The organism is uncultured Nitrospira sp., from assembly GCA_902500695.1.
Taxonomy (GTDB): domain Bacteria; phylum Nitrospirota; class Nitrospiria; order Nitrospirales; family UBA8639; genus Nitrospira_E.
Genome location: CABVRQ010000022.1, coordinates 9,793 through 50,931 on the forward strand (window position 1 = coordinate 9,793; position 41,139 = coordinate 50,931).

49 protein-coding genes are annotated in these 41,139 nt (G+C 47.3%); 20 read left to right on the top strand and 29 right to left on the bottom strand.

Annotated features, from left to right (window positions below; all coding sequences use genetic code 11):
- Positions 1-235: 235 nt before the first annotated feature.
- The 6 genes from AAH187_RS07745 to AAH187_RS07770 all read right to left on the bottom strand — a co-directional run bounded on the left by AAH187_RS07745 (position 236) and on the right by AAH187_RS07770 (position 3,066).
- Positions 236-589: a rhodanese-like domain-containing protein gene (locus tag AAH187_RS07745; protein ID WP_342347871.1), complete on the bottom strand. Its 354-nt coding sequence runs from the start codon at positions 587-589 to the stop codon at positions 236-238.
- 82 nt (positions 590-671) lie between these two features.
- Positions 672-845, bottom strand: coding sequence for a hypothetical protein (locus tag AAH187_RS07750; RefSeq protein ID WP_342347872.1), 174 nt, complete (start codon positions 843-845; stop codon positions 672-674).
- A gap of 48 nt (positions 846-893) precedes the next feature.
- Complete coding sequence (locus tag AAH187_RS07755) at positions 894-1,244, bottom strand: hypothetical protein (protein ID WP_342347873.1); 351 nt, start codon at positions 1,242-1,244, stop codon at positions 894-896.
- Between the two features lie 91 nt (positions 1,245-1,335).
- Positions 1,336-1,623, bottom strand: a complete 288-nt coding sequence (locus AAH187_RS07760; RefSeq protein WP_342347874.1) for a hypothetical protein — start codon at positions 1,621-1,623, stop codon at positions 1,336-1,338.
- Positions 1,624-1,663: 40 nt separating this feature from the next.
- The gene (locus AAH187_RS07765) at positions 1,664-2,158 is read right to left on the bottom strand and encodes a hypothetical protein (RefSeq protein ID WP_342347875.1); all 495 of its coding nucleotides are present in this window, start codon (positions 2,156-2,158) and stop codon (positions 1,664-1,666) included.
- A gap of 518 nt (positions 2,159-2,676) precedes the next feature.
- Positions 2,677-3,066, bottom strand: a complete 390-nt coding sequence (locus AAH187_RS07770) for a hypothetical protein (RefSeq protein ID WP_342347876.1) — start codon at positions 3,064-3,066, stop codon at positions 2,677-2,679.
- Positions 3,067-3,355: 289 nt separating this feature from the next.
- Here AAH187_RS07770 and AAH187_RS07775 point away from each other — a divergent pair, with 289 nt between their 5' ends.
- The 7 genes from AAH187_RS07775 (at position 3,356) to AAH187_RS07805 (ending at position 8,701) form a co-directional block, all read left to right on the top strand.
- Positions 3,356-3,634 carry a hypothetical protein gene (locus AAH187_RS07775; protein ID WP_342347877.1) on the top strand — a complete coding sequence of 93 codons (279 nt, stop codon included), beginning with the start codon at positions 3,356-3,358 and terminating at the stop codon, positions 3,632-3,634.
- Between the two features lie 49 nt (positions 3,635-3,683).
- Positions 3,684-4,490: a PRC-barrel domain-containing protein gene (locus tag AAH187_RS07780; protein ID WP_342347878.1), complete on the top strand. Its 807-nt coding sequence runs from the start codon at positions 3,684-3,686 to the stop codon at positions 4,488-4,490.
- Positions 4,491-4,752: 262 nt separating this feature from the next.
- Positions 4,753-5,904 (top strand): Gfo/Idh/MocA family oxidoreductase, encoded by a 1,152-nt coding sequence (locus AAH187_RS07785; RefSeq protein ID WP_342347879.1) that lies wholly within the window; start codon positions 4,753-4,755, stop codon positions 5,902-5,904.
- Between the two features lie 67 nt (positions 5,905-5,971).
- A complete protein-coding gene (locus tag AAH187_RS07790; protein ID WP_342347880.1) occupies positions 5,972-6,151 on the top strand; it encodes a hypothetical protein in 180 nt (59 codons plus the stop codon).
- Positions 6,148-6,528, top strand: coding sequence for a sensory rhodopsin transducer (locus tag AAH187_RS07795; protein WP_342347881.1), 381 nt, complete (start codon positions 6,148-6,150; stop codon positions 6,526-6,528). Before AAH187_RS07790 ends, AAH187_RS07795 begins: the two co-directional genes overlap by 4 nt.
- Positions 6,529-6,595: 67 nt before the next feature.
- Complete coding sequence (locus AAH187_RS07800; RefSeq protein WP_342347882.1) at positions 6,596-8,347, top strand: thiamine pyrophosphate-dependent enzyme; 1,752 nt, start codon at positions 6,596-6,598, stop codon at positions 8,345-8,347.
- Between the two features lie 150 nt (positions 8,348-8,497).
- Entirely contained in the window at positions 8,498-8,701 is a 204-nt protein-coding gene (locus AAH187_RS07805) for a hypothetical protein (RefSeq protein WP_342347883.1), read from the top strand.
- Positions 8,702-9,178: 477 nt separating this feature from the next.
- Here the strand turns inward: AAH187_RS07805 and AAH187_RS07810 are convergent, their stop codons facing one another.
- The 3 genes from AAH187_RS07810 to AAH187_RS07820 all read right to left on the bottom strand — a co-directional run bounded on the left by AAH187_RS07810 (position 9,179) and on the right by AAH187_RS07820 (position 10,937).
- Positions 9,179-9,841 (bottom strand): DUF2238 domain-containing protein, encoded by a 663-nt coding sequence (locus AAH187_RS07810; protein ID WP_342347884.1) that lies wholly within the window; start codon positions 9,839-9,841, stop codon positions 9,179-9,181.
- Positions 9,810-10,469, bottom strand: a complete 660-nt coding sequence (locus AAH187_RS07815; RefSeq protein WP_342347885.1) for a DUF2238 domain-containing protein — start codon at positions 10,467-10,469, stop codon at positions 9,810-9,812. Before AAH187_RS07815 ends, AAH187_RS07810 begins: the two co-directional genes overlap by 32 nt.
- Positions 10,470-10,715: 246 nt before the next feature.
- Positions 10,716-10,937 (bottom strand): hypothetical protein, encoded by a 222-nt coding sequence (locus AAH187_RS07820; RefSeq protein WP_342347886.1) that lies wholly within the window; start codon positions 10,935-10,937, stop codon positions 10,716-10,718.
- A gap of 653 nt (positions 10,938-11,590) precedes the next feature.
- On the opposite strand from AAH187_RS07820, the gene AAH187_RS07825 reads away from it, so the two are divergent.
- Positions 11,591-11,788 (top strand): hypothetical protein, encoded by a 198-nt coding sequence (locus AAH187_RS07825; protein ID WP_342347887.1) that lies wholly within the window; start codon positions 11,591-11,593, stop codon positions 11,786-11,788.
- Positions 11,789-11,813: 25 nt separating this feature from the next.
- Here AAH187_RS07825 and AAH187_RS07830 read toward each other — a convergent pair whose 3' ends face one another.
- Both AAH187_RS07830 and AAH187_RS07835 read right to left on the bottom strand, forming a co-directional pair.
- Complete coding sequence (locus AAH187_RS07830; RefSeq protein WP_342347888.1) at positions 11,814-12,002, bottom strand: hypothetical protein; 189 nt, start codon at positions 12,000-12,002, stop codon at positions 11,814-11,816.
- Entirely contained in the window at positions 11,986-12,552 is a 567-nt protein-coding gene (locus tag AAH187_RS07835) for a redoxin domain-containing protein (protein ID WP_342347889.1), read from the bottom strand. The genes AAH187_RS07830 and AAH187_RS07835 overlap by 17 nt, the downstream gene beginning before the upstream one ends.
- Before the next feature lie 423 nt (positions 12,553-12,975).
- Here AAH187_RS07835 and AAH187_RS07840 point away from each other — a divergent pair, with 423 nt between their 5' ends.
- The 6 genes from AAH187_RS07840 (at position 12,976) to AAH187_RS07865 (ending at position 19,233) form a co-directional block, all read left to right on the top strand.
- On the top strand, positions 12,976-15,108 hold the full coding sequence (locus tag AAH187_RS07840) for a catalase (RefSeq protein ID WP_342347890.1): 2,133 nt from the start codon (positions 12,976-12,978) through the stop codon (positions 15,106-15,108).
- 790 nt (positions 15,109-15,898) lie between these two features.
- Entirely contained in the window at positions 15,899-16,300 is a 402-nt protein-coding gene (locus tag AAH187_RS07845; RefSeq protein WP_342347891.1) for a hypothetical protein, read from the top strand.
- 68 nt (positions 16,301-16,368) lie between these two features.
- Positions 16,369-16,761 (top strand): phage holin family protein, encoded by a 393-nt coding sequence (locus tag AAH187_RS07850; RefSeq protein ID WP_342347892.1) that lies wholly within the window; start codon positions 16,369-16,371, stop codon positions 16,759-16,761.
- Positions 16,737-17,594, top strand: a complete 858-nt coding sequence (locus AAH187_RS07855) for a hypothetical protein (RefSeq protein WP_342347893.1) — start codon at positions 16,737-16,739, stop codon at positions 17,592-17,594. Before AAH187_RS07850 ends, AAH187_RS07855 begins: the two co-directional genes overlap by 25 nt.
- Positions 17,595-17,759: 165 nt before the next feature.
- The gene (locus tag AAH187_RS07860; protein WP_342347894.1) at positions 17,760-18,734 is read left to right on the top strand and encodes a YihY/virulence factor BrkB family protein; all 975 of its coding nucleotides are present in this window, start codon (positions 17,760-17,762) and stop codon (positions 18,732-18,734) included.
- A gap of 190 nt (positions 18,735-18,924) precedes the next feature.
- A complete protein-coding gene (locus AAH187_RS07865; protein ID WP_342347895.1) occupies positions 18,925-19,233 on the top strand; it encodes a hypothetical protein in 309 nt (102 codons plus the stop codon).
- A gap of 85 nt (positions 19,234-19,318) precedes the next feature.
- Here the strand turns inward: AAH187_RS07865 and ligD are convergent, their stop codons facing one another.
- The 10 genes from ligD to AAH187_RS07915 form a co-directional block, all read right to left on the bottom strand.
- Complete coding sequence (gene ligD / locus AAH187_RS07870) at positions 19,319-21,886, bottom strand: DNA ligase D (RefSeq protein WP_342347896.1); 2,568 nt, start codon at positions 21,884-21,886, stop codon at positions 19,319-19,321.
- Entirely contained in the window at positions 21,887-22,762 is an 876-nt protein-coding gene (locus tag AAH187_RS07875) for a Ku protein (RefSeq protein ID WP_342347897.1), read from the bottom strand.
- 1,024 nt (positions 22,763-23,786) lie between these two features.
- Entirely contained in the window at positions 23,787-24,335 is a 549-nt protein-coding gene (locus tag AAH187_RS07880) for a ferritin-like domain-containing protein (RefSeq protein WP_342347898.1), read from the bottom strand.
- Between the two features lie 99 nt (positions 24,336-24,434).
- A complete protein-coding gene (locus AAH187_RS07885) occupies positions 24,435-24,599 on the bottom strand; it encodes a DUF1328 domain-containing protein (protein WP_342347899.1) in 165 nt (54 codons plus the stop codon).
- A gap of 71 nt (positions 24,600-24,670) precedes the next feature.
- Positions 24,671-25,063, bottom strand: a complete 393-nt coding sequence (locus AAH187_RS07890; protein ID WP_342347900.1) for a hypothetical protein — start codon at positions 25,061-25,063, stop codon at positions 24,671-24,673.
- A 486-nt stretch (positions 25,064-25,549) separates the two neighbouring features.
- Positions 25,550-25,732 (bottom strand): hypothetical protein, encoded by a 183-nt coding sequence (locus AAH187_RS07895; protein WP_342347901.1) that lies wholly within the window; start codon positions 25,730-25,732, stop codon positions 25,550-25,552.
- Positions 25,733-25,838: 106 nt separating this feature from the next.
- Complete coding sequence (locus AAH187_RS07900; protein ID WP_342347902.1) at positions 25,839-26,606, bottom strand: PRC-barrel domain-containing protein; 768 nt, start codon at positions 26,604-26,606, stop codon at positions 25,839-25,841.
- A 343-nt stretch (positions 26,607-26,949) separates the two neighbouring features.
- Positions 26,950-28,332 carry a DUF2254 domain-containing protein gene (locus tag AAH187_RS07905; protein WP_342347903.1) on the bottom strand — a complete coding sequence of 461 codons (1,383 nt, stop codon included), beginning with the start codon at positions 28,330-28,332 and terminating at the stop codon, positions 26,950-26,952.
- 87 nt (positions 28,333-28,419) lie between these two features.
- Complete coding sequence (locus AAH187_RS07910; protein ID WP_342347904.1) at positions 28,420-29,568, bottom strand: AI-2E family transporter; 1,149 nt, start codon at positions 29,566-29,568, stop codon at positions 28,420-28,422.
- A gap of 148 nt (positions 29,569-29,716) precedes the next feature.
- Complete coding sequence (locus tag AAH187_RS07915) at positions 29,717-30,355, bottom strand: cyclase family protein (RefSeq protein ID WP_342347905.1); 639 nt, start codon at positions 30,353-30,355, stop codon at positions 29,717-29,719.
- A gap of 305 nt (positions 30,356-30,660) precedes the next feature.
- On the opposite strand from AAH187_RS07915, the gene AAH187_RS07920 reads away from it, so the two are divergent.
- The 3 genes from AAH187_RS07920 to AAH187_RS07930 all read left to right on the top strand — a co-directional run bounded on the left by AAH187_RS07920 (position 30,661) and on the right by AAH187_RS07930 (position 33,703).
- On the top strand, positions 30,661-31,266 hold the full coding sequence (locus tag AAH187_RS07920; RefSeq protein WP_342347906.1) for an NAD(P)H-dependent oxidoreductase: 606 nt from the start codon (positions 30,661-30,663) through the stop codon (positions 31,264-31,266).
- Positions 31,267-31,365: 99 nt separating this feature from the next.
- The gene (locus AAH187_RS07925) at positions 31,366-32,715 is read left to right on the top strand and encodes a cytochrome ubiquinol oxidase subunit I (RefSeq protein WP_342347907.1); all 1,350 of its coding nucleotides are present in this window, start codon (positions 31,366-31,368) and stop codon (positions 32,713-32,715) included.
- A complete protein-coding gene (locus tag AAH187_RS07930) occupies positions 32,678-33,703 on the top strand; it encodes a cytochrome d ubiquinol oxidase subunit II (RefSeq protein ID WP_342347908.1) in 1,026 nt (341 codons plus the stop codon). The genes AAH187_RS07925 and AAH187_RS07930 overlap by 38 nt, the downstream gene beginning before the upstream one ends.
- Positions 33,704-33,805: 102 nt before the next feature.
- Here AAH187_RS07930 and AAH187_RS07935 read toward each other — a convergent pair whose 3' ends face one another.
- Complete coding sequence (locus AAH187_RS07935) at positions 33,806-34,195, bottom strand: hypothetical protein (protein WP_342347909.1); 390 nt, start codon at positions 34,193-34,195, stop codon at positions 33,806-33,808.
- 58 nt (positions 34,196-34,253) lie between these two features.
- Positions 34,254-34,691: a hypothetical protein gene (locus tag AAH187_RS07940; RefSeq protein WP_342347910.1), complete on the bottom strand. Its 438-nt coding sequence runs from the start codon at positions 34,689-34,691 to the stop codon at positions 34,254-34,256.
- A 299-nt stretch (positions 34,692-34,990) separates the two neighbouring features.
- Here AAH187_RS07940 and AAH187_RS07945 point away from each other — a divergent pair, with 299 nt between their 5' ends.
- The 3 genes from AAH187_RS07945 (at position 34,991) to AAH187_RS07955 (ending at position 37,095) form a co-directional block, all read left to right on the top strand.
- Positions 34,991-35,434 carry a PRC-barrel domain-containing protein gene (locus AAH187_RS07945; RefSeq protein WP_342347911.1) on the top strand — a complete coding sequence of 148 codons (444 nt, stop codon included), beginning with the start codon at positions 34,991-34,993 and terminating at the stop codon, positions 35,432-35,434.
- Positions 35,435-35,703: 269 nt separating this feature from the next.
- Positions 35,704-36,171 carry a CreA family protein gene (locus AAH187_RS07950; protein WP_342347912.1) on the top strand — a complete coding sequence of 156 codons (468 nt, stop codon included), beginning with the start codon at positions 35,704-35,706 and terminating at the stop codon, positions 36,169-36,171.
- 504 nt (positions 36,172-36,675) lie between these two features.
- Entirely contained in the window at positions 36,676-37,095 is a 420-nt protein-coding gene (locus AAH187_RS07955) for a hypothetical protein (RefSeq protein WP_342347913.1), read from the top strand.
- 188 nt (positions 37,096-37,283) lie between these two features.
- On the opposite strand, the gene AAH187_RS07960 is transcribed toward AAH187_RS07955, so the two are convergent.
- The 6 genes from AAH187_RS07960 to AAH187_RS07985 all read right to left on the bottom strand — a co-directional run bounded on the left by AAH187_RS07960 (position 37,284) and on the right by AAH187_RS07985 (position 41,040).
- Positions 37,284-37,658, bottom strand: coding sequence for a CsbD family protein (locus AAH187_RS07960; RefSeq protein WP_342347914.1), 375 nt, complete (start codon positions 37,656-37,658; stop codon positions 37,284-37,286).
- A 165-nt stretch (positions 37,659-37,823) separates the two neighbouring features.
- Complete coding sequence (locus AAH187_RS07965; RefSeq protein WP_342347915.1) at positions 37,824-38,033, bottom strand: CsbD family protein; 210 nt, start codon at positions 38,031-38,033, stop codon at positions 37,824-37,826.
- Positions 38,034-38,072: 39 nt separating this feature from the next.
- Positions 38,073-38,255 (bottom strand): hypothetical protein, encoded by a 183-nt coding sequence (locus AAH187_RS07970; RefSeq protein WP_342347916.1) that lies wholly within the window; start codon positions 38,253-38,255, stop codon positions 38,073-38,075.
- 399 nt (positions 38,256-38,654) lie between these two features.
- On the bottom strand, positions 38,655-38,786 hold the full coding sequence (locus AAH187_RS07975) for an entericidin A/B family lipoprotein (RefSeq protein WP_342347917.1): 132 nt from the start codon (positions 38,784-38,786) through the stop codon (positions 38,655-38,657).
- A 169-nt stretch (positions 38,787-38,955) separates the two neighbouring features.
- Positions 38,956-40,602 (bottom strand): DUF748 domain-containing protein, encoded by a 1,647-nt coding sequence (locus tag AAH187_RS07980; protein ID WP_342347918.1) that lies wholly within the window; start codon positions 40,600-40,602, stop codon positions 38,956-38,958.
- 126 nt (positions 40,603-40,728) lie between these two features.
- Complete coding sequence (locus AAH187_RS07985; protein ID WP_342347919.1) at positions 40,729-41,040, bottom strand: BON domain-containing protein; 312 nt, start codon at positions 41,038-41,040, stop codon at positions 40,729-40,731.
- Positions 41,041-41,139: the final 99 nt, after the last annotated feature.

The window sequence follows — 41,139 nt, forward strand, 5'->3', positions numbered from 1 at the left end:
TGACACGGACGTTCAACCACAGAATTCCTCTTTTATTCAATCCCTTTCGTCCTGACCAACTGATGATGTATTAATTGCCACTACCTGAACATTCTTTACCAATTTTCAAAAGAAGGATTTCAGATCTTCATTCCGGTTAGGTCTAATCGGTTTGGCAGGATTTTTCGTTTTGAAATAGTGAGATGCGTCTCCTCAAACACCAACAACAATGTCCGTCAGGTTGTCGAATGAAGAGTTAAGCTTGTGCAATAGGGAAGGTGGTCTCCTTCCATGGACTCATTTCTCCTAGCACATTTACGATCTTCCGGTATCCCTGGTATTGGAGAAAACTTGCTATAACTGATGAACGGTATCCACTTCCACAGATGACGGCAATCTGCGGGTTTCCCTCAATCTCCCTGAAACGTTGAGGAAATTCACTTCCCGTGATGAAGCAGGCATTCTGGATATGACCGCCAGCCCATTCGCCAGGCTGCCGTACGTCCAATACTTCCATGTCAGAGTCCTGGTCTGGATGCTGCTGAAGATCCCACACAGACCATAGAAGTAACATGTGAAGTGGTTTAACTGCGGTGCGCCAGGCGAACATGCCTCCAGCTAACCAACCTGCCGGTGGGGGATATCCAATTCGGAGGAGCTGTCAGGTAACTTCCCAGAGGCCTTGCGGTTTATCAAGGACCAACAGAAGAATCCGCAGGAACGACCGTTCCCGCCCAGGTGGCAAACGAAGAAACCAGTCCGATAGTAAGGGCACCAGGAATGTGGGCCGTAAACGCTTCGGCCTGACGGCATTCAACGATAATCTCACCATCCTGATGTTGCCGGTCAAGTTGATCGGGTTGCAAGGCTAGGGCGTTCAGGTAGTGATCTCACAATGGGAGGGCCGTCGATATTCATTTTCCGCATTCTTGGCCAATACCGAGGCACCGCGGGAAGATGTGGTAAGTCGAGACCATATTCACAAAGCAATCGTTGTGATCCAAATCGACAAGCACTGGATTCATCTGGCGTTCATATCCAATCGTCGTGGAAAGCCTGCTCCCGATATTTCCCCCACACAGGGAACCGCTCACATGCGTCGGATACACTTCTACATAACCAGGGAGCGTGAGAAATTTCTCCTGAAGCATTTGGCACATGGTTTCGGCATATATAGCAGCCTCGTCAGGCCCTCCCAATAAATCCGGCCTGGCCACATCTCCCACGAGTAACGCCCCCTCCGGCCAGCAACATAACGGGCTCATCCCCTCGCGAACGGTCGGTAACCTACCACACTGATATGTTCTGGAATATATCCAGGAGTATGAAGAATTTGAAAGACGACCTCTCCCATGGTCACCCGTCATCGGACATAGGCCGCGCGTCATGGCCGACTTCGGCCTGTTTACCGGCTAGGCATTGGACGGAAATACGGTTGGCAAATTCACAAATGCCAATAACATAATCATGGTGTTGATGTGTTTCGATGGCATAGGCAATGTTCATTTCCTGTCTTCGAGCTTCATCGAGATAGGGACTGACATCCCGGCGAATGCCCAGAACAATGGCTTCGCCCGTTTCTTCGGCTCCAATGAAATACGAGGCATGTCCCAAACTTTCCAAATGAAATTGCTTAACGATCATTGACTGAATTCTTTAGAGGCTCAGGAGTCTTTCTGCGGCATTATTCAGGACGATGAGCATTCCGCCCTGCTGCCTGAAAGGCTTGACTGATGTGGGGCATATTGGTGTCCTTCTTGGTTTTTGGCACCTCCGGTATATCGCGATAATCTCCCCGCAACGCTTTTAATGCATGCCGCTCCTGTTGGATTTCATCTGGAGTGCGAATCCCCAGCCGTCGAAATACCGGAACCGGGGGACACCATCCTTGTATGGCATGTTGAAGCAGAAATCCTGCTACCGCCGCCGGGAGCAAGAACCATCGTCGATGGTACAATGCCCCCAATCCTATGCCTAGAAGTGAAATGGATGCCGCATTCGCTTCGAGAACCCGTTCGATATCCCATTCCTGATCCAACTCTTTTAAGCGACATTCTATTGCCGCGGGCCCGGCAGCGGCATACACCGCCACATGATGTTGACTTCGTTGGTAAATCTCTTCATTGATGCGATCGTCGGTCTGCTCTTCAACCCGAGTAGTCGTCGATGGAATTTCCATTTCCCCTTCTCCTCTGTTTTTCCAATTACCTACGGATGAAAAAAATGCGGTTCCAGTCTTTGCGAAGATTAATTGACCAATACCAACGAGGTAACTGGAGGAAACCCTGGATACTGCTCTGGACACCTAGGGTTTCCGTTATTAGGCCATTCAGGAAAATTCCGGCACATTTTTCACCGTATGAATTGAGTATGCCCGGGCCGATTCACCAGTTATTGACATCTCGATTGACATCCCGGACCGAAGGATGAAAAGAGGCTCGCCAAGAATATCCAGGGATCGAGAGTGATGTGTGTGAAAGATACCCGGCACTTCAACATGTCGGATCAACCGAAACACCTCACGAAACATGTACTAAAGTTTTCAGTTAGCCATTCCGGCATATCCGCCCACCTGTCATTGGGCTAGGTCCTCTCATGCGGCCACCGGATATGGATCACCATCGTCCAACCCTAGCCGGAGGAAAATTAAACCGCTTCTCCCCGACATCCCTGTAAAATTCTATTAAAAAATTTTCCTTATTTTTGATCCGGAACATTCTTTTCCATCCCCTGCGGGGTTAACTGTTCCAACTGGTCCTTCGTCATAGGTTGCCGGGTGGCCGGATCAACAGCCATTTCCGAATCGACCACCGGGGGTGTCACAATTGCATCAGGATCGGCAGGCATTTCGGGATGAATGACCATGTCCGGATCATGAACCGGCGGAGCAATCCCGGGTGATGCATGTCCTGAATCCATTTCTCCCCCCTCTTGGCCTTTCTCAGGGGTTTGTCCCCTGTCTCCTTTCTCGCGGGATTGAGATTCCAGATTGTTCGGAATCGGTTCAGACGAAAACCCTTTTTCAGAATACAAGAAAAGGAAAAGACTTAACCCCAGTATGCTCAAGCCCATCATTCTGTTTCGCATGGTTACTCTCCTCATGTGGTTGAACTTTTAAATAGGTGAGATTCCACTGACCACAACATCCCCCCTTTCCACTTTTCAACCTATGATCGCTCAACAACACATTAAAAACATCTGGAAATAACCCTTGAAAAAAGACCCTCTTCTCAAAAACATATAGACCCCTAGGGGAGAAAGAGGGAAATTCCAGGGTTTTCTCCAGGACCGTTATTTCTAGTTTTCTTTACTATCCAGAAAAAGACAACATCCACAAGGTAGTCATTTAATCATTTCACTCATGGGAACACTTATCATGAACACCAAATCAACTTTCACACCCATGCTCGGAGTGGTTTTAGCCCTTGGCCTGGCGGGTCTAGGTACAAACTCGCTCAAGGGGGAGGCCGTCGTGGACAATTCCGGGAAAAACCTGGAGATGGTCAGAGCAATATTGCGGGCCCAAAACCCCGGTGGAATTTCCTATGTGTCTTTCCCGATGGTGAAACAGTTGGAACCGGGCCAAAAATTTGTCAGATTTCCTGGCGAAAGGGCTCTTCCACCAAACCCGAACATGAAAAACCGCTCGTTCTAATTCTAGAAACATCCCATCCGCAGCCTTAACAACAAGGAGAATTGCAACAATGAACACACAACGCAGAAAGAGTGGAATGGTCGGATTAGCATTAGCCTTTGCCTTGACAGGAGGAGGGATATCCCTAGCCCTCAGCGAATCGGAAGGCTCTGCTCATCCATCCAATGATCTCCTTCTCAATGCCAATACACTCATTGGCAACACCGTGGTTGACAATGCGGGGAAAGAACTTGGAACGGTGAAAGATTTACTGATTGATCAAAAAACCGGCCAGATATCTTATATTGTGCTCTCCTATGGAGGCACATTCGGCGGAACGCTGGGAATCGGGGCGGAAAATTATTCCATCCCTTGGGCGGAGGTCAAGCTCACCAAACAGGATAATAAGATGTTGGTTCAGGTCGCCGAAGCGCCTATTGGCGAAAAGACAACGGCCAAAAAACACCCCTCAGTCCACAATCAACAAGCAGCCGGCATCATGACCGGGGACTTCAATCCGGCTACTGTCGAAACAGTAGATGGAACGGTGGAACATGTGAATAATGACCTGTTTGAATCAGAAGTCGCCACGACCGATAGTCTGATTGTGTTGGACGTGAAAACCTCATCCGGCACCGAACGTGTGCGGGTTGCACCTGATAATTACCTCAAAGAACAAGGAGTCGAGGTTAAGGAAGGCGATACAGTCGAAGTGACCGGTTCACGCATCATGAAAAAAGGGGAAAGTGTGATCATTGCATCAAAAGTTGTGCTGAAAAGAAACGGAAAAGTTCTGGCAGTGCGAAAGGATGACGGGTCTCCCAAATGGAATATGGATGCGAGTGTCCATACTAAGAGTAAAACAGGGCACGAATAATTATCTCCTTATTGTCTGTAAGCGGGGGAAAAGCATTAGTGCTTTTCCCCCGCTTTAGCTCTCCTTCACTTCAATATTTCCCACGGTATTTCTCTTTTTCTTGAACCTTCCCTTTGAAAACATTTTCCTTATCAAAGGTATCCCCTCTGAGTATTTTTCAACGAAACCATCCTCAGCCAGGGTTTTTCCCAGTTTTGTCCGGAAGCGGACCCTGATATAAAACTCTTAACTTTTTATTCTTCCAAATGAACGGGGTCCTCACATGCCTCCCAAAAAACCCTCAACAAGATTCTCACGCACACGCACACAACCCTCTCAAAAAATCCGTTATGCGATTGTGGGATTAGGATATATCGCGCAGGTTGCCGTACTCCCTGCATTCGCTCATGCGAAAAAAAACTCGGAATTAGCCGCCTTCATCTCCGATGACCCCAAAAAATTGAAAAAATTGGGGAAAACATATGGCATTACAGGGCTCTATTCGTATGACCAGTATGAAGAATGCCTGGAACAGGAAAAGATTGATGCCGTGTATATCGCGCTTCCCAACCATTTACATTGCGAATATACGGTCAGGGCTGCGAAAAAGGGGGTTCATGTGCTGTGTGAAAAGCCCATGGCCTTATCCGTCCAAGAATGTGAAACCATGATCCGCACAGCGGACCATTATGGCATCAAATTAATGGTGGCCTATCGGCTGCACTTTGAAGAGGCCAATCTTCGTGCCATCCAATTGGTTCAATCTGGAAAAATCGGCGAGCCTCGGTACTTCCAATCGGCGTTTAGTTTGCCGGTCAAGGACAAAAATAATATCAGGTTACGGGAGGAAACCGGCGGGGGAACGCTTTGGGATATCGGGATTTATTGTCTGAATGCATCCCGGTATCTTTTTCATGCGGAACCGATTGAGGTGTTTGCCACGACGGTCGGACAGGGAAGGGGTCGATTCGAGGAAGTGGAAGAAATGAGCGCGGTCACACTCCGGTTCCCGGATGATCAATTGGCCTCCTTTATTTGTAGTTTCGGCGCCGCAGATGTATCCGAGTTTCGGGTTGTGGGTACGAAAGGACAACTGCGAGTGACCTCTGCCTACGAATATGTTGAACCCATTACTCATTACCTAACCGTGAACGGGAAAGAGAAAAAGCAAGTTTTCTCCAAACGCGACCAATTTGCTCCCCAACTCGTAAAATTTTCTGATGCCATTGAGCACAACACGGTTCCCGAACCGGCAGGGGACGAAGGACTCCATGATGTCCGAATAATCGAAGCTCTGTACCGTTCAGCCAAAAAAGGTCACCCGATCTCCCTAACAAAAATACTCCGGAAACGACGTCCAACCATTCAGCAAAAGCTCCGTCGTCCACCGGTTAAGAAACCCCAACTCATTCACGTTCGCAGTCCGTCCGGTTAGGAAACTTGATGCTTATACATTCCTATTTACATCAGATGCTGACACAGCATGGAAAGGAGATGGATCCATGAATGAGAAATTGAACATGGTTGATTCCAATGGGTCACATCCAATCAGAAATATCGACCCGTCCTTGGCACCTTATCTTCTTGAGGCTGCATTGGATAGGGAATGGGAACATCGCCATGGCCAAGGACAATTTGGAAAAGCTCCAGGGATGCCAGCAGAAGAAGAAATGATGTCATGAGTCATGCGATGGGTGCCAAGCGCTGGGCGATCCCGGAAGGGTATATTCCGGCGAAAAGTACTGGTCCGGAACCCCAAATGACGAGTCATGAAACCGCCTGTCTCCTGAACATATCCAGCAATCCTGCGCATGTGAACATCACCATTTTCTATTCAGATCGGGAACCGATGGGTCCCTATAACATTATTGTCCCGCCACAACGAACGCGACATATCCGGTTTAACGATTTAGAAGACCCTGAACCAATCCCCAAGGATACGGATTTCGCAAGCCTGATTGAGTCCGATGTGCCGATTGTGGTGCAACATACCAGGTTGGATTCCCGGCAGGCCGAAAATGCCCTCCTGTCCACCATCGCCTATACAGACAATTCGTAACGCATTCACACCCCGTCCCCTATCCCGTCTGGTTCAACCTTGAACAAAGAAGAGAGGAACTCAGGACATGACCAAAACCGCCGCAGATGTGTTGGTCGAGAAACTTCATAATTGGGGTGTCGAAATTATATTCGGTATGCCCGGAGATGGTATTAATGGAATTATGGAAGCCCTGCGTCAACGAAAAGAGGCGATAACATTCATCCAGGTTCGTCATGAAGAAGCCGCAGCATGGATGGCATGTGGGTATGCCAAATACACAGGAAAGCTTGGCGTGTGCTTGGCCACATCCGGTCCAGGGGGGCTTCATCTGCTGAACGGATTGTATGATGCCAAAATGGAAAAACAACCGGTCCTGGCCATCACAGGCCATCACTTTCACGACCTGATCGATAGCCATGCCCAGCAGGATGTCAATCTCACCACAGTCTTTGAAGATGTCACGGTCTATAACACCCGTGTGATGAGCGCGACACATCTTGAAAATGTGGTGGATCTCGCATGTCGGACCGCCTTGGGATATCGTGGGGTGGCTCATATTAATTTCCCGGTGGATCTTCAAGAATCAAAAGCCGACAAAGGCTATTCCCAACGGAACATTCCCCACCATTCGATGGAAGTATTTTCCCGTAGCGCGCGCCTCCCCAATGAATCGGACCTGTATGAAGCCGCAGAAGTGCTGAATGTCGGAAAACGAATTGCCATAATGGCCGGAGCGGGAGCACTTGAGGCCACAGATGAATTGGAACAATTAGCGGAAATTCTTGGAGCCCCGATCATTAAACCCTTATTAGGCAAAGCCTCGGTGCCTGATGACAGTCCCTATACGACAGGCGGGATTGGTTTGCTGGGCACAGCACCATCCCAGGATGCCCTGGAGGATTGTGATACGCTATTCCTCATTGGCACGTCCTTCCCCTATTTGGAATTTTATCCAAAACCCGGACAGGCGCGAGCCGTCCAAATCGACCTGGATCCGGCGCGAATCGGATTGCGATACCCCGTGGAAGTCGGCCTGGTCGGCGACTGTCGAAAAACACTCCAACAATTACTCCCGATGTTACATCAGAATAAACACCGGAAATTTTTGGAACGGGCACAGACCAACATGAAAAAATGGCGGGAATTAATGGAAGCCCGAGGAACCAGGAAGGACAAACCCATGAAGCCACAAGTGGTCGCGTGGGAACTGGGCAAACAACTGTCGGACCACGCGATCGTTTCCTGTGATTCAGGAACTATCACGACGTGGTGGGCCAGACAAATACCAGCCAAACGTGGACAGAAACATACGGTCTCGGGAACACTCGCTTCAATGGGCTGCGGGCTGCCTTATGCTATAGCCGCCCAAATCGCCTATCCGGATCGTCAATGTATTGCATTCGTGGGAGATGGAGGATTTTCCATGCTCATGGCTGAGTTCGTCACCTGTGTCAAATACCAATTGCCTGTGAAAGTGGTCGTCATCAAAAATAATACCCTCGGTCAGATTAAATGGGAACAGATGGTGTTTCTTGGCAATCCTGAATATGGATGCGAATTGCAGCCCATCGATTTTGCGGCATTTGCCAGAGCGTGCGGGGGGACAGGGTTGACCATAGAGGACCCGGCTGAGTGCGGGTCTATCATTGAAGAGGCCCTTCGGGCTCCAGGGCCGGTTTTGGTTCAAGCTGTTGTGGATCCTTTTGAACCCCCCATGCCGGCGAATATTACGATAAGCCAGGCAGCAAAATTTGCCGAATCATTGGCTAAAGGTGAGCCGAATCGAGTCAAAATTGCTCTGACAGCTCTTTCGGGCCGGGTTCGTGAGCTCATTTAAGCCAGGAGCAACTTCAGAAAGAGGCACGGCACACTTCCGGGGAAATTACCACCCTTCTGCTCTTTTCCCTGCTTGCGCTATTGGAAGAATGCATGGATAGAGAATATTGGTCACGGGTTATTTCACACACCCTGAAACAGGAGGTGATTGATGCTCACAGTCGGATTCATCATGTTAACTGTAGCGGCAATCCTTGCCGTGCTGGGATTCGGCCTTTTGAATTCTCCTGTCGTCGGTCCCGTCCGTGTGGCGTTTTATTTTTTGTTGATTCTCTCAATCACCGTGCTGATATATGGGGTGGTTCAAGAAGAGGCTCATGTGAATCCCAGAGTGCCGACCCAGCAACAAAATTAAGAGGAGTGTTAAATCCTGGACTGTTGGTGAGTTGCCTCCTGCTTGCTCTCACAAAAGTTTTGACAAGAACAGTTCCATCCATTTTGTGGCCGTACCGATTGGGTCCGTCAGGTATCCAATTGATCTCGACATTGTTCACCGTCACATGCCGCCGATCCCGTGAGGGAATTTGAATGTCTTTTCATAAAATTTTTGTCTAAGGAAGTTGGCCGGCAAGAGGAGTCGGAACCTTCTCCCCCCACTGAGGGTAGGGAGCCGAGGGTCAGCATTAGCGTCAGCCATGTCCCGCACATCGGAGAGGTGGGTGAGGCTGTATGACACATGGTGTCGTTCTTTCCCAATCGGGTGATGAGCAAGCCCCACGCAATATTCATCGCCGGCATTCCTAGCGCGATTTGGGCTATACGTATAAGGTTGACATGAAGGGGATGGAAGGAAAATGAGGAGAAAATAGGACTCATAAGGGATCGGGAAATTTTAACCTGGAGACTGAAGAGGCTTACGAGAGGTAAGCTTGGAAAGAGTATAGGTCAGAACAATAGTCAGAAACGCTCCAATGAGAGCCACCAACATATCTTTTTGAGCATCCCATTCGTCACCCTGAGTTCCAAGATATGCCTCTCCCAATTCCGGGCGAACAAGGAGAACAATACTGGTTTCCATAATTTCAAAGAACCCACTCATGGCCAATATTCCACTGATAGGAAGGTAATAAGCCCAGAACCCATGCACATTCACCCGGCGAAGAAACAATTCCCGCAGGGGATACGCCAGAAGTAACCCGAATGAGAAATGGGCAATGCGATCAAAGTGATTCCGCTCCAATCCCCACCATTCCTGCATCCAAAAGCCCAGAGGAACTTTCGAATATGTGTAATGGGCTCCAACCGCGTGAAGCGTCATAAAGAGAGTGAGGAAAATATAGGAAAGATCTGATAACGGAAATGTTCGATAGGTCGTGACGAGAACAATCATCAGCCCTATTCCCAGAATATTCTCCAGAAACCAGTCGTGGCGGTCGATCGGCTCAATGGCGAGAAATATCCACCACACCACATACCAGGCAATGAGACCGTGGAGAAGAAACCGTTCTTTAAACGATTTCTGATTAATGGCGTTCGCCGCAGTGGTCAGACACATGAGGAAGTTCCCCCGACTTTTCCAATGTGAAACGAGATCCTGACAATTTCCATGTACCGATCATGATGACGAACCAGATCAGTGCGCCATATAAAGTCGCTTCCATATCCTTCTGCGCATCCCAGATATCTCCCTGAGCGCCGAGATAGGCCAGACCCAATTCGGGATGGACGATTCTGGTCACCCACGATTCCAGAATTTCCCACAGCCCCCCAAGCCCCACAAGGGTGAGGAGGACCATACCGGCGCGAATCCATCTGGGTATCCCAGCAATTCTTCGGAAGAGTTCGAACAAGGGTTGGGCAAAAAGTAAACCGAAACAAAAGTGGACGATGCGATCGAAATGGTTACGGGGCAACTCAAACAGTTCCTCCAGCCACAGCCCGAAAGGCACCTGGGCATAGGTGTAGTGGGAACCAATCGTATGCAAGGTGAGAAATACCGCAAGAAGCACATACGAAACGCCCGAAAAAGGCAGTTGCCGATATGTGATGGTTAATCCACCGACGAAAAGAAGAGGAAGGATATTGGCAAATGCCCAACTTTCGGGATCATAAGGAGCCATCGCCATAAAGAGAAAAAACCCCACATACCACAGCAATAACCCGCACATAAACACGTGCTTCACGCTCATCCTCCCTGAGAGTGATGTGAGAAAAACATCGGAATGGTGAATATATTGTCTCTCAGGGATTCCGGAATGACAAGACAGGGGGTGGGAAAGGTTTCCAGAACAAATACTCAAGAGCATAGAGGGCCACCCGATCCCAAAGAGATTTGCACGTTCAAAACCCCTAAACTCTGCCCTAAACTGTGCCTAAGCCACTCGTGGCATACAGCCTAGCGCCAATTACCCACGAGCGAGACCCATTCCTTATCGCGTGGGCGAGGCTGTCGGGGGCCGTGAAGACGATCCCTCTTCCCGCGCCGGACTGCCTTTCATGAACCGGTTGCATCCGCTGTTCCCGGACACCAGCAATCGATAGGGTTGCAGGTTTTCATCAATACATATCCCCATCGTGGCATCTTCACTCTTTGCAGTGGGTTCGATTTGCCACCATTTGCAGCTTTTACATAATCCCCATTGATCTGCCATTTTCGTTCTCCCCCTTCTAGATTTTACATGAATTCCTAATCATGGCAGATCGAGAGGGGGACCTTTCATTCCACTGTTTGGCCTTCTGAAACTCTGTCTTTATAATTGCCAAGGATCCCATCAGTCCGCCACCTATCAATGAAATAGCCACACGAAACGTCTAGCTGTCGTGTCACTAGATCACAGACCGCCCTTCTAGCGGTACGGACGAGTCCCAGCCGTTAACGCCGTAAATGTCCAGTTATTTTTGGGGTATGAGGCAGCGGAATAACATGCAGAAATTGACCGATTCACGCGGTGGTGGATGAATGGCTGCTATTGGAATAAAAATGATGCCCTTTCAGAACACCATTCCCTTGAATACCATTGGGCTTGAAGTCACATGGGCCTTGCTTCATGGCCATTAACCCGACCGTCTCTTACGACCTTGAACAGAAAGTTCCCACCGGTAACCGACAGGGTCGAGAAACCATTTGCCCCTATGTGATGATTCTGGTGACTCAGAACCGATTTTGCTCCAAGATTCCTCACCTTGACCTTGTGCTTCTTCAGCTGTTCAAGCGCCTTTCGCAGTGCAGGCATGTTCTTCAAATGAAACGACATATGACCTATCGATTTGGGTGAAACTTGCCTTTTGACAAGGCGTTCGTCACATGGTCGTTGCCGAGAGCTCCACCGTCCTGGAATTCGAACTCTTTGCGCAATCCCAGGACAGCCATGACCCGTTGCGAACCACGCTTGGGATCACAGACAGCAAGCCCGAAATGACCGACCTGGCCAATAGTGAACGGTATGGTCCTGGTTGCAATTTTGTAAAACCCATGAACCGTGGCGCATTTCTGCTGTCGTAAGAACAATGGACGGAAGACCGAGGATCTAAGTCACAAAAATTTCCGAAAATTCCATGCCCCATGCAGCCACGATGAGGTGGTTCAGTTTGACGGACATGGTCTTGATACTTTTGTTTGGTAAGTCTACGGTCTCTCCATGCACTGTGCCGACCGATCCGCATTCCAGATGAAATAGATGATTGACCAGGGCCTTTTGATCAAATTTTCCCGACAAGATCCAAGCCTGGCTTCAAGGTCTTATCGCCTGGCGTCCAGCTGGCCGGACAGACTTCTCCTTTTCCTTCTCTCACGTGGACTGCCGCTTGAAGTTTCCTGAGTAGTTCCCGGCCATTTCGTCCAATACTGTTATCGTGGATTTCGCCAACTTTCAGAACACCATCCGGATCAATCACGAAGCTCCCTCGGAGAGACACGCCTTCATCCTCCAGATATGTCCCGAATTCACGGCTTAGTTTGCCTGTAGGATCGGCGACCATCGGATACTGAATGCCTTTGATGGCTGGGGAGGTATCATGCCAGGCCTTATGCACAAAGACCGAATCGGTACTGACTCCCCATACTTCCGCTCCCAGTTTCTGGAATTCCGGATAGAGCTCGCCAATTTCCTGTAACTCGGTTGGACAGATAAATGTAAAATCACCAGGATAAAACACCAACACCAACCACTTGCCCTCATATTCTGACAACTTCAGAGAACGAATCTGTTCCTTGTGAAATGCCTGGTAGGTACCATCCGGTATGGTCTGCCCAATTTGCATGATCATTCTTTCTTGTCTCCTTCATTAATACAGATTGAAATATTTAGCTTCGATATTTCATATAAGTAGTGGTTTTATCTGAACTCAAATTCTTGAGTCATTAAAACAAATCCTACCCCGGAATACAAAAAGTTGGGACTGGCATGACCCCTTGCGTGAAACTCTCTTATTTCCCATATAGTTTATGAAATTGACTGCAATCACGGCCTCAGAAGGAAAGAACTCTGATTTCCCTAAGTAAGAGAACGACCACCCTTAATAGAATTCCAGAAAACCGTGTTTTAATTTTAATGGCTTTTAAATGTATTGCACTTTCACTTACCAGGGTTACTAACAGTGTGGACCGACCATATGTTTCTATATAATTTAGAGGTCACCCTGTCACTTACTTATTCATCTCGGGATCATCAATGATGAGGAGCGATTCCCATGGCCAAAAAGCAATCCGCTGAATCCACCCCTCCTTCCACCCGCAAAAAAGCGAAATACGGAGATCAAACTGTCCAGGTCGGCACAGGAGGGGAAGTGCACCAGACAAGTGGAAAAACCAATCCGGTTTTAACGACTCAGCAGGGAGTTCCTGTCGCAGATGACCAGAATTCACTCAAGATCGGCGCGCGGGGTCCTACAGCCTTAGAAGATTTCCACTTTCGTGAAAAGATCTTTCATTTTGACCACGAACGCATCCCCGAACGAGTCGTTCATGCCCGAGGATTCGGGGCGCATGGGTATTTTGAAAATTATGGGTCGCTTGCCGACATTACCAAAGCCGACCTCTTCCAACGAGCAAAGGATAAAACTCCCGCTTTTGTTCGTTTCTCAACAGTGGCCGGTAATAAAGGGTCCTTCGATTTGGCAAGAGACGTCCGCGGGTTTGCTGTCAAACTTTATACCAAAGAGGGTAACTGGGATATCGTGGGAAATAATATGCCTGTGTTTTTCATTCAGGACGCGATGAAATTCCCCGACCTTGTCCATGCAGCCAAACAGGAACCGGATCGAGGATTTCCCCAAGCCCAAACGGCCCATGATAACTTTTGGGATTTTATCTCTCTGACGCCGGAAAGCATGCATATGATTATGTGGACCATGTCCGACCGAGCCATTCCCCGGTCTTTCCGATTTATGGAGGGATTCGGCGTCCACACATTCCGGCTGATTAATGCCGAAGGAAAATCAACGTTTGTGAAATTTCACTGGAAACCGAAGCTGGGCATGCAGTCCGTGGTCTGGAACGAAGCCGTGAAAATAAACGGTGCCGATCCGGACTTCCATCGCCGGGATTTATGGAATGCTATTCAACAGGGAGACTTTCCAGAATGGGAATTGGGTCTGCAGTTGTTCGATGATGAATTTGCCGAGGAATTTGACTTTGATGTGCTTGATGCGACGAAACTGATTCCAGAGGAAATCCTTCCGATCCGACGTGTCGGTCGACTCGTCCTGGATCGCTGCGTGGATAATTTCTTCGCTGAAACCGAACAGGCCGCGTTCTGCACTCAGAACATTGTACCGGGAGTGGATTTTTCCAATGACCCGCTTCTTCAAGGACGGAATTTTTCCTATCTGGATACCCAACTCAAACGGCTGGGGAGTCCGAATTTCACTCACATTCCTATCAATGCGCCCAAATGTCCTTTCAGCCACTTCCAGCAGGACGGACACATGGCTATGCAAAATCCGCAAGGACGAGCCAATTATGAACCCAATTCATGGCCCGGAGAGGAGGGAGGCCCACGGGAATCTCCTGAAAAAGGATTTACTTCCTATCCTGCCGAAGAGGAAGGTCCCAAAGTCCGGCTTCGCTCCGAGACCTTTGCCGATCATTACAGCCAAGCCCGTCAATTTTATATTAGCCAGACCGAGGTCGAACAAACACACATCGCGAAAGCCTTAGTTTTTGAACTCAGCAAAGTGGAACGCCCTGTGATACGAACTCGAATGGTTTCTCATTTGCTGAATATCCATCAGGATTTGGCCAAACAAGTCGCCAAAGGGTTGCGAATCAAGCAGATGCCCACGCCCGCCGATGCTGCAAAACCGACACGGGAGGATCTCCAGAAGTCACCGGCGCTCAGCATGCTTCTCAATGGTCCCAATACCTTCAAAGGGCGAAAGCTGGGGGTGCTCATCACCGATGGAGTCGATAGGAAGGTGTTTGAATCCCTCAAAGCGGCCGTCAAATCGGCAGGGGCAATTATGGAGATAGTGGCGCCCGGCGTGGGCGGGGTGGAAGCCAGTGACGGGACATGGATTGAAGCGGACCAAAAGGTGGATGGCGGCCCATCTGTCCTGTATGACGCAGTGGCACTCTTACCTTCCGAGGAAGGAGGGCTAGCTCTGGCCAAGGATCCTGCCGCCAGAGACTTTGTAGCTGATGCCTTTGCTCACATGAAATTCATCGGTTACGTCGAGGCTGTCACTCCTCTATTTCAGAAGGCCGGAGTGCAGGAAAGTCGAGACGCTGGATTTTTTGCCGTTGATAAGGGGAAAGGATCAACGCAATTCCTTGAAGCGTGCCGAAAGCTTCGCTTTTGGGACCGCGCGGTGCCCTCTTCATGAATCGCCGTGTCATAAGAGAGCGTCAGCACAAATTTCCATTCTTCCCTTTCGCTGGAACAAGGAGTTCAAAATTCAGGGGTAACTATGGCCGAATCAGGGGTTTCTGCTAGTTAGGAGTACCCTCGATCTCCTTCATAATTCCATTAGTATGACAAAATTTTTCTGCATTTTCTTTCGTGGAGTCATCGCATTCAAAAAAGGGGGGTAGAATCATGAAGGTGGTAAAGACAGTCCTAGGAGTTTTAATGGTGATTTTTCAATTATTGGAAGTCATTAGCATGGTGAGCCGTTTCGCCTTAGTAGTCTGAACGAACAATTGAAATCGGGAACGAAGCTACCCATTCAATCTTGGCTTCGTCCCTTTTTCAATTAAAGGTGCAGAAATGTGATTTAAACATTTTCAAGAGCACTCCCCCTTGTCCCCTATCATTCAATAGGCCGAGTTCTCAGAATATATACACTTCAATCCCTAATATGCCGGACTTAGGCCTTGATTAATTCTATTCACATTAATCCCTTGATCCATTGAAATTCAGGACATTGAAAACTCGTCGTTAAGGGTTCTTGCCAGTTTAAGGGAGGTGTCATTTGGGATATAACAACCACTCAAAGATTTTTATGGGTTGTAAAATTTTGGGATGGGTCACAATTGGATAACGACCCGGACACATACAAATAACTGTTCTGTTCAACGAAGGAAGATACCCGCATGGCAAAGAAAAAGGAAGGAGCAGGAGAATGGGAACCGAAGGCGTGAGATCATATTGCGAACCGAGTACGAGGTAAGAGTATGGACCTGTTCAGTCAAGCTCAAGAAAAGATCAAACGAAAGGTGGAGGAGCAAAAGACGCGTGGAGTAAAAGAACTTTCCGGCATGGTAGAAGCGATTCGTCATGCAGGGCATCATCTACGTGGTCGGCAGAAAGATGCCATAGCCCACTATACAGACAGGGCCGCGGACAATATTGATCGGGCCATTCAGTATGTTGAATTGCGAGATGTGAGTGATCTACTGAAAGAGGCTCAATCCCTTGCCCGTCGTCACCCAGAGGCCTTTTGGGGAGGCGCATTCTTGCTAGGACTGGTGGCAGCCAGATTTTTAAAAAGCTCCAATGAACCTGAACGGCGGGAATCGGTGTCTGCACGGAAGAAGGAGCGTGCGACGATTGTGCCTATGTCGACAACCGTGTAGACAACCCCCGGAAACCTGGAATCCCTCCATTAGTAGATACGTGGGGCTTCACGAATAAGGAGACGAGAATGGATGACACCCAAGGTGAACGGCGACTGAGTGAACTTTTGAGTGACCTTATGAGGCAGGTAAAGTTTTTCTTTCAGCATGAGCTGCAATTATTCAAGAGCGAAATATCGCTCAAAGTTTCTCAGGCAGGAAAAGATCTCGCGCTCATCGCTGTGGGTGGAGCAATTGTCTATGCAGGGGTGTTGGTCTTATTGATTGCGGCCACACTGGCTTTGGCGCTCGTGATACCCGGCTGGGCTTCGGCCCTCATAATTGGAATAGTGGCTATTGGTGTGGGCTATGCCCTACTTCAGAGAGGCATAAACGACTTGAAACACATGAATGCCTCTCCAACACAAACATTTGAGAGCTTAAAGGAGACTAAAGAATGGATAACACACGCCATCAATTAAATCCTTCATCGTCGGGACAAAATAAGATTCAGAACAATCTTCGTGACAAGATTCAACTCACCAGGGATGAAATAGGCAGGACCATGAATTCCATTCAGAATCGTCTTTCTCCTGATCGAATGGCGCAATACATCAAGGAATCAGCAAGGGGCGGGATACAGGCTGTCAAAAACCAGGCACGAGGCCCATCTGAACAATGGGCATCACCCGACACTGAGAAGATTTTGAACAAATCTATTCCTGCCGCTTTAATAGGGGTTGGCCTGGCATGGATCGTGGCACGGGCCATTAATGCCTCTCAAGAAACGAATAGACGGAACAGAGATTTCTATTCACTGGATCCGCAGGAGGAATGGCCTCTCTATGCGCCGGAAGAAGAATCAGGACGGACGTGGTCAAACCGGACGAATGAAAAAGACTCGATACAAGCCCAGAGGGCGGCCCTTCAGAAATCCTTGGAACAAGCGAAAAGAGAAGGCCCCCAGGGCACCCATCATGCTCAAGATTGCCTACTTAGTGAATGGACATCCGAACCTCATGAGAGAGAAGGGGAAAATCCCGCCAAAGGAGATTTTCAGAGATTCCTTCAGGATAATCCCCTTACGATGGGTGTCATTACATTAGCCATAGGAACAGCAGTGGGCCTCTCCCTGCCTCGGACCAGAGGAGAAGACAAATGGATGGGGAGGACCCGCGATCAATTCGTAGATCAGGTGAAAGCAGCATCAAGAGATATCACACCGAAGGTGCGTAGGGCTTTTAGTGATATGGAACGCACAACAAGGAAAATAATCAAGGATGAGATATACGGAGAAAAAGTTGAGAGAACATAGCTCCGGATCCGGCATTCACGTATTTATCCATAACATACAGACTCTTGAGACTTAACATTCATCACTCTTCATTCTAGAAATTATTTTTCACTCATGGATCGACCGAAACTCAACCCCAATGATCATCAAATAGGCACCTTCCCTCCTGCCGAGGAAAGAGCACACATGGCACCGCCATTCCAGGAAGCAAAAAAAGAGGGGAATAGAGGAAGAAATGCAAATGTCCCAGGACAAATTCCAAAATTTGGGTGGTGGGATATTCTCGTCCGGGTGAAAGACCAGATTTCAAGCGATAATGTCTCCATTGTCGCTGCAGGCGTCGCTTTTTATGGGACCCTGGCACTCTTTCCTGCCCTCGCGGCTATTGTTTCAGTATACGGCCTTATCACCAGCCAGCAGGAGGTCCAAGAGCAAATCACTTCAATCAGTGATTTCCTGCCGCAAGACGCTCAATCCATCATTCATGAGCAGTTGATGTCCATTTCCACCAGTGCAGAGTCGGCATTAAGCTTTGGAGCCATCGGGGGTTTGCTTCTCGCGATATGGAGCGCCTCGAAAGGCATGACCGCCTTAATTACCTCATTGAATATTGCCTATAATGAAGAGGAAACACGGGGGTTTGTTAAAATCACGGCTCTAGCGTTAGGGCTAACGGTCATTGGAATCATTTTCCTCATTCTGACGCTTTTTCTGATTACGATGCTTCCCACAGTTCTCAGGCTATTCGGATTCGGCGAGGTTGCTCAGGCCAGCCTCTCTCTGGCCCGTTGGCCGGTCTTGGCGGGCATCGTCATGCTTGGGCTATCTTTACTCTACCGTTACGCGCCATGTCGGAATAAGCCAAAATGGGAATGGGTGTCATGGGGCGCAGCCATTGCCACCATTCTTTGGATAATTGGGTCATCAGCATTTGCGATTTATGCGAATGATTACAGCAGTTATAACCAGACGTATGGATCACTGGGGGCGGCTGTCATCCTTCTCATGTGGTTTTGGTTAACCGCATTTATCATAATGGTCGGAGCTGAGCTGAATTCGGAAATGGAGCGGCAAACCACAAAGGATTCAACCGTGGGAGAACCCCAACCCATGGGCCAACGGGAGGCCTACTCTGCCGATAGTCTCGGGCCAAGCCAATGACTTCCATTCACGGCGATTGATGGAGAAGCTTTTACTTGTCTGGCTGGAAGGAATAACAATGACTTTCTCAAAATTCATCCATTAAACCTAATATTCCTGAAATTTCCGGAAAAACATAGATGCCTGAAATCAAGCGGCAGTATCAATCAGACGAGGGTTTTGTGGATCCCAATCCAGAATAAGGAGAGAGATGATGCCAAGAGGAGACAAATCCAAATATACGGAGAAACAAAAGCGTCAAGCGAGCAAAATTGAAGAAGGATATGAAAAACGGGGTGTGTCCCAAGATGAAGCGAAGCAGCGGGCATGGGCTACCGTGAACAAAATGACCGGGGGAGGGAGAAACCCGGGTGGGTCCGGCCGAGGCAAACCGATGAATACGGAACCGGCGAAAAAAGGAGGCAAAATAGGTGGGAAAACCTCCGCATCACGGTCGGTATCAGCCAAATCCGCCTCTGCCAAAAAAGCGGCCCAGACACGCGCACGGAAGAAAAAATAAAGGCCTATAATCATTGTGTCTGCAATAATCCTTTCGTTTTTTCTACTTTATGCAAAGTTAAATTTTAGCTACCATGGAGCAGTTTTTAAACTTTGGAGGACTGCGCCATGGCTGATACAGAGAGGCGTTGTGAAGTCTTGAGAAATTCTTGCGAAACTTTCTGAGCGTTTTTCAATAGTTTGGCATCGATCTTTTTGAGCGTGATAGTGCTGGCCTTCTTAAATTTCATAAGCTCAGCCCAAGTAATGGGCCATGCGATCGGTGCGCCCTCTCTCGCTCTTAAAGAAAACGGCACGACGGCTGTTGAAGAAAAGTCATTGCGGAAGAAATCAATGAAGATTTTGCCAGTCCGCTTTTTCTTGCTCATATTGGCAACATAGGCGCCGGGAACTTCAGACGCCAACTCTTCTGAGAATTCACGGGCGAAATCTTTAATGTCGTCCCATTCATGCTCTGGCTTGATGGGTGCGACGATATGAATACCCTTACCGCCCGATAATCGGGGAAAGGACACCAGCCCAATGCGCTTAAGACGGTTGCGAATATCTTCGGCTGCAAGTTTGACCGCCTCAAACGGAACGCCTTCGCCCGGATCAAGGTCAAATATAATTTGATCGGGTTTACCTTTGTCTGCCAGCTGGCTCTGCCATGCGTGGAATTCCATTGTTCCCATTTGAACAATCTGGAGAAGGCCCACTTCATCTTCGACGTACAGATATTCGTGTTTATTACCTTTGTGGGTTATCGTTTTGGAGTGAACCGCATCACCCATGCCTTTCATCGGATTTCGCTGAAAGAAACATTGACCGCCAATGCTGTCCGTACACCGCAACAGACTAATCAGTCGTCCTTCAATGAAAGGGAGCATCAAAGGCGCTACCTTCGCGTAATATTCCGCCACGTCGCCTTTAGTGATCTTTGTGTTGGGATAAACAATCCGTTCGGGATGCGTGATATTAACCCCGTTGAACAAAACCTTCTCAGCAGAGGCCTGGGATTTCGTTCTAGGCTTCATACCCTTGGTAACTTCTTTCAGCGGTTTTGCATTTTCTTCTACAACTGCCTTAGGGTTTTTGTCTTCCCGCAGGCCTTTGAATGACGCGTGACGAATGTGACCATCCGGGGTCCATTCCATGAATGATATTTCGCAAAGCAGCTCCGGTTTAACAAAAACGTATTCGCGAGCCCCACGAGCAACCCTATCTGGGAATGGGGATTTATCTATTTTTAGCGGAATGAGCTTTTGATAAATTTCTCTGGCAAGCTTGGTTGAGAAGCCCGTGCCGACTTTCCCCGCATAGGTGAAATTCTTGCTCTTATAGTAGCCCAATAGCAATGCACCAATGGCTTTTGGGAAATCCTTGGCAGGCATAAATCCACCAATCACGAATTCTTGTTCAAGGCCGCACTTGCTTTTGACCCAATAATTCGTCCGGCGTCCGTGATAGACGCTATCCTTTTTCTTCGACACCAATCCTTCAGCGCCAATTTCACATGCCTTTGATAATAGGTCCGGTGCACTTTCAAAATGTTCGCTGAAATGCAAAGGGGCTTTGGCTTTTTTAAGAATTTTGGCCAATAGCAATTTGCGGTCAATCAATGTTTTTTTAGTAAGGTCTTCACCGTTAAAATACAGAAGATCAAAAATCCACGCTTCAATACGCTCGGCCTTTTCATCCGACAATGCCGCCTGTAAAGCGCCGAAGTCGGTTCTCCCGTTGTGGTCCAGCACGCACGCTTCCATATCAAAAACGCCACTCTCGATGTCTAGAGCGCCAATAGCTTGCGCCAAAGGTCTAAGCTTGTGCGTCCAGTCTTTACCACCGCGTGTGCGAAGGATCACTTTTTCGCCTGCCACAAACGCCATGAAGCGATATCCGTCATATTTAATCTCATGGACCCATGCGTCTCCTGCTGGTTGTTGGTCAACCAAGGTGGCAAGTTCTGGCGTCTTAAACTTCTTCATCAGCGCCGTTAGGGATACCCCAGCTTTTGCTGGCGCAGATTTCTTAGCCTTCGCCGTTGCATTGGTATCAGCATGCTTCGACCCTTTGCGAACGCCCGTTTTACCAGGACCCGCTTTCCGGATTTCAGCCATGGTTCGCTCAGAGATTAGGCTTGTGCTCTCGCGTTTAAAAAAGCCTGCGTTCTTCGTCTTGTTGAGAATAAACTCGTCTGTTGCTTTAATCAAAAGCCAGTTCTCGCGCTTTTCGGCTTTCTTCATGCGAACAAGGTGCCAAGTGCCTTTCATGCGAGTCCCTTCAATGGTGAAGGTGATGCGGCCTTTCCTTTCCATTATGTCGGGATCATCTTCAGGTATCCAAGTACCTTCATCCCAAATCATAACGGGACCAGCGCCGTATTGCTTATCGGGGATAACACCCTCGAACTCGTTATAGTCCATCGGATGGTCTTCGGTACGAACGGCGAGACGTTTATCGGCTGGATCATAGCTTGGGCCTTTGGTAACGGCCCAACTCTTCATGACTCCGTGCCATTCTAACCGGAAATCATAATGGGTGCGGGTTGCTTCGTGAAGTTGAATGACGAAACGTAAATCCTTGTTTGCACGTTTGCCAGCTTTCCCGGGAGGCTCCGCTGTGAAACGAAAGTTACGCTTCCCATTATATTTTTTGAGAAGCCCTTTCGCCACCTACGCCACTCTCTTCTTCTTAACAGCAGGTTTTTTCTTTGCCGACGATTTCTTGGCGGTTTTCTTCTCAGACTGTTTTGCGGAAGCTTTACCGCCTTTGGACTGCTCTACGCTCTTGCGAAGGGCCTCCATAATATTGATGACCTTGCCGGACGGTGCTTTTCCCCCTTTAACGCGAGATGGTCGTTTTTCGGACTTCGCGTCAATGATCTCTTTCAACCCTTCTTGATACACGTCTTTAAACTTGGACGGATCAAACTTACCAGCCTTCCGTTTGATAAGCTCCAAGGCTAAATCGAGCTGATCGTCATTCGGTTTTTCATTGGGTTTAATCTCTTCAAAATATTCCTCAGCCTTACGCACTTCGTAATTATAGCGAAGTGTCTCTAAAATGAGGCCTTTGCCACAGGCTTTGAGAGCGACGATCCGTTCGCGGTTGGCAATGATAACCTGACCGATTGCAACCTTCTTGCTCTTCTTCAAAGCATCACGAACGGTAATATATGCTTCCTTCGCAAGTTTATTATCGGGCGAAACGTAATAGGGATTATCAAAGTAAATGGAGTCAATCGACGACAGATCGACAAACTGCACCAAATCTATCGTGTGTTTGCTCTCCAGCCTGAGCTTATCAATTTCCTTATCCTCGATAGGGATATAAGCGCCTTTCTCGTATTCATAGCCACGCACGATATCATCGGGATCAACAACATCCCCATCTTCATTAACATTTTGGTAGCGGATGCGCTGGCCCGTATCTTTGTCGTATTTATGAAGACGGATTTTTTCACTCGCAGTCACGGCTGGATAGAGTCGGACCGGAAATGTAACAAGGGACAATCTAATATGGCCCTTCCAATAAGCTCGCTGCGGCATGGGGTTCTCCTATTCAAAAATCTATCCATAGACAACCGGCAACCGTGCCTTATAGTTCCCGGTGGATTAGGGCCAGTTAAACATAATTCTTTCAGTTTCTTGGGCCTCAATTTGGATGAAGCGTTGTTTCAGTACACTTATCATGGAGTCATAACTGTTGCCGACCATGCTGCAAAGAGCGTCAGACGCGACAATAATGCGGTACCCAAATTCCACTTCTCCCAACACAGTCGCAAGCACAAATGTCAATTTCGCCGCACGAAATAATCTACGCGTTAATTCCCGCTGTTGAAAACGCTGATGGAGATCTGTTTCAACCCAAGGACCATAAAACTGTTTATCGATCACTTCTGCGGGAGGAGTGGATCTACCCAGTTCGTGTATTTAGATCGACTAATCCATTATCGAGCTTGGCAAGGGTCTAGCCCTCCCAGTGCTCGTAATATTTCTTCCAAATGCCGTGGCCCTGATCGAACTCCTCAACCGGAATAAACCTTGTAAATCCCGTTTGCTCAGGATGGCTTTTCTGATAAAGACAAGACTTGTGGCTGTATTTTATCCGCCCCTATTGTCTGCAATTTTGTGAGTTCAGCAAACATAGGTTGCAGGTCAACGCATAGATGGACGGTGTGGTATCTCAGGATTAGGTTCAGTTATGCCTGTGTTGCCATATAAACGCATAAGTCGGATCATTAATGTTCCGGGTTAAAGACAAGAAGAGTGTTTCTTTACCATGCGAAGTAGTGTCCTACTTCTTCGGGGTTCATTAGTCCAGTTTTATGGAGCTGTTCGGAATGGTTCAGCGAGCTTTCGGCCGAGGTATTCCACCTTTCCTGCAACCCCGCGTTCAGTCAGCGCCTACTGGAATATAGCTCACTAATATACCCTTCCTCATTAAGCCCCTGGCCACCGGCCGGAATTAAAATTTATTCCCGGACGCCTGCCCGAAGAGAACACCGAATTATTATTTTCCGGTTTTCTTCTCCTCGCTTTTCCTATTCTCCTTTTGACGGTCTAAGCAGGATTAGCGGATATCGGCTTCGCGTGAGAGAAAATCAGCTAATTCCGCCGCATGTTTTTCCGTCTGTGCCAGAATTTGCACGACCAGCAGCCAGGTCACAGGATCCGTACCCTGAATTTTCCGAGCCAGGACTGAATAGCGCTCAATCTGCTGGCGTTCCAGGGTCAGATCTTGCCCGATCATTTCCGCCATGGTGCTCCCTTGTTTGGGTTTCACACCGGCCTGTCGTGCCTTTTCCGCAATTTCTTCCGGATCGAAAATGGGAACGCCGCCAATCTGTTGAATTCGTTCAGCCAACAAGTCCGCATGCTCTAATTCTTGCAAGGCATGCGCATTAAACTCTGCTTTAAATCCTGGGGAAAACAAAGATACGGCCATATAGGCATGCTGTTTATATTGAAGATAACTGGCAATTTCGGTTGATCGCAGTTCATTGAGCTCTTTAATCACTTGTTTGGGATCAGCCTTATATTCTTTTGTCACAGCCCCAAGCTCAATGCCCTCTTGGAGTTGCTTTGGGGAAGAATGTTTTAATCTTTTCTTTTCCTTCAATTACTCAGCCTCCTCTCACGATGAATGCCATAAGCACGTGGTAGTTCCAAACTCATTTAATTATGACATTGAGGTCTATCCATTTCGCTGTCTCCACAACTACGCTGGGGGTCTTCTCCCTGTGATAAAACTGAACACGAATATAATCAAAAACACTACAAATAGAATCCAGGCAATATTGGTAGCTGTTCCAGCCACGCCGGACAATCCGACCACTCCGGCAATAAGCGCAATAACTAAAAATGTAATGGCCCAACTTAACATAGGTCTTTCTCCTTTATTCCCTTCAGGAAGAGTTGAAATAAATTGTTCATCTTCCAGGCGACGGCTGCCAATTAATGGTTCTTTCCATCTTTATTACTTAATTGAAACTTCACCACCTTATTTTGAGCATTGACTTCGATCTGAACCTTGTCTCCAATTTCCAAACTTTCCTTCCCCTGGGAATTACTCAAATTCAGGTACCGAGGGGACAGCCCACCAGCCTCTCCCGCATTGACCCGTATGGTGTTTTCATTCACTTCCTCGACCACACCCTCAACATAGCGATGACCCTTATCTAATTGATGATCTTCCTGTATTTGAGATGTTGCCGAACCGTCATTTTGAGGAGCATGCCCTGTGAGATCGCTACCGAAAGATAATCCCGGAATCATCAGCAGGACAAAGAAAACCATCATTATTGGTATATTCAAAAACCACTGAATATCTTGTTTGGGATTCTTCATGTTTACCTCCTTCATATTTATTTTTCTAAGAGACCCAATAAACAATTCGTGGCGACAACGGTTGTCATCTGTCCTGGTTTCTTTAATTGTTCTCGGACTACCTTTCTTTCTCACTCTTTCTCCCGAACACCTATTTTTTCCCTCCGCAGCAGGAATGCCCACATTGACATTGTCCGGCTTTGGCAGAATCGGAAGAACGACAGCTGTCTGAACAAAATTCTTTCCCAGGAGAAGCCTCACAAGAACACGAAGGATGAGCACATTGTTTGGCATTTGCAGTAGGCATAGTCCCTCCTTGTCAATTTTGAATAACAGGTAAAACTTTCCCTTCGACCATTCTAATAATTTTTACGTGGGCATGAGATCTCTTGCAATGGACAAAACCTGGTCGGCATTGTACATTTTGGGGAACCTTTCTTGATTGGTGCGCCAGATCAGAACGACTCTAGGGCTCATCCCTTCTATCCCATATGAACGTCCTGAGAATTAGTTGGCAGAATCTTGAAGATTTTCGCCAGCCCGTTCAAGCTGCTCCCCTGCTTTCTCCGTCGTTTCGTCTACACTTTTCCCCGCTTTTTCGGCAGGCCCCTCCTGCTCGCATCCCATCATGAAAAATAGCGATCCTAAAAAACACAACATTAGCATCATAGTTTTTGCACTAGATATCATTGATGATTTTCCTTTCTCATTTTGCTTCGTAATGGCCTATTGATGGACGAACTTTTTTCGGAATGAACAATGAATCCCCTTTCTTGCCGGATAAATACCTCCCAAGCTATTCCCAATCGTGGGGCTTTCCATAAAAATCATACATACGAACTTCATACTCTCTATTTATGGGTTTGTTCGGGTCATACTCGGGACTTCCCTCGATCGTTTCTCGAGTCATGGCAACCTCAACCGTTTGTTTATTCCAATCAATGGAGTTGACCCACTTGTAAGATATAAGAACCTTTTTCCCTGGCAACCAATTATGAGTATCGACAACCAAATATCGAATAGCCCATGTTGTATCCTCCACGATAAAGTCATCCACATGGCCAATCTCTCCGTCCAGGGCTCTGATGTAATATCCTTGAATTTCATTGGCGGACCGCAAATGTGGATTTCCATTCAATTTGGCAGACGATTTCATTCCGTCCTTGAGGGAAAGTTCAGTGGCTTCTCCCCCGGGGACGCTCATCGGTGTGAACCCGGCAGGCTGGATGAAAACATCCTCGTCCCAATATTCTCTCCATTTGAAAAACAGTCGTAATTCTTTTTCTTTTTGGAGGGAAAAAGGCAAGTCGGATTCTATTCCGGGGCTATCTTCGATTTCTGCGGATGTGAGCTTCACGGGAAACACCTCATCTTCCCCATCCGACCGTTCCAGGGCTTCTTGTGCGATAAGGACATTTCTTCCCGGGAGCCAGTTTCCTGTATCCACCACGAGATAACGGATTTTCCACAACCGGTCGTCAAAATAAAAATCATCCACGCTCCCGAGGTCTCTATCGACGGCTCGCAATTGATAGCCTCGCATTTCCAATAACGTTTTCAACATAATTTTCCTTTTAAGTTAATGTTTTTCAGTAATGGATCAGCCTGATATCGATAAAACATAATTTCTGTTCCATGTGATCTTTATTAACCGCTTTCAGAGGTTCCCAAGACAATGTACAAAAATTTTATCGCCGTCCTTGAAAAGTCAAAAAACTGACGCAGAACAAGCTTGAACGGTAATTACATGTTCTGTGTGATAAAGGAGGGAGAATTTCCCAATCCATTATTCAAACTGTACAGACAGACCATGCCTGAAAATCCGAAGGTTTTTATCGACGAGGGAAGGAGGCGGACGGATTAAAGGAACTCAATTAACGGTTCGTGAGCTAGAGTGAAAAACACAGTTAGGGAAGGATTTTCGACAACTTTTCCATCAAAAGGAAGCTACGGTTTTTCCCATTACTTAACGAGGACATGACCTGGCGACATCGATCCTCCACGGCCTCCAAATCATTTTTTCCCTTGATGGATTCCCGGCTCCCTCGCTGGAGCATTTCCACATGACGATGGAGCGCTTCACGGTCCTCATGTCGTCTCACAGTTTCGCCAATTCGTCCTAGGCCTTCCAACAGACAGATGATAACTGCCACATTATCTTTTCCATGTTGTCGGATTTGATTAAACGCCGCATTTAACACTCCTTCGAAGGTGACAGATGGGGCAATAACCCGAAGAATCCCCTCACTGTCATATCGGAAGGGAGAAGGAAAACTTCGTTGGCAAAGCTGGCATAAAATCGCACTAAGGTGGTCAATACAATTAATGCACGTGAATGGATCATTTATTCCAGGTGAAAGCGCCCGCACGGCCACCTCAACAAGTTGAAGTACCGAAAACTCAATATCCTGTTCCTGGGTTCGGTGGGCTCCACAGATCATTTGCTTATTGATGGAGTGGGATACGAAATCTGCCATTGGGCCAAGGACTATGATTTTAGCTAAGGACGCCCCTTTCGTGATAAAATGGCCCGGCCGATAATGAAGGAATACCACTAAATTCTGTTCACGGGCGATTTCCAACAGTGCATTATTTTCAACCGCCTGAAGATACCCTCCGATTTCAGCCTTAATTTCAAGCCCATCTCTTTCTATCCTGTCCAGCAATTGAGGAATATTGGTCTCCTTCCGGTTCCCTTTCTTTTCTTCTTCCGTTCCTAACTGCTCGGGAAAAAGTCTGGTCAGATCTTCTTCCAGTTCTTCATAGACCGAAGCGATCAAATTCGGAGCCTGTATGGAAACCGCAATATGATGCATGAAATAAATTAAGACCCCTAGGCTGCATACAGCCAAAAGGAGGCCAACCAAGGTTCCCCAGTAGGGGGTATAGCCATCAGGATCCACATGGATGGTTCGCAAAACGAGCAGGCAATAGAGAAATGTTGCCACAAACGTTCCCAATACAATTTGGTTACCTCGATCCCGCAAGAAGTTACCAAGCAGCCGTGGACCGAATTGTCCGGAAGCCAGGGTGAGAGCGACAATCGTGATGGAAAACACCACACCGGCAATGGTAATCATGGAACCGGCAATGGTCGAAAGGAGAGTCATCGCTCCTTCCGGGCCCATATTGCTAAGCCACTGAAGGGAATCAATGTTCTTTGGAGAATAGAATGCGTCCAAATACGGCACGGCCAGCGAGAGAAAAATGGCGGCAATGGCCATACAAGTCGGGATGAGCCAGAGACTCGAACGAAGTTTATTCAGCCAATTTGAAACCCAAGCCGGCATAAGCGCCTCACCGTGCTATCGATTAATAAAATTATCTATCGTGCCCTAACCCAACCAGAAAGGACACTGGCCCTGAAGAATAGAGACTTAGCGACTTAAAAATTCTCCAATGGAGTTGAGTGGCTCGATTTGATCGCAAATGATTTTCACCGATGCGACAAAGGGGACAGCGAGGAGCGCCCCCACGGCCCCCCATAACCAGCCCCAAAACAAGACACTCACTAAAATCACCACGGGATTTAATGTTAATTTCCGTCCCAGCAAATATGGGGTAATAAAATTTCCTTCTATAGCGGTTAGAGATAAATACGTTCCAAACACCAAGGCCACCATATTCAGGTGATCAAAGGTGATGGCGGCGGCCAAGGTCACGGCGCCTAAACCAATAATGCTTCCCACATAAGGAATAAAATTCAACACCCCTGCCATGGCTCCCCATAAGAACGGGTTCGGCATACCGAGAAGGTCCATGGCCAGACTTGTCACCAGCGCGAGTCCGACATTCACGCTGGTGACGGTGACCAGGTAACTGGAGATATTGCCTTCTATTCCACGGACAATTTCCACTGCTCGTCGCTTATCTGAAAATCGGGGGAGGACTTTTACCAGTTTTTCCAAAAATAAATCACCGGACGCCATAAAAAAATATAAGAGGATCATGGTTGAGACCAGACCGAAAATGAATTCCGTCGTCCAATCGATCAGAAGTCCTCCCAAACTACTGGTTTTCACTTCGACTTTTTGCGCTTTTCGGGATTGGGAAAGATTGGTCATATGCTCCAGGGCTTGAGTGGCTTTCCCCATTTCCAATACAGAACTTTTAACAGTGCGAATTTTCCGTTCTACCTGCTGGAAGGCTTCCGGCGCGCGATCCAGCCACAGAGAGGCAGGAGTGGACAGCTGAACAATTCCAAAGGTCAGGGTACTGATCAAAACCAGAAGAATCCCCCCAGCCGCAAGTGGCGGGGGAATGTATATTTTCCCAAAACCCCGCACAAGAGGCGCGAACAAAAGATTTAGAAATAACGCCACGAACACAGGAAGCATGATGGCTTTCGCCACATACATCACCATGAGTGAGGAATACAGAAACAGTCCGGTCAGAGCAATGGACCGGATATTAATCGGCCCTTGAAATACTTGGGAGAGATTGTCAGGTTGGGATTTGGATGAAAGTGAATCGGGAGAACCGTCAGGTTCGAATTCTGTGGTTTCGTTCTGGTGTAATTCGGACATCGAAGCAGACCAAATTAGGATAGGGATGGGTGAGCGCCGCACTCAGATAGATGTCACAGGACCCGTCCGAATCCTTAATAGACCCTCCAGCTTTCATGGATTGTATGCCTAACGGATGAACATTAGCCACCTTGGAAACGTTCCCCCATTATCTGACAGGTTGAAGAATGGCCCTGGCCGGAGCACCATCTCCGTTTGGAATTTTTAATGGTAAACAGATGAGCATATACTCCCCGGGTTTCACTTGAGAAAATTCGAGTCCCTCAATAATCACTATCCCGGCTTGCATAAGCATGCGATGAGTCTCTTTCCCAATGTTTTGTTTCCCTCCAACAAAAAGAGCGTCAATTCCGACGGTGCTCACCCGCCGTTCCACCAGCCATGCTGCGCCAGTTCGATCGAGATAGACGGTGTCTTCCTGGGGACGATCAGATGACCAGTCCGGGGCGGAATTCCGTGTTTTCAGGAGAATCCGATCATGAGGATAGATCCGGTGTTTTTTCAGTTCTTCCGCTTTCACAGAATTTCTGTCCTGGATCTCAATCACTTTGGCCAGACCTATGGTCGCTGAAAACCCTGTTTGTTCATGATCTTCGGAAAAACTTCCATATTTCATTGGTGCGCCAATGTGTGTCCCGGCATGTGAACTCATTGATATTCGAAAGGCAAGAACATTTTCTTCATCCTTCTTGTTCGCTACCGGTTCCATCTGAAAAGGTGGGTCTTCGGGCCTTTGAACCATCCCGGGATATAGTGGCATTGATATGTCAATCCAATTGGATATCATTTACTTTTTCCCCTTCCGGTTCTCTCCATCGCCTCTCTTCTCAAACCGGGAGGTTAGCCGAAATGACCTGTTAGGATTCCGGCTTTTTCCCTGACCCCACCATTGGATGATAATAGATAGGTTAGGATTGGTTCATCCCGCCGCTCAATAGACCTTTTTTGAAGGCTCATTTGAGATTTGTCCACACCCTATGGAGAAATACACCGTTTATACTTACGAAAATTCATAATTTTAAAGAATATAAATTTTTCATTCATAACCAAGAGTGTATCCGGCAAAATTCATTCGTTAAGAGTCACTTCGCCATGCCACTAAATTTGGCCATAATGTATGGGTCGGTGAGGGCTGAGCGCCAGGGCATCAAGGCCGCCCGGTTTATGCTGAAAACCTGCCAAACTCGTGGGCATACCGCGACACTCATCGATCCTCTCCTTTACCCAATTCCCTTCTTGGATAAGATGTTTAAGGAGTACGCACGTGGAGAGGCCCCCCAATACCTGCAACGAGTGGCTGATCTGATTATTCCGGCTGACGGTTACATCATAGTGTCGGGCGAATACAACCACACCATTCCTCCTGCCCTTTCGAATGTATTAGATCACTTTCTTGAGGAATATTTCCAAAAACCTTCCGCCATCGTGTGCTATTCAGCAGGGGCTTTCGGCGGAGTCCGTGCCGCAATGACCCTCAGGGCCATGTTGGCCGAATTGGGGATGTCGAGTATTCCTTCTTTGTTCCCCATCCCCCATGTCCAGGACGCCTTTCAGGAAGACGGCACGCCCACTGATCAAAAGTTTCACCAGAAAGCCCGAGAGTTTTTTGAAGAACTGGAATGGTATGCCCATGCCCTCAAACAGGCCAGAGCCCACCATTGTCCTCGAAGTGAGAGTTCAACACAGTCGCTTACCTGACCTGGCTCCAGGATCGATCAAATATCGGCTTTCCCAAAAATCTTTGACCAGAAAGAAATTGGAGAGACGACTTAGAACCATATTGATGAGCGGAACCCTATGATGATTGAAAACCTTCTGGCTGCGCGCCTTCTCATGGCGATTTCACTTGGTTTTCATATCATATTCGCCGTGGCAGGCATGGCGATGCCGTTCCTCATGGTCATTGCAGAATGGCGATATATTCGCACCGGCCATGAAATCTTCCGTGAATTGGCCACACGATGGGCAAAGGGAACCGCAATTCTTTTTGCCATTGGCGCCGTGTCCGGCACAGTGCTTTCATTTGAACTCGGACTGCTATGGCCGAATTTTATGGCTTGGGCCGGGCCGATTATCGGTCTCCTGTTCTCTTTAGAAGGGTTTGCATTCTTCACGGAAGCCATTTTTTTGGGAGTCTATCTCTATGGGTGGAATAAAATCCCTCCTTATCTGCATCTGATGTCCGGAGTGATCGTGACGGTGAGTGGGGTCCTATCCGCTTTTTTTGTCGTGCTGGCCAATGGTTGGATGAACCACCCTGTGGGGTTTCAGCTACTCGATGGACAGCCCCTCCAGATTGCCCCGCTTGCCACATTTACCAACCCGATTGGGCTTCACGAATCGCATCACATGATTCTGGCGGCATTTGTCGCAGTTGGATTCCTTGTGGCAGGTATTCATGCGTTTTTCTTACTTCGACAACCGGAAAATCCCTTTCACCAAGAGGCTCTCCGAATAGCCCTGATCACAGGGGGATTCGCGGCCCTCCTCCAACCTCTGAGTGGAGACTTACTCGCACGGGCAGTGGCAACCTTCAGCCCGATTAAATTGGCAGCCCTCGAAGGGCATTTTCATACCACGTCGGGAGCTTCATTTTGGATTGGGGGCATTCCCGATGTCTCTACCGCAACGGTCTCCTACGGAATTGAAATTCCCTATGGGCTCAGCCTCTTACTCCATGGTGATCCCATGGCATCGGTCCCGGGATTGATGGATTTTCCTCGCCAGGATTGGCCTCCGCTCGTGATTGTCCATCTCGCGTTTCAAATCATGATCGCATCAGGGTTTATCCTCATGGCTATGAGTGTGTGGGGATTATGGAAGATATGGAGACAGAAGTGTCCATGGAAATCTCGTGGATTTCTTCGGTGCCTTGTGAGTTGCGCGCCTTTAGGGTTGATTGCAATTGAATCCGGTTGGGTGGTGACGGAAGTCGGTCGGCAGCCTTGGATCATCGTGGGAATTATGCGCACCACCGACGCTGTCACGCCCATGCCCGGTCTGACCGTGCCTCTTATCTTTTTTACCCTGCTCTATCTGGGACTGGCTGGAATTGTCCTGTGGCTCTTACATCGCCATCTTACGGTATTTCCACAGACAGGAGAAATGAGTGGTCCATCTTCAAGGGGGACCCATGCCCGGTCTTGAGGACATTCTCGCCGGTTTCATGCTCATGTCCCTCACCTTGTATGTCCTGTTGGGCGGAGCGGATTATGGAGCCGGCATATGGTATCTCCTGGCCAGGGGGCCGGAAGCGCATGCCCAACGTCAATTGATCACGACTGCTATCGGGCCGATTTGGGAAGCAAACCACGTGTGGCTGATTCTGGTCGTCACGCTTCTGTTTTCAGCCTTTCCCCTTGCTTATGCCAGAGTGTCAATATTACTTCACATTCCCTTAACGCTACTCCTCACGGGCATTGTGCTTAGAGGGTCCGCTTTTGCCTTCCGCAGTTATGATGTCCAGCAGTCTCCTCTCCATCGATTTTGGGGAACGCTCTTCGGTCTCTCCAGCCTGATCACGGCGATGTTCTTAGGCATCATTCTTGGCACCGTGGCCTCAAGCCACCTTCAGAACCATCAAGAGGGATTCGTTGAAGTGTTTGTGCTTCCATGGATTCAACCCTTCCCTTTAGCAGTGGGAATCTGGACGATCACGCTTTTTGCTTTTTTGGCATCCACGTATATGATTCATGAAACCCCGCTTCCCAATCTCAGACGGCTGTTTCGCCGCAAAGCTCTGTGGTCCCTTGCGGCGTCCGGCATGATGGCTATCCTGGTCCTCCTCCTCACCAAAAATTATGCTCCTGGAATTGGCCATGGATTGTTAAAAAGTTCACCAGGATGGGTGTTTCTCATTCTGGCTCTATTGGGCATGCTAGCGAGTACGGCGGGTCTTTGGACGAATCGGTTTCATCTCGCCCGGGCATCAGCCATCGGGTATGTCACCGCTATTATCTGGGGATGGGGATTTGGGCAATATCCCTATCTCATAAAACCCGATTTGACCATCTATAATACCTCAGCTCCTCCTTCAACACTGGAATTACTCCTGTTCGCGCTGGTAGCAGGAATGATTGTGGTCCTTCCCTCACTCCTGTACCTTTTTCGTGTGTTCAAAAAAATCCACGTGTGAACAAGCGTATTCAATCGAGACCGGCATGATAATCAGGAAGGAAAGGCTACGCTATATTCGATTTAACTACGTTTTTGGGACCACTCAGATTCTTCTTTGTATTCATCCCATCAGCGGAGGACCTTCATGATCTTCTCCGGTTAAGACCTCAGCTTCTGTTTCCTCCATACTTTCCATTTCACTGACCATTCCTAATAACACCTGTCGTCTTTGCTGGAGAGACTTTTGCAAAAGGTCACGGGAGGTCGGCTCTTGAGCGGACTCAGGAAGATTGACTAAGGCTTCGGCCTCTGCCATGGTGGCAAAACTATAAGCGGCCATTTTGGTTTCTCTTCCGTCAACACGCTTCAAAACCTCTTCAGTCTCACGATCAAACTGGTCCAATTCTTTGCTATCAACCTGGGACTGACTGAGATTCTCTAACTTTTCCAGTTGCTGTTTCAGTTGATCTACACGAGAAAATGCGGAAAATGAAGCATTGGTATTTGGCATAATGGATTTCTCCTTTTGGCTAATCAGTATTTCTGCAACGTGATTAAAGGTCTCGTTCTCAGTTCGTCGTGGAAAGAGAAGGGACATGAATACCAGGATTGGTTCCTGTCCTGGATCCGGATGAACGACCCCGGTCAGTCTGTAAGTGTTCTCCCGCAATTCGGATTGCGCCCATAACCCGATTGACAGCCAGAGGACGACCGGCCGTTTGAATAGCACCAAATCGGGATATCTCAGGGTCAAGTGGGGCAGAAGATGGACCTCCCAACACAATGGTTTGTCCTTTATACCCTTGGGATTTCAAATCCTTCAAAATTTCCAGCGCATCGATATGAGGACAATTACCATCCAGGATGATGATATCCGGAGAAGTCTGCCGAAGGCGGATCAACAATTCTTCAGTTTGTGAAATTCCTAGCGCACTTTTTCCCATTTTACGCAGTCGCCCTGTCATCATTACTGAAAATTTTTGATTCTCTGTCACAAGATAAATCATTTGTGCCTCCTCCTTGACAGAATAAACCTGGTGATTTTTAGCGGAATTCGGTGGAATCGGCCACTATCAAAAACCCTTGACTCTGCAAGTTAATATTCCTTCCGTGCTCTATATGCCTGGGGACCGGGAAAATGCTTTAAGAATGACGAGTGGACTAAGTCCTGATAGACCGCCCTATTTCATCTATGTTAGAGAGTGAGTTAGGCCTTTATATTTAAGGAAGTACCCCGCCTTCCTAAGGGGATCTCATTAAGATTGCCGGAATGAACCAGCCGACAGAAAACAGCATGGAGGTCTATATGCCAGTTTCGCTTTTAGTTATTTTTTTTGGTTCCATCCTGCTCGTGACACCCTTATCCCAAGCTTTAGCGACAAATTTAAACCAGGATTCCTACAAAGTCAGCGAACTGGTTGGGAAATCCGTCAAGAATCTGCAAGGCGAAGACATTGGGCAGATTGAAGAACTGGTAATAGGGAGCAACGGAGAAGTCGGATATGCCGTTTTATCCTTTGGAGGATTTTTAGGTATGGGGGATAAGCTTTTTGCTGTGCCCTGGGCCTCGCTTGCACATCAACCGGATCGCGAGTATTTGACTCTGGATATTCAGCCCAAAAATCTTGAAAAGGCTCCAGGATTCAATAAGAATGAATGGCCCGACATGAAGGAAGAAAAGTGGAAATTGCTGATATGGGAATTCTACTCCAAGCCCGATCAATCTCCTCAGAATCCCAATGCCCGGTAACCCCTGTGGTAGATATGGTCCAGACAGACTGAACGGGCATGGGCAATGAATAAAGAGGCGTAGAGGTCTCCAAGGTGATAAAGTGCGCTTCATCGAAGCCTGCAACCTGGACCACAACACGGTTCGTCCCTCCATGGAAAGGAACTAGGTCTTCTCTATGAAGGTTAAAAGAATTGTCCGGTGTTAGCTATGTTCCCAAGTAGCGTAGAGTGCGAATACGTACATGTTGCCCTGTTAACCATTCTGTCAACGTTCACAGGAGAGAATAAATGAAATCCAATGCTGTCTTGATGCCTTTGATCTATTTCACGTTACTGGTTTCCGGGGTTCATGCTGAAGAAATTGGAAGCGTGGATACCAAATTCAATTTTTTGGGCCCAGATCACAAAATTGTGATTGAAGCGTTTGATGATCCAAAGATTGAAGGAGTCACCTGCCACCTGAGTCGAGCGAAGACAGGGGGATTGAAGGGCATGGTTGGTGTCGCTGAGGACACTTCAGATGCCTCAATTGCCTGCCGCCAGGTCGGCCCCATTCGCATTGTCGCCGAGCTTGAAGAAGGGGAAAAAGTGTTTCATGAGAGTCGTTCATTAATCTTTAAAAAATTGCAGGTGGTTCGATTTTTTGACAAGAAACGTCAGACATTCATTTATCTGGTATATAGCGATAAAGTGATCGAAGGGTCACCCAAAAATTCTATCTCGACGGTGCCGATCAGGCCTTGGGCGAGCCCATAACAACGAGGGTTAAACTAGAGATACTGCGGTCGAACCTTAAGGCTTCATCCGTCGTGTTCTGAATCGACTGTCATCAGCATGAAAAGGACCACAACGTGCTTTGATCCCAAAATACCTCATCCCCGACAAAAGGTTAATGCCGGATTTACGAGGTTCGTTCTCTACGATTCCCACCACCACGCCGGAATCGGCAATCGTGGATTTACCATCCCGTTTTAAATTTCCCGTCTGTTTGTTCCCCCCTGGTAGTTAACAGTAAAAATAAACCCAGGGTTTTGATGGGTTTCCCAATTTGAATTCTTGTCCTACAGTGGATGGGATAGGGATGAAAAGAAAGAAAATTGAACGGTGCCATGTGTCCCACGCGATTGATTCTAGGGGAAGCTCAACGAATCAACTTTGATGCATCAGAATTTTGGGATTCTATCTTCAAATCCTCATCATCAATAAGACCAGGCAACCGTACAGTGAAACTCTATTTATTTCCAATAAGGGGACAATCTCATGAAACGATACACAGGAAAGCCACGCTCAGCTTCTATGCGAATCCTTTGGATAGCGCCACTATTATTGTCCGGAGTTGTCGCGTGCCAGGAAGAACATGAACCCGTTAATACACCACCTGTTCAATCGAATAATCTTCCGGGAGTCGTCCCGATTCAACCACCTACTGAATCCAATATGCCGACCGTTTCACAAGAGGAGGTTCCCACAACGGGAACCCCAAGAAACATTTCAGGTGAAGTGATATCGATTGAAGGCAAAAACTATGTCATTCAGGACCAGGAAGGGAAGAAAATTCACGTTGAAGCGAACTCGATGACCCTGATCGATGAATCAATCGGTGTTGGGGATAAGGCGGAAATTCGTTATTCGGCAGACAATCAACCCATAACAATCCGAAAGATGCCAAAAGTTTCATAGGAGAAATTGTACGTGACAAATTCCAGCCCGGGTAGGCATCGGGGATAGGAATGAATAAACCGGTATTACTTTTGAATCCACCCCACTCACTGGTGAGGTGAAAGTTGACTAATATCGTCGGCGAAATGGGAGGGGTTATCCCATTTCGCCGGATTTAAGTGAGTGAAGGCAGCAATAAACCTTCTGTCTTAGTGTTTCTGCTCCTTGGCATCATAAGGATGTTTTTCCATCCATTCATCGACCCATGCTTTGACTTCCTCTTTCCGATCTCCATAACGCTCTTGAAGTTTGCCTTCAAACTGTTGAGATTTCCCCTGAATGACCATCAGATCGTCGTCAGTAAAATCCCCCCATTGTTCTTTAAGAGCACCCTTCATTTGCTCCCAATTCCCTTCAAACTGATCTTCGTTATACACTTGATGAATATAATTAGTCTGCTGATCCTGGTTCTCATAAGAAGAATAGGTCAACCCATTTGAAGCCCAAACAGGAGCACTGAGAATCAAGACAGCCGCAAATGCCGCGGGCCCTGTCATGGACGATCTATGCCAAGAGACTTTCATGAAACCTCCTATGGTTAAAATTTTAATCGGAGTGGAATTCATTAATTGAAGATTGGCATTTTGGAGAGATGATCTCGCCATTGATCCCTCCCAGAAGACGGCAGCAACCTCTGCCGTCTCCTGGGGACATCAATTCAACAAGTCCACACTCCGGTTGCCTAGCCGTTATCGAACCGGTTTGTTTTTGTTCTGCCAATCCTCAGTCCATTTATTTAATTCTTCTTTTTGATCTCCATATAATTCTTGGGCCCTTCCCTTAAATTTATCGTAATCTCCTTCGATTTGGGTTAATTCATCGTCCGTAAACTTTCCCCACTTTTTTTTCACTTCACCTTTAAACTGGTTCCAATTTCCTTTGAATTGATCTTTATTCATGGCGTTCTCCTTGAGATGTTGTGTGAACATTAAAATTTTTCAAATTGTCTCTAAAGCCAACTTCTCGTATTTTCCCTTCTTCCACCTCCTTTTGATGACATTTTTTAAAAACGCAAACTGCACCATACCTTGACCATCGTAACCATATGGTCTTCGTCCTGATTTTTCATCATATAAATTTTCATCCTTGGGTGGCATCGCTCCCATCAAACAAACCGACATGCTCCTTCTTCTAACGCAATCCATCTCAACCCACAGTACGTTCTCTCACCACCATGAAGCCCTAAACCATACGGCCTGTCCTGTGGGTGAAATACTTAATCATTAAAGTGCCATACTCTGTATTCATTATTATCCAGACAATCCTCGTTCACCAACGGATAAATTGGTTTTCCTCCCACTCTTTTTTATCCAAACAATTCTCTTTAAACCCAATACAGAGGGCATGCCTGTTCGATTCCGAATGTTGGTCTGGTAATGTGGGAGGTATCCCGGACAAATTCTCAAGCAGGATTGAATCAGTTTGGTGGACTTTGGAAGGGGAAAGAATGGACCGAAAGAAGAAGGCGGAATCCCCAATCTCGGCATAAGGAATTCCGCCATACTTAGGGACACCGAAGGTTAATCCGCTGCTTTTTCAATTTCCTCCCCGGCTTTTTGTACATCCTCGCCGGCCCCTTCCATAGTATTACACCCGGTCACCGCCAACAATGCGATCAAAATCACTCCCCACACACAATGTTTAACGTTCATTTTCCACCTCCTTTGTGTTTTAAAAACCCCGGATACCATATTCATTGAACAGCGGGGATGAGAATCATTCATCGTCCCATCAAAATTCCCAGCCTCCTATAGCATGCCAGATCCAACTCGCTTGAATGTTACACAGAAGAATTTCGTACCCTGGTTTTAATTAACCGGCTTATTGATTCTTTCCAATTTTTTTTAAACTTTCGAATGTCGGTTTCATGGCCTCAATAAACGCATTTCTGAAGAGATTCCATATAAGTTCCCATGTCCCTATCTTAATGTTTTTTAAATTACCGGTAATTTCTGTTTTCGTCCCCACCTGATCCCTTGGAGTATTTTCCAATATCGCAGCAACAGCACCGACAACACCCTCATAAAATTGTTGAAAAATATTATCGGTTTTGTCCTGAGAGAGATCGAAAATTTCAGGTTTCTCAAAAAAGGGCTTAATATAACCCTGAACACGGCCCTTATCAGTATGTAATTCGGAAACCAAAGAAAATTCCCCGTTCTTAACATCCAAACCTCCATAGGCTTTAAATACATCGTTCAAAGATGTCATATCTGTTTTTTCAATTTTCATTTTTACATCAAAATCCGGATGTTGGACTTCCGGCCTGAATCCCCCTTCGATTGAGGTTTTCCCCTTTCCCATAAATTTCCCAGAAAACTTCAAATCCCCTTTCTGAGTTATTTTTGGAGCGCCCACCCCGGTTATCTGGAGATCCACCTGGTTAAAAAATATCTTATACGGGGGATTCGTGGTTTGGTTCTTATATCCAAATTCGCCATTTTTTACGGATGCCGATTCCACCAAAACCTTGAACGGATCTTGGGATTTCTTTGATTCATCCTCTTCTCCTGGCTTGGAATCCTGCTTAGCTTTTTGTGCTTTCTTTTGAAATTGTTTCTGCACATAATTAATTTGTGGATTGTCAATTTCTAACTTCGCAATTTGAACGATGTTTATCCAAGGGGCATATTCGACATGTCCCCGCCCGTTCAACGTTCCGGAATGAATTTCCACATTGAGAAGGGAGGCTAAAGGAATAAACGGTTTGAGTTGAACATTGCTCACATCAAAATCCACGGATACTCCCGGGAACGGCCTGGCCAAAAAATTAGCTTTCCCCGAGATACTCACCAATCCGGATTTATTGATGGATCCTTCCAAATGAATGTTTGATGGATACTCCCCATCAGGAGAGCGGATATTCTGTATATTTCCCACGTTCAATTGGAGATTTGTTAGTTCAAAGGGAGGTGCATCGGGTTGTTCCCGATAAGAAATGACACTATCTTCAATTCGAAAGGTATTAATGGTGACGGGGTACAAGGCATATAAGGCCTCTTGCCAACCTTTGTCTTCTACGTTTGTTTTATCCTTCACCTCTTTTTCGGCCTGGGTCAAAAGAAAAACGACTTGAGCATTTTTAATGACGTGATCACTGACAATTCCCATTTTTAATAATTCTGTCCACTGTATACTGGCATTCCAGGATGGGATGATGAGAAGAGGTGGGTCAGGATTGGCTTCTTGTTTTAACGTTAAATTTTTAAAGTCAATCGAGAAATTCAACGGATGAAAATTCACGGCCTCTAATTTCACCGTATACCCTTCGAGGTTGTTATTGAGGCTGGTTTCGATATACTCCCGCAACGGTTCATCAACAAAAAATGAAGCTAAACACACCAATAGAATGGCAAATGCCAGCATCCCCGAGGTGAGGACGAGGGCACGAAACATCCAGGATTTTTTTTGCTGAGATACCGTTTTCAATTCCCGCCGTGGTTGTCCACTCCCTGATAGAACCTTCAAAGTGAGAAAACTTTTTAGTCTATTTTTTGTTAATCCTGCTTTAAGGGAGATTTTCTGCCTTTTCCGCACCTCGGAAAATTTCCCCATGCGCCAAGGCCGGGTCTGTAGAGACCATGATGGCTTGAACTATTGACGTTGAACTGTCAGATCATTATCAACCCTATTGACGCCTTTTACTTGCTTTGCCAAACGAGCGGCTTCGGCTTTATCGGCATTGGTTTTGGCTACTCCCGTAAGATGAACGACGCCCTTCACGGTTTCCACCTCTATTCTTGACAATGAAGAAGTCTGTTGATTGGCGAGTTTGGTTTTCACGCTTGCTGTAACAGTGGCATCATCAACGTATTCTCCTGTTGTTTGGCCTGTCGTAGACTGGCACCCGGCTAACAATCCCATCACCACCGCGATAGTTAAAAAAGTTTGAATTGGCTTCAACATCGCTTGCCTCCCCTTCTAGTTGTGTAGTTGCAATCAAAAGAAAATTTTAAAGCCAGTTTTTTACCAACCGTGAAATTTTCCTTATCCTAATGGATGGGA

Bases quoted from the DNA above. Each gene is read 5' to 3' on its own strand.
- AAH187_RS07745 (WP_342347871.1), bottom strand. From the start codon at position 589: ATGTTCGCCTGGCGCACCGCAGTTAAACCACTTCACATGTTACTTCTA.
- AAH187_RS07755 (WP_342347873.1), bottom strand. From the start codon at position 1,244: ATGAGCCCGTTATGTTGCTGGCCGGAGGGGGCGTTACTCGTGGGAGAT.
- AAH187_RS07760 (WP_342347874.1), bottom strand. From the start codon at position 1,623: ATGATCGTTAAGCAATTTCATTTGGAAAGTTTGGGACATGCCTCGTAT.
- AAH187_RS07765 (WP_342347875.1), bottom strand. From the start codon at position 2,158: ATGGAAATTCCATCGACGACTACTCGGGTTGAAGAGCAGACCGACGAT.
- AAH187_RS07770 (WP_342347876.1), bottom strand. From the start codon at position 3,066: ATGCGAAACAGAATGATGGGCTTGAGCATACTGGGGTTAAGTCTTTTC.
- AAH187_RS07775 (WP_342347877.1), top strand. From the start codon at position 3,356: ATGAACACCAAATCAACTTTCACACCCATGCTCGGAGTGGTTTTAGCC.
- AAH187_RS07780 (WP_342347878.1), top strand. From the start codon at position 3,684: ATGAACACACAACGCAGAAAGAGTGGAATGGTCGGATTAGCATTAGCC.
- AAH187_RS07785 (WP_342347879.1), top strand. From the start codon at position 4,753: ATGCCTCCCAAAAAACCCTCAACAAGATTCTCACGCACACGCACACAA.
- AAH187_RS07790 (WP_342347880.1), top strand. From the start codon at position 5,972: ATGAATGAGAAATTGAACATGGTTGATTCCAATGGGTCACATCCAATC.
- AAH187_RS07795 (WP_342347881.1), top strand. From the start codon at position 6,148: ATGAGTCATGCGATGGGTGCCAAGCGCTGGGCGATCCCGGAAGGGTAT.
- AAH187_RS07800 (WP_342347882.1), top strand. From the start codon at position 6,596: ATGACCAAAACCGCCGCAGATGTGTTGGTCGAGAAACTTCATAATTGG.
- AAH187_RS07805 (WP_342347883.1), top strand. From the start codon at position 8,498: ATGCTCACAGTCGGATTCATCATGTTAACTGTAGCGGCAATCCTTGCC.
- AAH187_RS07810 (WP_342347884.1), bottom strand. From the start codon at position 9,841: ATGTGTCTGACCACTGCGGCGAACGCCATTAATCAGAAATCGTTTAAA.
- AAH187_RS07820 (WP_342347886.1), bottom strand. From the start codon at position 10,937: ATGGCAGATCAATGGGGATTATGTAAAAGCTGCAAATGGTGGCAAATC.
- AAH187_RS07825 (WP_342347887.1), top strand. From the start codon at position 11,591: ATGGTCGTTGCCGAGAGCTCCACCGTCCTGGAATTCGAACTCTTTGCG.
- AAH187_RS07835 (WP_342347889.1), bottom strand. From the start codon at position 12,552: ATGATCATGCAAATTGGGCAGACCATACCGGATGGTACCTACCAGGCA.
- AAH187_RS07840 (WP_342347890.1), top strand. From the start codon at position 12,976: ATGGCCAAAAAGCAATCCGCTGAATCCACCCCTCCTTCCACCCGCAAA.
- AAH187_RS07845 (WP_342347891.1), top strand. From the start codon at position 15,899: ATGGACCTGTTCAGTCAAGCTCAAGAAAAGATCAAACGAAAGGTGGAG.
- AAH187_RS07850 (WP_342347892.1), top strand. From the start codon at position 16,369: ATGGATGACACCCAAGGTGAACGGCGACTGAGTGAACTTTTGAGTGAC.
- AAH187_RS07855 (WP_342347893.1), top strand. From the start codon at position 16,737: ATGGATAACACACGCCATCAATTAAATCCTTCATCGTCGGGACAAAAT.
- AAH187_RS07860 (WP_342347894.1), top strand. From the start codon at position 17,760: ATGGCACCGCCATTCCAGGAAGCAAAAAAAGAGGGGAATAGAGGAAGA.
- AAH187_RS07865 (WP_342347895.1), top strand. From the start codon at position 18,925: ATGATGCCAAGAGGAGACAAATCCAAATATACGGAGAAACAAAAGCGT.
- AAH187_RS07875 (WP_342347897.1), bottom strand. From the start codon at position 22,762: ATGCCGCAGCGAGCTTATTGGAAGGGCCATATTAGATTGTCCCTTGTT.
- AAH187_RS07885 (WP_342347899.1), bottom strand. From the start codon at position 24,599: ATGTTAAGTTGGGCCATTACATTTTTAGTTATTGCGCTTATTGCCGGA.
- AAH187_RS07890 (WP_342347900.1), bottom strand. From the start codon at position 25,063: ATGAAGAATCCCAAACAAGATATTCAGTGGTTTTTGAATATACCAATA.
- AAH187_RS07895 (WP_342347901.1), bottom strand. From the start codon at position 25,732: ATGATATCTAGTGCAAAAACTATGATGCTAATGTTGTGTTTTTTAGGA.
- AAH187_RS07900 (WP_342347902.1), bottom strand. From the start codon at position 26,606: ATGTTGAAAACGTTATTGGAAATGCGAGGCTATCAATTGCGAGCCGTC.
- AAH187_RS07905 (WP_342347903.1), bottom strand. From the start codon at position 28,332: ATGCCGGCTTGGGTTTCAAATTGGCTGAATAAACTTCGTTCGAGTCTC.
- AAH187_RS07910 (WP_342347904.1), bottom strand. From the start codon at position 29,568: ATGTCCGAATTACACCAGAACGAAACCACAGAATTCGAACCTGACGGT.
- AAH187_RS07915 (WP_342347905.1), bottom strand. From the start codon at position 30,355: ATGATATCCAATTGGATTGACATATCAATGCCACTATATCCCGGGATG.
- AAH187_RS07920 (WP_342347906.1), top strand. From the start codon at position 30,661: ATGCCACTAAATTTGGCCATAATGTATGGGTCGGTGAGGGCTGAGCGC.
- AAH187_RS07925 (WP_342347907.1), top strand. From the start codon at position 31,366: ATGATGATTGAAAACCTTCTGGCTGCGCGCCTTCTCATGGCGATTTCA.
- AAH187_RS07935 (WP_342347909.1), bottom strand. From the start codon at position 34,195: ATGCCAAATACCAATGCTTCATTTTCCGCATTTTCTCGTGTAGATCAA.
- AAH187_RS07940 (WP_342347910.1), bottom strand. From the start codon at position 34,691: ATGATTTATCTTGTGACAGAGAATCAAAAATTTTCAGTAATGATGACA.
- AAH187_RS07945 (WP_342347911.1), top strand. From the start codon at position 34,991: ATGCCAGTTTCGCTTTTAGTTATTTTTTTTGGTTCCATCCTGCTCGTG.
- AAH187_RS07950 (WP_342347912.1), top strand. From the start codon at position 35,704: ATGAAATCCAATGCTGTCTTGATGCCTTTGATCTATTTCACGTTACTG.
- AAH187_RS07955 (WP_342347913.1), top strand. From the start codon at position 36,676: ATGAAACGATACACAGGAAAGCCACGCTCAGCTTCTATGCGAATCCTT.
- AAH187_RS07960 (WP_342347914.1), bottom strand. From the start codon at position 37,658: ATGAAAGTCTCTTGGCATAGATCGTCCATGACAGGGCCCGCGGCATTT.
- AAH187_RS07965 (WP_342347915.1), bottom strand. From the start codon at position 38,033: ATGAATAAAGATCAATTCAAAGGAAATTGGAACCAGTTTAAAGGTGAA.
- AAH187_RS07970 (WP_342347916.1), bottom strand. From the start codon at position 38,255: ATGTCGGTTTGTTTGATGGGAGCGATGCCACCCAAGGATGAAAATTTA.
- AAH187_RS07975 (WP_342347917.1), bottom strand. From the start codon at position 38,786: ATGAACGTTAAACATTGTGTGTGGGGAGTGATTTTGATCGCATTGTTG.
- AAH187_RS07985 (WP_342347919.1), bottom strand. From the start codon at position 41,040: ATGTTGAAGCCAATTCAAACTTTTTTAACTATCGCGGTGGTGATGGGA.